This is a genomic window from Steroidobacter sp. (assembly GCF_036402275.1).
In the GTDB taxonomy this organism is placed as follows: Bacteria; Pseudomonadota; Gammaproteobacteria; order Steroidobacterales; family Steroidobacteraceae; genus Steroidobacter.
The window spans coordinates 114,822-159,628 of sequence record NZ_DASWTF010000027.1 but is presented as its reverse complement, the minus strand read 5'-3'; the positions used below and the strand labels follow the sequence as shown (position 1 = coordinate 159,628).

Sequence of the window (44,807 nt, the reverse complement as noted above, 5' to 3'; positions counted from 1 at the left end):
AGAAGTCGACGACGGCCTGTGGTCCGTATGGTTTATGGCGCACCTACTCGGACGCATCGACCTGCGCACCAAGAAGATTACCTATGTCCCGGTGTAAAGGATGGACCTGGACTGGTGTAAACGATGAACCCGGCTGGACACACCTCGGACGGCGCCCGCCACCGATGCCTCTCTTCCGAAAGCCCGCCGCAGACGAAAGTAGAATCTCGCATCTGTGCCGGCCCTCGCGCGCTGGACTGTGCATTTACCTCCACGTCCGCTCCGCTTAAAACAGCGCATCACTTACGAGATCCATCATGCGCGCACTTCAATTCCGCATCGTCAACGTGTTCACCTTCAACGGCGGCACGCTCACCGGCAATCCTTTGTGTGTGTTCGAGGACGCGAGCAGCCTCGACACGGATACGATGCAGGCGCTGGCGCGGCAGTTCAATTTATCTGAAACGACGTTTATTCAGCCTTCCAGCGCGGCGAACGCGCACGTTCGTATCTTCACGCCGAGTTATGAGATGCCGTTCGCCGGTCATCCGACGCTCGGTACGGCGTTCGTCTGTCGCGAGCTCGGTTTGGGAGGCGACAAGCTGAAGCTGCAAATGAAGGCCGGGATCATTCCCGTCGAGGCCGACGGCAATCGCTGGACGTTACAGGCGAACGAGCCGACCTGGCGTGAGCTCGATGCGTCGCGTGACACATTGGCCGCGATGCTCGGCGTCGAACCGAGCGACATCGGCGAGCGGCCGCTATGGGTCAAGGCAGGAAAAGAACAGCTCGTCATTCCGCTCACCAGCGAAGCGGCAGTCCGGCGCGCCCGACCGCAACCGGATGCGTTCGCGAACGTGCACAGCGAGGATGGTCAGAGCATGGCGTATATCTTTGCGCCACCCGCCAACGGCCGCACGCTCGCCCGCTTTTTCTTCCCGGACGGCGCGGCCATTCTCGAAGATCCGGCGACCGGCTCGGCCACCGCCAACTTTGGCGGCTGGTGGATCGCCACCGGCCAGCCCCTGCCCTGCCGGTTGCAGATCTCACAAGGCGAATACGTCGCGCGCCCCTCGACTTTGTTCCTGAATGTCGATGCTCAACGCCGCATTTTCGTCAGCGGCGACGTGGTCGAGATCGCGCGCGGCACACTCAATTTGTAAGGACGACGCGAGGTCGCGCGCTCGCCTCTACGATTTCCCACGGATTGGCAAGCGCTCGATCAGACCCTAAGGTCGCCCCGAAGGTTCTCGGGAGCGCCGATGCCAGAGCACGGGTCAGTAATAACGCGTATCCGACAAGACCGGTTTGTCACTTTCTGGCAAGTGATACAGACCGCAGCACGAGCCGCCACCTTGGGGTTGCTCACAATGGGGGCCGTAGAGGCGTCCGAGCCCTCGCCGGCCGCGCCGCTGCGCCTTTCCTTCGTCGATCTCGGCTCGGGACTTCTGGAGTTGCGCGGCACTCGTCCCAGTGGCGTGGTCAACATCGGCGTGCGTGGCGACGAAGTCGTCGCGGCGGCAAAACTGCGCTTGCGGATGACTTACTCGCCCGCCCTGCTGCCGCAGCTCTCTCATCTGCGCGTCAGTCTCAACGATCAGGTGCTGGCGGCGTTGCCGTTGCCAGTGGAACAAGCGGGGCGCGAGATCGAGCGTGAAGTCGAGCTCGATCCCCGTTACTTCAGCGACTACAACCAGCTGCGCTTCGAGCTGGTCGGTCACTATTCCATGGACTGCGAGGATCCCGCCCATAGCTCGCTGTGGGCGACGTTGAGCCAGTTGAGCGAGCTGGAGTTGGCCGTGACGCGACTGGAGCTGCGCAACGAGCTCGGCCTGCTGCCCGCACCTTTCTTCGACCGACGCGACAATCGTCGTCTCACATTACCAATCGTCCTACCCGAACAGCCGTCGCGGGACATCGTGCGTTCCGCCGGCGTCGCGGCATCCTATTTCGGCGCTCTCGCCGATTACCGCAGTGCTCGCTTCCCAGTGTCATTCAAAGGGCTGCCCACTCAACATGCCCTCGTGTTCGCAACGAACTCCGCACGGCCGGCGCAGCTGTCACTGGCCGATGTGACCGTCCCCACGGTCAGCATCATCGATCATCCGATGATTCCGGCGGTCAAGCTGCTGGTGTTTCAAGGCAAGGACGAGGCACAGCTGCGCCAAGCCGTCGAAGGCGTGGTCATTGGGAGTCCCGTGCTCAGCGGAGCGCAGGCCACGGTCACCGTGATGGAACGCCCAAAGCGAGAACTGTACGATGCGCCTCGCTGGCTTCGCACACAGCGCCCCGTGCGACTTGGAGAGCTCGTCGATTCTCCGCAGCAGTTGCAGACCAGCGGCATCGCCCCGCCGCCGATCCGACTCAACCTGAGATTGCCGCCGGACTTGTTCACCTGGAACCAGCCGAGCGTGCCCATGGACTTGCGCTATCGCTACACGCCGCCCAACGGGCAGGACTTTTCCACCCTGAACATCAGTATCAACGAGCTGCTGTTGCGCTCGTATCGCTTGCGACCGCAGAGCGGTGACGACGGCTCCCGCAAAGTGCTCGTGCCGCTGCTGGAAAGCGGCGCCATCCAGCAAAGCGAGGAAGTGCGAATACCGGCGTTTCAGCTGGTCAGTAACAACCAGCTGCAATTTCGCTTCGCGCTAGATCCGCAGCGCCAGGGTCCTTGCGCCCACGTGCCCGGCGAGCAGGCGCGTCAAGGCATCGATCCGGACTCGACCATCGATTTCAGCGATTTCGCGCACTACACGGCCATGCCCAACCTCGCGCTGTTTGCTAACTCCGGCTACCCGTTCACGCGCTACGCGGATTTGTCCGAAACCGTCATCGTGTTATCGGACACCACCCAAGCAGCAGCACTCGAGCAACTGTTCTTCCTGCTCGGCCGAATGGGACGACACACCGGCGCGGTCGCACTCTCATATCAGTTGTCGAATGTCGAGCAGGCCAAGCAGGCTCGCGATGCCGACGTGCTCATTCTCAGCGGCCCGAGCGCCGCGCCATTGCTGACAGAATGGCACCAGGACCTCGCACTTGCGATCAACGGGGACGAGCGTAAATTCCAGGAGTTGTCGGTCGCCCCGCGCTTCGATCATCCGATGCTCGGCGCTCAACGCAACCGTTCGAACGGCGGGCAGGTGCGAGTCAACAGCAGCGGCTCGCTCGCCGCCTTCATCAGCTTCGAGTCGCCGCTCTCCGACGACCGGACCGTCGTGGCGCTGGCCGGCAGCGACGATGCGGCGGCGCAGGCGCTGCTGGTCGCGCTCGAAGACGACGGCAAGGTGCCGCAGATTCTCGGCGACCTCGCCATCGTCCGTGGCGACTCCATACAGAGTTATCGAGGCAACTCGACCTACTATGTCGGCTCGCTCTCGCTCTGGCAGCGAGCGTGGTTTCACCTGTCGCAGCACGTGGTGCTGTTCACGATCGTGGCTTTGGGGCTGGTCGTATTGGTTGCAATGCTGCTGTATGGCGGTCTGCAACGGCGCGTCGCCCGCCGCCTTGCAGCCAACGGCTCGCAGTGAGTGCGCGCCTGCTATTGGGGGTGCTCATGTTAAGCACTTCGATGATGATGACCGACAGCGCGCTGAGCGCGGGAGTGAAGTGCGAAGCATGGCCCGCCTGGCAACGTTTCAAGCTGCTGTACCTGAGCGACGACGGCCGTGTCATCGATGCGAGCACCGAAGCCCAGATCACCACATCTGAAGGTCAGGCGTACGCGTTGTTCTTCGCGTTGGTCGCCAACGACCGCAATGCCTTCGACCTGATCTTGCGCTGGACCCACGACAATCTGGCCGCGAGCAAGCTGGACAAGTTGTTAGCCGCGTGGAAATGGGGCCGCGCCGCCGACGGCGAGTGGCGCGTCCTGGACAGTAATGCGGCCGCCGACGCCGATGTGTGGATGGCTTTCTCGCTCGGCGAAGCCGCCCGGCTGTGGAATGAAATGCGCTATGCGAACCTGGGCGCCGAGATCGCAAGAAACATTCTGCGAAACGAGGTCGCCACCGTGCCCCGGCTCGGCACGGTGCTTCTGCCCGGCCCGCAGGGCTTCGTCAGCGAGGATGGCTGGCGACTGAATCCCAGTTATTTGACTCTCTCGCTGTTACGCGGCCTGGCGCGGCAGACCAAAGAGCCGCTGTGGAACGATATCGCGAGCTCCTCCGAGCAAGTGATTCTGGGTGCCGCGCCTAAAGGTTTCGCCGCTGACTGGGTCGAATTCACGCGCGGCGGCTTCACTTCGGATCGCCACAGCCAGGGTGTCGGCAGTTACGACGCCATTCGCGTTTATCTGTGGGCGGGCATGTTGCCTGCGTCCGACCCGGCGCGCGACAAGCTGACGGCCGCGCTCAAACCCATGGTGGACAGCGCCGCCAAGCGCGCCGCTCCGATCGAAATCGTCGACACCCAAACGTTGGAAATGCGCGGCGACGGTCCGCCGGGATTTTCTGCGGCACTACTGCCGATGCTGGCCAATGCTCGTTTGACCACGGCCTTGCAAACACATCGTCAGCGCGCCGCGGAAGAGGCGTTGCAGAACAATCAGAGTTATTACAGCGACATGTTGAGTTTGTTCGGCCTCGGCTGGCTGGAGCAGCGCTACCGTTTCAATCGCGCAGGCCTGTTGACCGTACGCTGGACTCCAGCATGCGATCGGCCGCACTAGTCATCGCCTGCTTGCTATTACTCGGGCGCGGCGCCACCGCCGCGGAAACCACCATCGCCGGCGAAGAGCTCCTGCAGAGCGCACGCATGTGGGAATCGCGCCAGCGCGCCGATCTCGCGCGACTGGCTTTGGAAAAGCTGGTGACTACGCGTCCCGACTCGGCTTTTGCCCTGCTCGAGCTCGGCGAGCTGAACCTGCGCATGTCCGACTTCGCCGCGGCGGATCAAGTGCTGCGGCGTTTGGAACAACGCTTTCCGGCGTCCCCCGCAACGAGCTCCATGAGCATTCAATATCGCCTTGCCACGCGCGATCGCCTGCAATGGCTGTCGATCCAGCGGCTGGCGCAACTCGGCAAAAGCGAGGACGTCCGCCGCGAGCTGCAGCGTTTGTTTCCTCAAGGCGCACCGGAAGGCTCCATTGCCATCGAATATTATCGATTGCTCGCGGGCACGCCCGGTGGGCACGAGGAGGCGCTGCGCGGAATGCAGGCCCTTGCGGCGAGGCATCCAAACGATCCGCGCTATCAAGATGCTTTGCGCAGGCTTCAACCGGTGGCCGTCGAGCCCGCTACTACGACGCGACAAGCCGCAGCTCGTCCACGACCGGCAGCGCGCCCGCCGAGCAGCGAGCCCGTAACAACGGTCAGTTCGGACGCCACTGCGGCCGCCCTGGATTGGGAGAAACGCAGTCGCGCGGCGACATCTGCTCAGCAGTTGCAACTCGCATCGCTTCAGCTGCAAGCGTCCACGGCGCTTCGTATCGGTGACTTCGAAGGTTTGATCGAAGTCGCCGATCGGCTGGACTCGCTAGGCTTCCCCAGTCAGGCCGGCGAGCTACTTGCGACGGGCAACAGACTTGCGCCCGCTTCGACGTGGTTGTTGGAAACACGGGTCCGATGGCTGATTGCTCACGACGACGCCGATGGCGCGTTGAAACTCATCGAGGCGCGTCCAGTGGATGAGAAATGGCCTCAGAGCAAACGCGACGATCTTCGCGCGACCGCGTTGGCAGCGCGCGGCCGCGCGGCCGCGGCAGCGTCGAACGAAGACGCCGCCATTGCCGATCTCACGGCAGCCATTGAGCTGCAGCCCACTGACCCTTGGACACGCCACCGCCTGGCGTCGCTCCTCGCGCGTCGCGGCGAGAAGGAGCAAGGCCGCGAGATCATGAATGCCGGCGCGGCGCTGACCCCCGACAATCCGCAGATGCGCTTCGCCCAGGCTTTGTACTTCGAAACCATCGACGAGCCCCGCCAGTCGGTTGCTGCTATCGACGCCATTCCAGCCGAGAGCCGTGACGCTGACATGAACGCGGTTCGCGATCGCGCGCAGCTCACTATCGTTCGTGAGCTCGCCGAAGCTGGTGAAACTGTGCAGGCGCGTGCACTGCTCTCCGATGTGCGAGCAAGCTCCAATCCAGACGACATCGGCGTCCAACTGACCATCGCGTATCGCGAATGGCAACTCGGCAACGAAAACGCGACAGCGGAGATCGCCGAACGGCTGGCCCGCATCGCTCCGGAGCGAGCCGACATCGCGATGCTGGCGGCGCGATCCAAACATGCGCAGCGAAACTTCGGAGCCGCGCGCGCCTATTTCAAACATGCGGAGACTGTCGGCGACGAGGAGACCGTAATTTCGGCGCGCCAGTTTCGCGAACAAATAGAAACCCGCCTGCACAACTGGATGTCCGTCGGCAGCGAGGTGCGACACAAGCCCGGCGACGACGGCATTTCCCGCTTCGAATCGGTGGTCATTTCGTCGTTGTGGCACCACCCGGTCGATTATGAGCGACGGCTCTGGCTACAGGCAGACGCCGTTAGTATCGATGCCGGCAGGCTCAGCACCGACTTCGATCGAGCGCGAGACTTCGGCTCGATTCGAGCCGCGGGTGAAACGGCAGCTCGACCCTATGTCAATGACGCGCAGGATGGATTGGCCCTGGGCGTCGGCTTTGTGACCGACAGCTTTGCAGCGGACCTCGGCTCGACTCCTTTGGGATTCGAATTGCCGCAAGTCGTCGGCGGTCTCGAGTGGCGACCGGACTTGCCCGGTGTGGATGTATCCGCCGGCTTCTCGCGCCGAGCCCTGACCAGCAGCGTCCTTTCCTATGCCGGGATGCGTGATCCCATCAGCGGCAAACGTTGGGGCGCGGTCGTGCAAACCGGCCCCTATGCCGATGCAGGCGTTTACCGGGATCGATATTCCATCGCAGGGGCCATACGTTACAGCGAGATCACGGGTGAGCACGTGCTCGACAATGACTTCTTCGGTGCGCGCGCAGCCGCGGACTGGAAGTTCTACAACGAGCCTTACGCGCGCGCTTCAGTGGGCGTCTCGGTCAACTATTGGAGCTTCGATCGCAATCTGCAGAATTACACGCTGGGCAGCGGCGGCTATTACAGCCCGCAGTCCTATGTCAGCGTCGCCTTGCCTCTCGAGCTCTGGGGAGAATACGGCGATTGGAGCTATCGGGTGCGCGGAGCAATCGCGCACTCACAAAGCAAGACAGACGCCATCGCCGTTTATCCGGAGCATCCGGCGTTACAGGCGGCTGTGGGTTCAGCAGTGTTTGACGGTGGGCGCAATAACGGTAGCACCAGCTTCTCTGCTTACGCGGCAGTCGAGCGCCAGTTATCGGCCAGCTGGATCCTCGGGATGAAACTCGATATCGACCGCGCCGATTACTACGATCCGAGCGTCTTCACCATCTACGTGCGACACTCATTGGCGCCGTGGACGACACGGATCGCCGTGCCGCCCCGGCCGATCCTTCCGTACAACAACTAGAAGGCTCCTCACTCAAGCGAAGCTCGCCGCGTCGGCACGTCCCAGGACGTCCATTCGCCGTTGGGCATGCGGACCATCGTATGGTTACGAATCTGCATCATGACCGTATGCTCGTTCTGCGCGACCGGATCGGTCTGCGGAAGGTTCTGTGTGTACGAGCTCACGTGGAAGTCCGGCTTGGTGAAAGGGTTGTCCGCGACGAATCGCGACAACAGCTCCGCGACCGCGAGATAACTCGTCGGCGCTTCGACATGCTGCTGCACATCCGTGACGTCGCCATTCGCATTGATCAGCAGCACGCCTACCGGCACACGCGTGATTGCATAGGTCGGCACTTCGCGCAGCCCGGGGATCTGCCTGCGATCCCCGCGCACCGCTGCCCCGTGCTCCGGAATGAAGACGAGAATCGCACGGCGCCCGGACGCGTCCAGGTCGTCGATGAACCGACGGATGTCGCTGGAGAACTGCATGAGCCGCGCCTGATATGACGCACTTCCCTCAGACGTGCTTGCCACTCGATTGCCGTCGTGCAGGCTGATGCTGTTGTAGTAGAGAACCACGCGCGTGGTCGGGTCCTGCAGCCGCTCGCTCCACCACTGGGACAGCACTGCGTAATCGTCATAGATTGGCGAGCCGTCGAAAGCGTGTTGCGCTACCGGAGCGTCCTTCGTGGTCTCTGGCTCGGCCGGAAAGGCGCCATGCACGCGCACGTCCGCGAAAAAATCGCCGAAGCGCCCGTCATGATTCATCAGCCACCGCGGCGCGAATCCCACGCGCTGCAGGCCGTCGATCAACAGACACTCGCGCTTGGGCGGCTCGTACAGCTCCAGTTGCTCGACCTGGCCGCAACTCGAACGCAACAGGCGGATCGCCGCCGGCCCGCTGTAACTGGCGGCCGTGCTGAAGTCGTCGAACACGATGTCGAAGCGTCGTAACAACGGATCGCTGGTCTCGCGCACGAAATCCAGGTCGTCCCAGGACAGCGAGCAGACGTGCATCAGGATGATGTCGTACGGCGCATCGTCGGCCGCGAGCGGCGCGAAACGCACTTGTCGCAATTGTTCCTTCGCATAGAACTCGCTGAGCGTGGCGTCGAGCGCTTCGACTCGCATGTTGCGTGGATCGATCGTGGCCTGCGGGGCCGGCCGTGCGCCCGGCGCCGGCGTGACGTTCGCCATCGCCCGCTCCACTGGCAGATGAGTCTCCGGTCGCACCAGAACGATCAGAATGGCGGCGAACACAAAAGTGCTGAGCCGCAGCTTGCGACGTGCCAGTCCATACACCAGGCTGAACACGACCAGACCCAGCAGCAACTTCCAGTCGATGAAACGTTGCGCCAGCTCCCACAGGTACTCGGGAGTGAAGTCCTTCAGGAAATGCGTCTGCTCCAGCACGCGTGCAAACGGCGGCAGCCAGGAATCGTGATACAGCAGCATGATCGCCAGCGGGATGCCGATCAGATTCTTGGTGAAGCGCTGCCGCGCATTCTGCGGCGGCAGCGCGGTGAAAACAGCGAACGCCAGGTTCAGCCAGGGATCGAAGCCGATGTAACCCACGCCGAATAGCAGCAGCTTGGCGAAAAAGTAGGCGCTCCACAGTCCCATCTCAGTTCACCGCCTCCGCTTCGATCTTTTTGGGTCGTACGTCGTTGTGCCACCACGCGACCAGCCCGTTGTGCACGCTCTCGAACAAGCGCAGGTAGCCGGTCGCACCGAATGAAAATACTTCGGCCAGGCTGGCCAGCGGCCGATCCGGCTCCACGCCGCGGTCCCAATCCGCCCACGCGCCGGGCTCGGCGAACGTGCAGCGAACGTAGTCGCTTTCCTGCTCGATCGACATGGGCTTCAGCATCAGCCCGACATGGACGTCCCGCACGACGGCCACCTCCACTGGAAAGCGAAATTCGCGATGCTCGTTCATCAACTCGATGCTGAAGACGTCGCCACGCTTCACTCCACCGGGTGTCAGCAATCTCACGCCCAGTCCGCCCATCGAAAAATCCTCGGTCTCGCAGCCGACTCGGCGACCGTCGGCCGCGATGAGCATCGCCGGCATGGATCTGACGACGCGATGAGCGCTGCGCACTTGCCGCGTTTCCGCCGCGACTCCCAGCACGGCGCCGAGCAACGTCAGATTGAACAACGTCCAGATCAGATTGACCGCCACCGTGGCCGCCTCGAAGGAGTTCCAGAACAACAGCCGCGGGATGGCGATCAGCGCGCCGGCGATGTTCAACAACACCAGCACTAGGTACGGCGCGGAAATGCGCCAGTCGAAAAAATCGTGCTCGATGAGCCCGCCCTTGGCGGTGACGTTGAACTTGCCCAGCCGCGGATTGATCAGCGCCACCGTGGTGGGCAGGGCGATGTACCACGACAGCACCGCCTCATAAGCTTCGTTCCAGAACGAATGCCGGAAGCGGCCTTGCAAATGCGCGTTCGCGATGCTCGATTGCACCAGGTGCGGCAAGGCATACGCTCCGAGCGTCACCGCGGTGGCATCGATGATGTGCAGCTCGAAGAACAAGTAAGTCAGCGGCGAGGTCAGGAAGATCAAGCGTGGGATGCCGGAAAAGAAATGCAGCATCGAGTTGGAGTAACACAGGCGTTGAAAAAAGCTCAGCCCGCGACCGAGGAATGGATTGTCCAGGCGGAAGATCTGCGCCATGCCGCGCGCCCAGCGAATGCGTTGACCGATGTGACCAGACAGACTCTCGGTGGCCAGTCCGCCCGCAAGGACCATGCGCAGATAGGCCGTCGTATAGCCGCGCCGATGCAACTTGAGCGCAGTGTGCGCATCTTCCGTGACCGTCTCGACCGCGATGCCGCCCACTTCCTGCAACGGCCCTCGACGCAACACGGCACACGAGCCGCAAAAGAACGTCGCGTTCCACAAGTCGTTGCCGTCCTGGATCAGTCCGTAGAACAGGTTGCCCTCGTTGGGCACGCGCCGGAACGTGCCAAGATTGCGCTCGAACGGATCGGGCGAGAAAAAGTGATGCGGTGTCTGCAACATCGCGCACTTCCGGTCTCGCAGAAACCAGCCCAGGGTGGTGGTGAGAAACGTACGCACGGGAATGTGATCGCAATCGAAGATGGCGACGAACTCACCTTGGGTGAGCTGCAAGGCGTGATTCAGATTGCCGGCCTTGGCGTGATCGTTATTGGGGCGAACGATGTACTCCGCGCCGCATGCTTTCGCGAACTCTTTGAATTCGGCGCGACGACCGTCATCCAGCAGATACACGCGCAGCTTGTCTGGCGGCCAGTCCAGGTTCAGAGCGGCGAGCACCGTGAGCTTCACCACTCTCAACGGCTCGTTGTAAGTGGGAATGAAAACATCGACCGTCGGCCAGCTGCCGCGATCCGCGGGCAGCGGCGCCGGCCTTCGCCTCAACGGACGTGCGTTCTGAATATAACCGAGCACCAGCACGACCCAGGTGTAACACTCTGCCGCCAGCAGTCCGAGGCCGAGAAACGCCTCCAGGTTGGAATCCAGATCCGTGGTCTGGGTCAAACGCCACCAGATATAACGCGACGACGCCAGCATTGACACGCCCATCAAAATGATGGCGGGCCCATAGCCCGTCAGCTGCCGCGTCAACAATGTGAGCACCCACATCCCCACCAGCACCACCGATTGCTGACCGAGGTTCAACGGCGTGGTCGCTGCCATCACGAACACCACCACAGCTGCACCGGTCAGCGTGTAGCGCACCGAAACATGAAGGCGCGAGAACGCTCGACTGACGGCCAGCGACGCGCTTTCCAACTTTTGCGCGCTCGACCAGGCCACTGGCATCGCATACGGATAGATCGCTTGATGCAGCAGAGTACGGATGGAAGGCGGGCGGCCGCGCCGCGCATCGGTGGCGTAAGTTTCAGGGCTGGACCAGTAAGCGCGCGGCGGATCGACCAGCAGCAGACTCCATAGCCAGGAGCGCATGCTGCTCGGATTGGTGACGCGCAATTGCTTGGCCAGCGCGAATACGGCCGGCTTGATGTAACGAATAACCCACTGCGGCCACGGCTGAGCCTGTTCCGCCGGCAGCACGACGAGATGCCACAGCCAACGCCCGAACGCCTGTCCCCAGCCGACTTCCAGCGGTCGCCCCGGCGGCGTGCGCGGATGAAAACGGGAGACCTGAATGGTGTCGTTCGGGTTGAGCACTGACGTTCCGGTCCGCCAGGGAAATTCCGTTGGCGGCCGGCAGAATAGCCACGCGCGCCGTCCCGGGGCAGCGCGTGTTTCCACAGCGGGCGTGATTTTCACAGCCGCGCGGAACCGCCTGCCGCGGCGGCGGCAATCGCGCCTGCCCGTCTCCCGGCTGAACACGGAACCATCGCCGGCCGCGGGACATCTATTCTTGAGTCGAGCCACGCGGTGGCTCGTGACCACAACTATGACCGGGTAACTGCCGATGCCGCGCTCTTCTGGTGCAGCCGTCGCCTCGCACTACGACGACATGCCGCTGTCGCTGGTGTTGTTTCGCTATCTGTGGCCGTTCTGGCTGTTCAAGGACGCCAGCCGCGGCGATCGGGTGGCGCGGGCCGCCGCTTACCGGCACAACCGCAGTATGCGAATCTACCTGCCCGGCTATCTCATGAAATGGATGTTCAGTTGCGTCACCGCATTCGCCATCGCCTCGGGCTTCGGTTCGTTGTCGACCGCGCAGGCGGCCAGCTCGACGGGCTCGGTGGACGTGTTCGCCATCATTGCCGCCGGCTGGGGCATCATCTTCGCTTGCAGCGTCTGCGTGCTGTTCATCACCAGCTACATTTATTTCTATTTGAGCCGCAACGACGCGTGATGCGCGCGTGGCTCTTCGCGCTGCTGCTGTCCGCGAGCAGCGCGTTTGCAGGCCCACCGCCTTACGAAACACGCGCCGAGCACGATCCCGACGGCATCGGGAAATTCTATCTTGGCCGCGAGATCGCACACGTCATGGGACCTGGTGGCGCGCCGTGGCTCGAACGGCCAGAGCGCGAGACGGAGGAACGTCCGCAACTCGTCATCGACGCGTTGGAAATCAAACCTGGCCAGACGATCGCCGATCTCGGGGCCGGCTCCGGTTACTACACGTTTCGAATTGCTCCATTGGTTGGGGAGCAAGGCCGCGTGCTCGCGATCGACGTGGAGCCGCGCATGCTTCGGATCATTTCCGACCGCGCGAAGCGTGCGGGCGTTGCGAATGTTACGACCGTGCTGAGTACACCCAGCGATCCCAACCTCGAACCGAACAGCGTCGACCTGTTGTTCATGGTCGACGTGTATCACGAGCTGGAATTTCCCTTCGAGATGCTCACCAAGGTGCGCGAAGCGTTGAAACCGGGCGGCCGGCTCGCGCTGATCGAATATCGGGCGGAGGACCCGGCGGTGATGATCAAGGCGGTCCACAAAATGTCGGAGCGGCAGATCATCCGCGAGCTCACGGCGGCCGGCTTCCGTCACCAGAAGACGGTCCACACCCTGCCCTTGCAGCATCTGGTGCTGTTCCAGAAATAGGCTTGCATCCCTGGCGGGATGCCGCCATCGGGAATGGGTTATGGGCCGCGCCTTCGGCGCGGCCCATGGACAATCCTGCAATGGCCTTGCTCCTCCAAATCACTGTATCCTTGCCCGAAATCGGGCAGGATTGTTGGGAAATGACCGACGAATCGGCAGACTTCCCCTCCGCATCGGATCGAATGGAGGGGCAGGACGAGATGGGAGAGCTGGTCGAGTTTCTGGCCCGCTCCAGCCGCCTCACTCCTCAGGAGGCCGCGCGGCTGGTGAACGAGGTGCTGGCATTCATGAGCGAAATGCCCGAGGACTTCGTCCGCCGCCGCCACCTCGCCCTGCAGGCGCAGGGCCTTTCGAACCGCGCGATCTATCTGCAGATCAGCGAAGAGCTGGCGAGCCGCCGCTTTCGCGCGCCCGAGTACAGCGAGCGCCAGATCCGCAGAATCATCTACGGCTGATCTCGGGAATGTTTCATCATGTGCGGCATCGTCGGTTACATCGGCAAGCGAGAAGCGGCGCCCATCCTCGTGGACGGCCTGCGGCGACTCGAGTATCGCGGCTATGACTCGGCGGGCATCGCCTGCGCGCGCAACGAGAAACTCAGCATCTTCAAGAGCAAGGGCAAGGTGCGCGATCTGGAACGTTCCCTGCCGGAACGCTTGAAGGGCACCACCGGCATCGCGCACACCCGCTGGGCGACGCACGGCGAGCCCAGCGACCGGAACGCTCATCCGCACACCGACAGTGGTGAACGCTTCGCCATCGTTCATAACGGCATCGTGGAGAACGCCGCTCAGCTGCGTTCCAAACTGCAAGCCAGTGGCGTGACGTTTCGCTCCGAAACCGATTCCGAAGTGCTGGCCCATCTGATCGCAGCCGTAGATGCGGACAGTCTTGAAGACAAAGTTCGCGAGGCTCTGCGACACATCAAGGGAACTTACGGGCTCGCAGTACTGGATGCCGAGCGGCCCGACAGCATCGTGGTCGCGCGCAACGGCAGCCCTGTCGTGCTCGGCATCGGCGAGCGGGAAATGTTTGTTGCCTCCGATGCCGTGGCGCTCGTTCGGCATACGCAAAGCGTCGTGCATCTGGACGACGGCGAGATCGCCGTAGTTCGCGCGGACGGATTCGAGACGTCGACTCTCGATGGCGGGGCCACTGCCAAGACGCCGTCGACCATTCCGTGGACCGATGAGTCTTTCGACAAGGAAGGCTACTCGCATTTCATGCGCAAGGAGATCGCCGAACAGGCCGAATCCATTCGCCGCACGCTCAGCGGCCGTCTGGAGCCCCGTTTCCAAACGACGCACATCGGCGGACTGGAAATGGCGGCGCGCGAGCTGCTGGAAATCCGCCGCGTGAAGATTCTTGGTTGCGGATCGGCCTATATCGCCGGCTGTTTCGGCGCGCACTTGATAGAGCAGCTGGCTCGCGTGCCCGCGCATGCGGAGCCCGCGTCGGAGTTTCGTTATCGCAATCCCGTGATCGAGCAGGACACGCTCTATATCGCCGTCAGCCAATCCGGCGAAACCTTCGACACGCTCGCGGCGGTGCAGGAAGTAAAGCGCAAGGGCGGTCGCGTGCTGGGCATCGTCAACGCCGTCGGCAGCACCATCGCGCGCGAATGCGGACGCGGCATCTATTTGCACGCCGGCCCCGAGATCGCCGTCGTCTCCACCAAAACCTTCACGTCGACCGCGGTGGCGTTTGCTCTGCTTGCGATTCATCTCGGCCGCATCAGAGACATGTCGACGGCCCACGGCGCACGTCTTTTGAAAGCGCTCGAAGCCTTGCCCGCCCAGGTGGACGAGATCCTCGCGACGGAGCCGCATATCGCCAAGCTGGCCAAAGAGCTCGCCCCGCACGAGAGCGCTTATTTCGTCGGCCGCGCCGCCGGCTATCCGGTCGCGATGGAAGGCGCGCTGAAGCTGAAAGAGATCAGCTACATCCACGCCGAAGCCTACCCCGCCTCCGAGCTGAAACACGGCCCGCTGGCGCTCATCAGCCCGGAAACGCCCACCGTCGTCGTCATTCCCCGCGACGATCTGTTCGCCAAGAACGTCTCGACCCTGGAAGAAATTCGCGCGCGCAGCGGCCCGCTCTACGCCATCACCCACCGGGGCGATCCCTTGCCCGTCCCCGTCAACGGCATCATCGAAGTGCCAAAATCCGAGCCCGAGCTGGATCCGCTGCTCATGAACATTCCATTGCAGCTGCTCGCCTATCACGTGGCCCTGGCGAAAGACCGGAACATCGATCAGCCGCGAAACCTGGCGAAGTCGGTGACGGTGGAATGAGGTCGCAATTTGCGACCTCAAAAAGGACTCAGCAGCAGACTTTGTTTCTTCCGGCGCGCTTGGCTTTGTAGAGCATCTCATCCGCCGTTCGATACAGATCGGCCAGAGTCATGCCTTCCTGTAACGTTCCGGCGCCGACGGAGATGGTGACGCGAATGTTTTTATCCTCGGCGACGAAGGCGTGCGCCTCGACCAGGGAACGCAGGTCCTCGCCGATCTTGGCGGCGTTGCGCAGTGAGGTTTCGGGCAGGATGACGCAGAACTCTTCGCCGCCGTAGCGGCCCAGGCGATCGCCGGGGCGCAGGCGGCGCTGCAGGATGCCGGCGAGGCCGCGAAGCACCGAGTCGCCAGTGAGATGACCGTGGGTGTCGTTGATGCTCTTGAAGTGATCGATGTCCAGCATCAGCAGCGACAGGTCGCGACCGTGACGCCGCGCTCGCGGGATCTCCTCTTCCAGCACCGAGTCGAGCAGCTTGCGGTTGGCCAGATCGGTCAGGCCGTCGGTCACCGTCATGCGATGGATGATCTCGTGGTACTGCAGCTCGATGTCCGAGCCGGACAGATATTTGAAAATCGTATCGCCAATTTTCAGGCGGTCGCCCCGCTGCAGCTGACGCTCGCGCACCGAATGCTCGTCGTCGTTGATGAACGTGCCGTTGGTGGACGCCAGGTCGACGACGAACAGATGGCCGCCGCGCTGCTCGAGCCGCGCGTGCCGGCGGGAGACGCAGTCGCTGGGCAGGACGATGTCGTTATCGCGGCCGCGACCGACCGAGGTGGCCGTCTTGTCCAGGACATAACGTCGGCCCAGATCGGCTTGCACGGGCGCATGGATGACGACCAGGCAGGCCTGACCCGGGCGCCTGACTCGCAGCTCGTCGAGCCCGGTCACCCGGGTTTGTACTTCGTAGTCGGAGTCCACAGCTAACAAGCGTACTGTGGCCCTAGCAGCACCGTCCAGCGACGGCGCCAGGCGTCCCGACCGACGGTCCGCTAAAAGTTGAATCCAGGCTTATGGGGCAGCAAACCGCGCACTTCGCGGTCCTCGAGCTCGCGCCATTGCCCTACTTTGAGGCCGCCCAATGTCAAATTGATGATCCGCACGCGTTGTAGGCGCAACACTTTATAACCGAAGAACGAGCACATGCGCCGGATCTGGCGGTTCAATCCCTGGGTCAGAATGATTTTAAAAGTGGCGGGACCGACGCGGGTCACCTTGCACGGCCGGGTGACCGTGCCGAGGATGCGCACCCCGCTCGCCATGCCGTTAAGGAAAATCTCGGTGACCGGCCGGTCCACCGTTACGACATATTCCTTCTCGTGGGCATTCTCCACCCGCAGAATCTCGTTGACGATGTCACCGTTATTGGTCAGCAGGATCAGACCCTCGGACTCCTTGTCCAGGCGCCCGATGGGAAAGATGCGCTCGCGGTAGCCGACGAAATCGGTGATGTTGCCGGGGATTTCGCGGTCGGTGGTGCAGATCACGCCGACCGGCTTGTTGAGAGCGATGTAAACATGTTTCTGCTCGCCGCCGACGGGCTGACCGTCGACGCAGACTACGTCGCCTTCCTTGACCTGCGTGCCGAGCGTCGCGACCACGCCGTTGATGGTCACGCGCCCCGCTTCGATCCGCGCATCGGCCTCACGTCGCGAGCACAACCCGGTCTCGCTGATGTACTTGTTCAGCCGCACGTCAAGCCGAAGGTATGAACTCGTCGTCGCCCTGGTGCTCGCGCTCGAACTTCAGGAACTCGTGGTACCCACAGCGATTGCCGTACGGGTACTTGCGACAGACGTTGGGGCGAGCTTCATAGACCGTGCAGCGGCGCTCGTCCGTATCGAAGAAACGGCAGATGGTCTTGTAGATGTGATCCTTCTGATGCCGCAGGATCTGCTCGTCCACTTCCTTGGTCTTGTAGTTGTAGGTGAACTTCTTCTTGGCCTCGCCCGGCGACAGCCCGAAATGCTTGGCCAGCCGCGCAATGTCGTATTCGCTGACGGCAATGCGAGAGTGGCTGCAACAATAGCCGGGACAGGTCGCACAGTTGTAACGCATCTTCACGGGCTGCGTGCTCATGGGCCGACTCTCTCCAGCGTGCTGAAGGTGAATGCGTGGGCGTGACGTTCGTCGGCGGGATGATACTCCTTCGCCACCTCGCGCCACTCGTGTTCCTGCAACTCCGGGAACAACACGTCACCCTCGACATTCGCGTGCACCCGCGTGAGATGAATGACCTGCACCCGCGGCAGCACCTGCCGATAGATCTCGGCGCCGCCGACGATGACGACTTCAGGCGCGGGCTGCGCCGCCGCCAGGGCATCGTCGATCGAAGTCACGACCCGACAGCCTGGAATATCCAACCCCGGTTGTCGTGAAATGACGATATTCAATCGTCCCGGCAGCGGCCGCCCGATCGAATCGAAGGTTTTGCGGCCCATCACGAGGGGCTTGCCGAGGCTGAGCGCCTTGAAATGTTTCAAGTCATCGGGCAGCCGCCAGGGCAGCTGATTGTTGCTGCCCATGACTCCATTGTCCGCGACGGCGACGATGATCGAGAGCATGAGAAACGCGGGGACCTACTTGCGAGCCTTCTTCTTGGCTTTGGCCTTTTTCTTATCCGCCTCGCGCTTGTCGGTCGGCTCCTTGTCGAGCATGGTGCCGCGACATTTCTTGGCGCCGCAGCGGCAGGCGTACAACGCCAGCTCCGCCGGATCGTCGGTGCTTTCCCAGGTGAGCTGATAGTCGTAGCCCAGCTCCTCGCCCGGTTTGATGTTACGGATGGCGTCGATGAACACGCGGCTGTTCTCGATCACCGTCTCGCAATTCGGATTGCAGCTGTGATTGATGAAGCGCGCGTCGTTGCCGTTCACGCCGGCGTCGATCACGGTGCGATTGCTGGCGATGAACAGGAACGTGTGGCCGTCGTCGTCGCCCTTTTCCTCATAGCGCGCGTCCGCTTCGCCGTGCGAGATGCGTTCGCCGAGATATTCGAGAATCCGCGTGCCCTTCTTGATCGGCGCAACGGCGTACACGCCGCGACCGTGGATCGTCGAATTACGCGCCTCGACCAGCGGCGAGGTTGCCAAGGACACGGCAGGTTTTTTGCGCAACGGCCGGCGGGCTTTGCGCACCGACTTCTTCTGCGAACTGCGAGTGGACTTGGACGCGCGCGTTTTGTCACGCGACTGAGTGCGACGGTTCTGCTTGGCCATTGAGACAGCTATGGGTTAGACAGCGATGGGCGCTTTGATGGAAGGATGAGCCTGGTAATCGACGATCTGGAAATCCTCGTACTCGTACTCGAATATCGAGGGCGGCTTGCGCTTGATGACCAATCGCGGCATCGGAAACGGCTGGCGCTTCAGCTGCTCGTCGGCCTGGTCCAGATGATTCAGATACAGATGACAATCGCCGCCCGTCCAGATGAACTCGCCGGGCTCCAGGTCGCACTGCTGAGCGAACATGTGCGTCAGCAGCGCATACGAGGCGATATTGAAAGGCACGCCCAGGAACACGTCGGCGCTGCGCTGATACAACTGGCACGACAGCTTGCCGTCGCCCACCCAGAACTGAAACAGCGCATGACACGGCGTGAGCGACATCTGCTCCAGCTCGCCCACGTTCCAGGCATTGACGATGATGCGGCGGGAATCGGGATTGCGGCGGATCAGGTCGAGCGTGCGGCTGATCTGATCGATGGTCTTGCCGTCCGGCCCCGGCCAGGAGCGCCACTGCTTGCCGTAGATCGGGCCGAGCTCGCCGTGCTCGTCGGCCCACTCGTCCCAGATCGACACGCCGTGATCCTTGAGATATCGGATGTTGGTGTCGCCCTTCAGGAACCACAGCAGCTCGTAGACGATGGACTTCAGGTGCAGCTTCTTGGTGGTCACCAGCGGAAAGCCTTGTGACAGATCGAAGCGCGCCTGATAGCCGAACACGGACAGCGTGCCCGTGCCGGTGCGGTCGGTCTTGCGCAAACCGTGCTCGCGGATGTGCCGCAGCAGCTGCAGGTACTGAATCATGACGCGGTCGCGAGTTGCTTGGCGCCGTAGTTGCCGCTGGCCTCCTGCCGACGATAGGCCCAGGCCAGGAGAGTGACGCCGAGGACGATCATCGGCAGCGACAGCAGTTGGCCCATGGTCACCCAGTCGAACAGCAGATAGCCGCGATTCTCGTCCGGCACCCGCACGAACTCCACGAGGAAACGGCACACGCCGTACAAGATCAGGAACAGGCCCGACGGCGCCAGTCTCGGCCGCGGCTTGCGCGTGAACAGCCAAAGCACGATGAACAACAGCAAGCCTTCCAGCAAACCTTCATAGAGCTGCGAGGCATGCACATGTAACACGCAGGGGTCGACGGCGAAGCGCTCGCACAGGCGCCTCACCTCGTTGGCCTGCACCTCGTAGAGCGGCGCCGGATCGACGATGAAGCCCCAGGGCGCGTCGGTGGGCTTGCCCCACAACTCACCGTTGATGAAGTTGCCGATGCGCCCGGCGAAAATGCCCAGACCTGGCAGGGGCGCCATGAAATCGAGCACGTCCGCGAAGCGGCGCCGCCGCTGACGGGCGAAAATCAGCACCGCCAGGATCGCGCCGATCAGGCCGCCGTGGAACGACATGCCGCCTTCCCAGATGCGGATGACGGTGACTGGATCCTCCATCACCTGCTCGCCGCCGTAGAAGGCAATCCAGCCCAGGCGGCCGCCGAGGATCACGCCGATGGCGGCAAAGAAAATCACGTCGTCGACTTCGATGGGCTGCCAGGTCGAATCCGGCCGCGCCGCCCGGCGTCGCGCCAGCCACCATGCGGCGGCGAAACCGATGACATACATGAGCCCGTACCAGCGCACAGCCAGCGGGCCCACCGAAAAGATGATCGGGTCGATCGCGGGGTAGGGAATCATTGTCGGCGCGAGTATACCAATGCCATCGTTTCACCCGCCCGTCGATCGGGCCGTTATTCCGTGACGACCCGGCAGAAATAGGCCTTCAGGTAGCGCGTTTCCGGGATCGCCGGATGAATCGGATGATCGGGCGCCTGGCCCCCGACTTCCACGACTTGCGCAAACCGGCCGAGGTGGCGCGCGCCGCGCTGAATGGCGGTGAGCAGGTGATCCGGTTCCAGATGATACGAGCAGGAACACGACACCAGGATGCCGTCTCTGTCCAGCAACTGCATGGCGAGCTGGTTGAGCCGTTTGTAGGCCGCCTCACCCTTGGGCACATCTTTTTTACGTTTGATGAACGCCGGCGGATCGATGACCACCACGTCGAAGCGCCGCCCTTCCCCGTGCAGCGACTCCATGACGTCGAACGCGTCGCCCTTGAGCACGGCGGGCTTCAGCCCGTTGGCCGCGGCGCTCGCCTGTAACAGCTCCAGCGCCGACGCCGAGGAATCCACGCACGTGACTTCGGTGGCGCCCGCCTTGAGCGCGCCCAGTCCCCAGGCGCCGAGATAGCTGAAAACGTCGAGCACGCGCGCGCCGCCGACATATTTGCGTAACGCCAGACGATTGGACGCCTGATCGAAGAACCAGCCGGTTTTCTGCCCGCTGCCCAGCGGCACCTGGAATCCCACGCCGCCCTCTTCCACCAGCACCGACTCGGGCGCGTCCCCAAACACCGTCTCGACGTAATGCGGCAGCCCTTCCAGGTCGCGCACGCCAGCGTCGTTCTTCCAGACCAGCGCGGCTGGATTGATGACTTTTTTCACCGCAGTCTCGATCTGCGGACGCAGGGCTTCCATGCCGGCGGTGGCGATCTGTCCGACCACCACGTCGCCGAATCGATCCAGCACCAGGCCCGGCAGGCCATCGGACTCGCCGTACACCAGCCGATAAAAGGGCTTCTCGTAAAGCGAGCGACGCAGCGACTGCGCCACTTGCAGGCGATGCACGAGCAGCGATTTATCCGGTGGATAAGCGGGACTGCGCCCGAGAATGCGCGCGCTGATCAGCGAATGCGGATTCACATAGGCATAGCCCAGGAACTTGTCGCGATCGGACACGACACGGCACAACGCGCCCGGCTTGAAGGCCGTGAGCGGAGTGCGGGCGGTGTCCACTTCGTTGGAAAACACCCACAGATGGCCAGCGGCCAGACGACGATCCTCGCCGCGCTTCAAGCGCAACTCCGGCAGGTCGGTGGGCGTAGTGTGGGGAGTCGGTGTGTCGGAGGCGGTGTTCATTTAGAGTGGGCGCATTCTATGCACGAATCATCACACCGCAACCGTCTCGCGGACGAAACCAGCCCTTATCTGCTCCAACACGCGGCCAACCCCGTGGATTGGTATCCCTGGGGCGAAGAGGCTCTGGAGCGCGCGCGACGCGAAAACAAGCCCATTCTGCTGTCCATCGGCTACTCGGCCTGTCACTGGTGCCACGTCATGGCGCATGAGTCCTTCGAGGATCCGGCCAGCGCGGCGGTGATGAACGAGCTGTTCGTGAACATCAAGGTGGACCGCGAGGAGCGGCCCGACCTGGACCGCATTTACCAGATTGCGCAGCAGATGCTCACTCAGCGCGGCGGCGGCTGGCCGCTCACGATGTTTCTATCGCCCCGGGATCAGCGACCCTTTTTCGGCGGCACTTATTTTCCGAAGGAGCCGCGCCACGGGCTCCCCGCGTTTACCGACCTGCTGCAGCGGGTGGCTCAGTTCTATCGCGAACGCGCCGATGACATCGCTCAGCAGAGCGAAGCTTTGCAGCAGGCCTTCGATCAACTGCACACGCCGCCCGCTTCGGGCGACACGGCGCTAACGACAGCCGCGATTCGCGCCGCGCGCGAGCAGTTGGCCGCGGCCTTCGACCCGCAATTCGGCGGTTTCGGAGGCGCACCGAAGTTTCCTCACCCCGCCAACATCGAGTTCCTGTTGCGCCAATGGCGCGCGACGGCCGGCGCCGATGAGCCGGATCTGCATTCGCTCTATATGGCGACGCTGACGCTCAAGCGCATGGCCGACGGCGGCATTTACGATCAGTTGGGCGGTGGTTTCGCGCGCTATAGCGTCGATGCGTACTGGATGATCCCGCACTTCGAAAAGATGCTGTATGACAACGGCCAACTACTGCGGATGTACGCGCACGCGGCGCTGGCGACGGGCGAGCCCCTCTTCGGCCGCATCGCTGGCGAAACGGCCGACTGGATGATTCGCGAGATGCAGTCGAGCGAAGGTGGCTTCTGGTCCGCGCTCGACGCCGACTCCGAGGGACACGAAGGCAAGTTTTACGTCTGGCAGCCTGACGAAGTGTCCGGGCTGCTCGATGCCGACGATTACGTGGTGGTCTCGCGTCGCTTCGGGCTCGACCGATCCGCCAACTTCGAAGGCGAAGCCTGGCATCTGCATGTGTTCCGTTCCGAAGAAGATATCGCCGGCGAACTGCAGATCGACGTGGCCGAAGTCGACAAGCGCCTCGCCCGCGCGCGCAAGGTTCTCCTGGAAGCGCGCCATCGTCGTGTGTGGCCGGGGCGTGACGAGAAAGTGCTCACGTCATGGAACGGCCTTGCGATCAGCGGACTGGCGGTCGCGGCTCGCGCTCTGCGACGACCAGATCTGGCGGATGCCGCGACTCGCGCCGTCGATTTCATTCGCAGGGAATGCTGGCGCGACGGTCGGTTGTTAGCGGCCTATAAAGATGGCCGTGCGCGCTTTCCGGCTTATCTCGACGATCATGCGTTCCTGCTCGACGGGCTGCTCGAGCTGCTGCAGACCCGCTGGCGCAGCGCCGACCTGCAATTCGCGACCGAGCTGGCCGAAGCGCTGCTGGCCCATTTCGAGGATCGCGAGTCCGGCGGTTTCTTTTTTACCGCGGACGATCACGAACAGCTCATGCACCGATCCCGCTCATTCAGCGACGAGGCCGTCCCCGCCGGCAACGCCATTGCCGCGCAGGCGCTCGCGCGACTCGGATTGTTGCTCGGCGAGACGCGCTATCTGGATTCCGCGGCGAAAACGTTGCGCGGGGCGTGGCCTGCCTTGCAGCACTATCCTCATGCGCACACGGCCCTGCTCGTGGCGCTGGAAGAACATCTGGAGCCGCCCGAAGTTGTCATCGTGCGCGGCGAAGCCAAGGACACCGAAAGCTGGCGCGATGAGTTGGCGAAGGTCTATGCGCCGCGGCGGCTGGTGTTTGCGATTCCGGCCGACGCACCAGAGCTGCCCGCCGCCATCGCCGACAAGAAGCCCCTGGAGGAAACCGCAGCCTATGTTTGCCGCGGGATGACGTGCTCGGCGCCGGTGCGCTCGCTGTCTGGACTAGTGGCGCTCACGCGCGGCTGAAGCCGCTATTTCTTCTCTTTCTCGCGCCGCTTGGCCTGCTTCATGTGGCGCGAGCGCTCGATGCCCGCCATTTGTTTGGCGCGCGCCGACTCGATAGCCGCGTTGAGCGCGCGTTCGCCCCAGATCTTCAACTGCTCGGCGTCCTGAACGACTTCCGGCGGCACTTCGTGATGATCGGTGGTGAGGTCGAACGCGTTCGGATACGGCTTGAACTGCGGCATGCCCCGCGCGACATAATCATCGAGGTTGCTCTTGTCGGTGTGCAGGTACAGCTTGTCGCCCATGACGATGGCGAGCAGGCGCTCGTCGATGAATACACCGACGCCGCCGAAAATCGCACGACTGGAAATGCGCCCGAGCGGCGCGAGTTGTTCTGCGACGTAACTGGCCAGGCTCGACTTGACCCGCATATCGAGCTACTCACTCTTCCTGAATGCTTCCGAGCAGCGCACCCTTTCGTGGATGAAGTGGGCGTCGCTGAAACTGGCGCGAGGACGCAGGCGGCATGCTTGCTGCGTCGCTGCGGCTCCTCCCCAGGGGCGGGAGTTTACCTCGCAACCTCCCACTGTAAACCTGCGGACGTCATCAAGTGGCGACACTGTGCGCCAGTCGACACGCGCTCGCGCGAGAAATCCCGAGAAAACGCTTAGGAAAATTTATAGGGTCGCGACCAGCCGCTGCCGGATTAAGTCACGCAGCGCCCCATGCGCCTGCGCGTCGAAGACAGGCGCCTGCTGCCAGTCGTACCCCCAGGGATTGTTCTTGCGCATGGCTTCGGGCTCGTCGGTATAGCGCGGGTGCACGTGAGCATGCAGCGCCGGCTCCACGTTGCCGAAAATGGCGTAATTGATCCGCAACGCGCCGGTAGCAGTCAGTACCGCATCGCCCAGCAGGCCCAGCTCGGACAGGAACAGATCCCTCTGGCTACGCTCGAGAGCGTTCAAATGCGGCACCACCGGATCCGGCAGTAACAGGCAATAACCGGCCAGCACCTGCCGCTGGCCCATCACCGCCCATCCCGAACGCATGCGCGCCACCACGGTGGGATCGTCTCCGCGACGGCAGCTTTCGACCAGGCGATGAATGGCGGTGCTCATTTGCGAAACACGAAATACACGGCGCCCATCATGCACAGCGCCGCCCACAGGTAATCGAGCTTGAGCGGCTGGCGCATGTAGAGCGTGACAAACGGGACGAACACGGTCAGCGTGATCACTTCCTGCAGGATCTTCAACTGCGGCAGGCTCAACGCCGTGTAACCGATGCGATTGGCAGGCACCTGCAATAAGTACTCGAACAGTGCGATGCCCCAGCTGATCAGCGCCGCGACGATCCACGGCTTCTGATTGAGCTCCTTCAGATGCGCGTACCAGGCGAACGTCATGAATACGTTCGACAAGGTGAGTAACACGATAGTGCGGGCAATAGGGTTCATGGGGGGTTCATGCGATGACCGGTACGTCGATCCGGCGCAGGCGCGGCGGCGATTCGCCTGTTTCCAGCCGCAACACGAAATCGAACTCGTCGACCCGCGTGCACAGCTCGAAGTCGCGCTCGGGCGCCCAGTCGCAGGCCGGATCGAAAAATTTCTGCGCACTGCTGGCGCCGCGCAGTCGCTCGCGAATTCCGGCGACGGGCATGGGTTCGCCCATCAGCCGGGAGCGCAACAGCTCCGCGCAGAGATCATCTTCGTCGGAGTTCTCGCGCGCTTCGTGGCCCATGCGCACGATCGTCACAACCGAAGGTTGACGCGACTGGATGTAACGCACGATAGCCCCGGCATTCACGAGCGCGCCGGTGATCACTTCGTCCGCGTGCAAGGCATTGGTGAGCCCCTGCGTGCCGGCGTGCGTGGTGTGAATGATCGTGCGCCCGGCGACCTCGATCTTTTCGAGATCGGCCGGCGAGTTGCCGCAGTCGAAACCTGGCAGCGGCCGCGCATGGCGCTCGCCAATCAACAACCAATCGGGATTGCGACGCTTCAGCTCGCGAGCGTCATCGACAGCAGCGACAGGAATGACGGTCGCCACGCCGCGCGAGAACGCGTACGCGGCGACCGAAAACGCTCGGAACACATCGATGACGACGGCGATGCCGCGCGCCGATTGCGCGCCGGCAACGTGATCGACGACGTTAACCTGCAAGCGTCGTGCAGGCCGCCACGTTCAGGCGGCCCGGCCTCGACCGCCGGCAGCCTTGCGCTGCAGGCGAACCACACGGCGCGCATCGGCCGTCTCGTTCATCACGACGACCTTGGCGCGCTTGAAGAAGTTGAAGTCGGTGGCGCTGGCCCAGGTATAGGCGCCCATCATGCGGCCCACGACCAGATCGCCCACTTCCAACTCCGGCAGCATGATGCACTCGTCGATCACGTCGATGGAGTCGCAGGTCGGGCCCGACAGCACGCTCTCGTGCAACTCGCCGCCCTCGCGCAGCACCGACACCGGATACTTGGCGTGGTCGAACATCTGACCGCTGTACGAGCCGTACAGACCGTCGTCCAGGTAATACCACCAGCGACCGTCACGCTTGGCCTTGCCCATCACCGACGACACGGCGATGGCGGCAGGCGCCGCGATGAAACGGCCCGGCTCGGCGATGACACGGACGTGCGGCGGCAGCTTGGCGAGCGCGGCGCGAATCGGACGGCAGAACTCGTCGATCGGCGTGACGCTCTCGTTGTAAGCCACCGGGAAACCGCCACCGATGTCGAGCACGTCGAGCGACGGCAGACCGGCCAGCACCGCTTCCGCGATGAGGTTGGTGCACGCCTGTACGGCTTCGACGTACTTGGACGGATCGGTCGCCTGCGAGCCGACGTGGAAAGACAAACCGCGCACGCGCACGCCGAGACGGCGCGCCTGCTCGATCAGGCCGAGCACGTCGCCAGGGGCGCAGCCGAACTTCTTCGACAGATCGACGACGGCGTTCGGGCTACGGAACGACACACGCAGCAGCACTTCCGCACGCTTGCGATAGCGCACGAACTTCTTCAGCTCGTCCGGGTTGTCGGCCACGAAGGTCGTAACGCCGTAACGGAGCGCGTCGCGAATGTCGCTGTCGCGCTTGATCGGATGCGTGTGGATGCAGCGGCTCGGGGCGATGCCCTGCTGCTTCACCAGCTCCACTTCGCCCGTGGTCGCGAGGTCGAAATAAGCACCTTCGTCGCGCAAGCACGACACCACCGCGGCGTGCGGCAGCGGCTTGAGCGCGTAGTGGAGGTCGACGCCGGGCAGCGCTGCCTTCAGCGCGCGGTACTGGCGACGCACCTGTTCGCAGTCCACCACCAGCAGCGGCGAACCAAAACGGGCGACCAGCGCACGGATTTCAGCTTCCGTGAGCGTGGTGGAATCGAAGGAGTGGGCCGGAGAAACGGCGAGTGACTGCTTGGCTGCGCGGGGCAACACCTGGTGGGCACCTCTCAAAAAGCTGCGAACACTTAACCAACCAACAAGAGCGACAGATTTCTTGAACGTCTGAAGCTCTCACAAGTTCTGGTCGAGCGGCACTGCAGCTTACGCGTGGTGCTCTCTTACACAGGCCGGCGCGAAATTTAGCAAAAATGTCCGGCGATGCAAGAAGCACGTCACAGAATTTATCCTCCTCGGCGAAAAAAATTTCGGACGCGCGAACCACGCCACGCGCGAGAGCGCGCAACGCTGTTCTCTTACGCCCGAAAGGACTCGCTGGATTCAAATTTATGACAACAGCCACGACAGACACTCGCCGCGAGGTGGAAGCGCTCCTGAAGAGCCGCGTGCCGCTGATCGTCATCGAGACTCGCGACGAGCCGCGCGCGCTCGCCCTGCTCGCCGGGCTGGCGATCAAGCTGGCGGACTCCGCCTCGTACATGCCCGTGTTTCAGTGGACTGTCACGGAAGGTTTGCGCCGGCTCGACGTTAATTTGGGCGGCGCTCAGCAACACAATGCCGAGCCGGATGCAGTGCTGAAATCGATGCGCGCCACGCCGACCGCGGGCGTGTACGTCTTGCTCGACTTCCACCCGTTCCTCGCCGATCCGGTGAACGTGCGGCTGCTGAAAGACATTTGTCAGGACTATGACCGCGTCGCGCGCACGGTGGTGCTGATCAGCCACGAGATTCAGCTGCCGCGCGAGCTCGAACATCTCTGCGTGCGACTCAAGCTCGCGTTCCCCGACCGCGCCGAGCGTCACGCGATCGTCGAGCGCGTCGCCGCCGACTGGACTCGCGCTTACGGTAAGCGTGTAAGAACAGATCGCAAATCATTGGAGTTGCTCGTAGAAAATCTCGGCGGTCTCTCCACCAGCGACACCGAGCGACTGGCGCGCAAAGTGATTTTCGACGACGGCGCGCTGCTGCCCGCCGATCTGCCGGCGGTGATGCAGGCGAAATATGAATTGTTGAATCGCGGCGGCGTGCTCGCGTTCGAGTACGACACCGCGCAGTTCGCCGATCTCGGCGGCATGACGCGACTGAAGGAATGGCTGCGCGTACGCAAGCCGGCGTTCGACGGCAGCGCGCCTCACCTGGAAGCGCCCAAGGGCGTGCTGCTACTGGGCGTTCAGGGTTGCGGGAAGAGCGTGGCGGCGAAAGCTGCGGCGGGCATCTACGGCGTGCCGCTGCTCCGCCTGGACTTCGCAACCATCCACAACAAGTTCATCGGCGAGTCGGAGCGCAACTTGCGCGAGTCGCTTTCGACAGCTGAGACGATGGCGCCTTGCGTGCTGTGGATCGACGAAATCGAAAAAGGCGTGTCCGTCGGCGACGGCGACAACGGCACGTCACGGCGATTGCTCGGCACCTTCCTGACGTGGCTCGCCGAAAAGAAAACGCGCGTGTTCGTGGTGGCCACGGCCAACGACATCTCCTCGCTACCGCCCGAACTGGTGCGCAAGGGCCGCCTGGACGAGATCTTCTTCGTCGACCTGCCCGGCTCGGCGGTCCGCGAAGACGTGCTCCGAATCCATGCCAAGAAGCGCAACCTCACGCTTGCGGATAACCACGTGCGACAACTGGCCACCGCCTGCGAAGGTTTCTCGGGCGCGGAGATCGAACAAGCCGTCGTGTCCGCCGTCTACGCCGCCCACTCCTCCGGCGCACCCGCGGGCGCCCAGCACATCCTTCAGGAGATTCGCGCCACGCGCCCGCTCTCCGTGACGATGGAGGAACGTATTTCCGAGCTCCGCTCGTGGGCGGCTGAACGGACAGTACCGGCCGACTAAGGTTGCTTATTCAGCCCGGAGGGCCACCCTCTTCGCCGAAGTCGGCGACCCAGGCGGCGATGTCCTGGTCGTAGGTGACGATGTTTTCGGCGCTGGCGGAGCGACGGAGGCGGTCGCGGACGGCGTCCCATTTTTCGCCTTCGGGGACTTCCTCGACCAGGATGATCTTGGCGCTCGCCTTATCCAGGGTGCGCAGATTCGCGTAGAGATTGCGCGCGTAGATATCGGGGCGGATGCCGGCGTTGATCCACGTCATGAAAGGATTCGCCGTTCCCGGCGGCCGCTGCGCGAGCACGGCCACTTTCTCGTGATTGGCGGTGAACTCGTTCATGACGGTTTCGAGCCGACGGCTCGGCACCACGTTCACGGGCGTCGCCGGCGAGTAGTGACGTGACGTCGAGCCCGGCACGCGAGGCGCGCTGGGATTCGGTCCCATCTGAATCGTCGGCACTACAGCCTTGAGCTGCGAGAAGCTGATGCTTCCCGGCCGCAACACACGAGGCCCATCAGCGAGACAGCTGATGATGGTGGACTCCAACCCGACCTTGCAGTCGCCGCCATCGAGCACCCACTTCACATCGTCACCGAACTCGTCGCGCACGTGCTCCGCTCGCGTCGGGCTCACGTGGCCATATTTGTTCGCCGACGGCGCAGCGATGCCGCCGCCAAATGCATTCAGCAGCTGTTGAGCGACAGGATGATTCGGCACGCGAATCGCGACCGTATCTTGCCCGCCGGTAATGACGTCGTTGACTGCCGGCGCACGCTTCGCCACCAGCGTCAGCGGCCCCGGCCAAAAAGCATCGGCGAGCTTCTTCGCCTCCGGCGTCATCTCGCGCACCCAGCGCTGCAGATAACGCGGATGATCGATGTGGACGATCACCGGGTGCGTCGACGGCCGACCTTTGACGCGGAAAATTTTACGCACCGCATCGGGATTGTTGGCGTTCGCACCCAGGCCGTACACCGTCTCGGTAGGAAACGCCACGAGCTCGCCGGCGCGCAGCGCTTCGACGGCCTCCTGGATTTCCTGTTGTAGAACTCGTCCTATAGCCATGGGAGCAATGATACCAAGTACCCGTCTGGCCCGAGCTCGGTCGGGCCATTATTGAAAAATCATTCCAACGCCGTCCTGGCCCAACCTTGCGCCGTCCGGCGCAGCTCGTAAGTGGGCCAGTAGCGTTTGTCGAGCTTCAGTGTCATGACTTCGACCGAGCCGTTCCAGGTCACAGTCCGCAATCTCAGCGAGCTGCGATCCTCCCGGCCGCTGACCGCCTGGATGAAGGCGTCCAAGTCCGCCACCGGCTTGCCGTCGACTTCGACGATGCGCCGGCCAGCCCACAACTGATAACGCGTGGCCGGTGAACCATAAGAGAAATACGCGACGAACACGCCGTCCGGCTCGATACCACGTTGAGCAGCCAGCGCGCGGTGCGGCTTTTGCAACACCGCGCCAGCCCACACGACGATGCGATCGAGATCGCGGCCACCGAGCGCCACCGTGGGCACCTCGATGACCTGTTCTGCCTTATCGCGCCAGACGGTGACTCGCACCGACGGCTTCTGCACGCTTCGCTCCACTTCACGGAAGCGATTCACGATGGCGCCGTCGATATCCAGAATGAGATCGCCCGAGCGCAGCAAACCGTCCGCCGGCGAGCCGCCTACCGTGCGCACTACGCTCAGCACCTGACGGCGGTCGGGGCTGTGTTGTTCCAAACGGCGGATCCAGGTGTCTGGCAAGTCCTGCTTGCGCGCGACCGCGAGAGGCACCGGCTGCAGCTCGGCTTCGAGCGAATGCAGGTCCCGCCCCTCACGTAACAACGGCAACATTTCCTGCACGAGCTCGGCCGAAATGCCGCGATTTTCCTGCGCGACATCGCGACCAGCCTCATAAGCGAAGCTCGCCCACGTCGCGATCACCGCGCCGCTCTTGTCGACCAGCACGCCGTCGTAATCGGACGGGCCATTCACGAGAGAAATGGTTTCGAGGTTCGAATCGCGGAACTGCAGCGTGCGCGACAGCGGGTATCCCACAGGGTCCACCGAAGCAACCGTCGCCGAACGCGATTGCACCTTGCCGTCGACGCGCATGCCGACCGCCCATACTTCCTGACCGGACTGCACATCGACCGCTTTGAGCGTCGCCGCCTTGGCCGGCGTCGCGCCGATCAATTTCGGGTCATAAGAAATCGCGGCCAGGTTGTGCAGCGGATGAATATATTCCACGCGACCCGGCACTTCGATCGAGCCCGCGAACGTCAGCCGCACATCGCCCAACGGCCCCGGCACGGTATTGCGATCGACGATCACCAGGCCGCGCTCGGCGTCGACGATCAGACCGGTGCCGTAATAACTACGCTCGGTGATCCCCGAGACGGAATACGGCATGTCGAAATTCACCAGCACCAGCGACGGCGCCAGCTTGTTGATCAGCGGATCGGAGGTCTTGGCAAACGTGGTGGTCGCCGGCTCCGGCGCCTTGGTTTCGCCATTCTGGCCCCAGGGCGTGCACGGCCACGTGCCGAGCTTGTCGTCACGTTTGCAGATGCGAGCCGGGAACCAGCGACGATCCATCCGGACGCTGCGCCACTGCGCGGTCTTCGGATCGTCGATGGTGAAATAACGTAGCGTGATGCGCTGACCGTCTTTCAGTTCCGACAGCGCCTGCTCCAGATCGCCCAGGCCGCCTATTTCCTTGCCGCCCGCTTCGCTGATCACCGCACCGCGCGGCATGCCGGCCGCGCCCAGGATGTAACCTGGATTGGCGACATACACGCCTTTGATAGGAACATTGATGTGCCGCGCCTGCTGCCACGACAGGTTGTGAACCACTGCGTCGCCGACTTCCAGGAACTCGTCCGGCATCACTTCATACATGTTCTGGATGGGCAGTTCGTGCTCCAGCACCTGCCCGCCCCGCTCCACGGAGACCTTCACCGTCTTGCCGACGCCGTCGTCCAGCGTGCTCGCGAGCAGGGAGAAATCAGCAGTGAGCTGACCGTTGATGCGCACCAGAACGTCGCCCGGCTCGAGCACGTTCTCCGCCGCCGAGCCACGCTGCACTTCGGACACCACCAGCATGCCCGTGGTGTTTGGAAACTTCTTGCGCACTTCGATCTCGGACTCGTTGCGCAGGCCGAGACGGCGCACTTCGTCGAACGGCGTGTACATGAACACGGTCTGCAGCGTGCCGCGACTGACCTGCTTGTTCTTCTGAATCGCATCGAGCGCGCGCGTCACGCGATCCAGCGGCAAATAGAAGCTCGATGCAGCGGCCGAGCTGCCGCCGGCATTGAGCGCCAGCACGCGACCGTCGATATCGATCACCGGCGAACCGGACGAACCGCCCGACGTGCTCGACGCCGCCTGGTAATAGAACGTGTTGAAGTCGTTGTACTTGCCGAGGCCGTAGTTCGGCGCTTCACGATCCAGCCGCGCCAGCGTGCCGGCGAGGATGGAGAGTTGCTCGCCAGCGTCGTTGCCGATCACCCGGATTTCTCTTCCGACCTGGGCGCCTTGCGGATGCAGCTTCAGCTCGGTGGGCTTGATGAAACGCAGCTTGGAGGGGTCGTAACGATAGAAACCGAAATCGTGCACCGGGTCGCGATACACCGGATACAACGTGACTTCCTCGCGATTCAGAAACACCGCGGTAGCCGTGACCGGGCCCGGCGTCACGACGTGACGATTGGTGAGAATCAGGCCGCGCTGGGCGTCGACGACGAAGCCCGTCGCCTGACTGGACATGTTCCATTCGGTATCGAAGGCGCGCGCCAGATCGACCTGAATGGTGACGACGCCGCTGGCGACGCGCTCCAGCGTGCGAGTCCAGCGCGAGTCCTCCACATCGGCCACCGGCAGCGCCGTCTGGGGCACGGCGCCCGCGGGGGGTGAACCGGGAGGCTCCTGGGAATACGAAGGCAGGCAGGCGAGCAGCAGCAGTCCGGCAACGGCGAAAGTTCTATGCATGAGTGAACCGCGTTCGAGCAAGCTGTAAGGAGCCGCGAACCGGGTTAACCCATGCCAGACGCCCGCCGTTGTCGGCAGGCTGGGCCGTTCAGCCCAGCAGCAGGAACCCCCAGATCACGACCAGGACGCCGAAGGATAGCAGTACGGCGGTCGAGCCGACGTCCTTGGCCAGCCCGGACAGCTCGTGGCGCTCCAGCCCGATGCGGTCCACCACGGTTTCGATGCCCGTGTTCAGCAGCTCCACGATCAGCACCAGCAGCACCGAGCTGATCAATAAGGCCTTTTCCACCGGCGTTTTACCGAGGTAGGCGCCGAGCGGCAGCATCACCACCGCCAGCGCCACCTCCTGCCTGAACGCCGCTTCGCTGCGGAACGCGCCCTGGAACCCTTTCCATGAATTGACAAAAGCCAGCATCAACCGGCGCAGGCCGGCCAGCTTCGGGCGGTCCGTGATTGCATTCATTCAGTGCTTCTCATGCCGTAGGTCAGGTCGAGTTGCTTGGCGGCGCGCACGTCGTCCAGACGGCGGACCGGCAATGTATAGGGAGCGCCCTTGACCTTGGCGGCGTCCTGCTCGGCCTCGGCCTGAATAGCAATCAGTGCATCGACGAAGGCATCCAGTTCCTCCTTGGCCTCGGTCTCCGTGGGCTCGATCAGCAGGCACTCCGGCACCAGCAACGGGAAGTAAGTGGTCGGTGCGTGGAAGCCGTAGTCGAGCAGGCGCTTGGCGAAGTCCATCGCGTTCACGCCCAGCTCCTTGGCCTGCCGCTTCATGGTGATGATGAACTCATGGCTGGCTCGGCGTTCCGGATAAGCGGCCTCGAACCCTGCCTTCTTCAAACGGGCCAGCAGATAGTTGGCGTTGAGCGCCGAGAACTCCGCGACCCGATGCATGCCTTCGCGACCCAGCATGCGCATATAAACATACGCACGCAGCAGCACGCCTGCATTGCCCATGAAGGCCGACAGGCGGCCGATGGTCTGCGGCAGGTCGTTCTCGTCGAGCCAACGATATTTGTCGCCGTCCTTGCCCACCGTGGGAATGGGCAGGAAAGGCAGCAGTCGCTGGCCCACGCCGACCGCACCCGAGCCCGGCCCGCCGCCGCCGTGCGGGGTCGAGAAGGTCTTGTGCAGGTTCATGTGGATGACGTCGAAGCCCATGTCGCCCGGACGCACCTTGCCGAGAATGGCGTTGAGGTTGGCTCCGTCGTAATACAGCAGGCCGCCCGCCTCGTGCACCAGCTTCGCGACTTCTTGAATGCGTCGCTCGAACACGCCCAGCGTCGAGGGATTGGTGAGCATGATGCCGGCCGTCTTCGGGCCGAGCGCGCCCTTCAGCGCCTCGATGTCGATGTCGCCATTCGCCAGCGACGGAATCTCCACCACCGTGCAGCCACACATGGTGGCAGTCGCGGGGTTGGTGCCGTGGGCGGCATCGGGGACGATGATCTCGGTACGCTGCAAATCGTTACGCGCGCGGTGATACGCACGAATCATCGCGACACCCGCAAATTCACCCTGCGCACCGGCCATCGGAGTGAGCGACACGCCTTTCATGCCGGTGACTTCCTTCAACATCTCCTGCAATTCATACAGACAGGAAAGGAAGCCCTGGCTCACCGCGCTCGGCGCCAGAGGATGACGACCGAGGAACTCGGGCAGCATCGCGAACGCATTACACGCGCGCGGGTTGTACTTCATCGTGCACGACCCGAGCGGATAGAAATGCGTGTCGATCGAGAAGTTCAACTGCGACAGACGAGTGAAGTGCCGCACGGCCTGCAGCTCGGAAACTTCCGGCAGCGCCGCCCGTTTGCGACGACGGAATTTCTCCGGCACTTCGGCGGTCGCGCCTTGCGGATACTGGCCAGCGGCGCTACGCCCGGTGCGCGAATGTTTGAAGATCAACGGTTCAGTGATGTTGCTCACGGCTTGCGCTCCAAGACGTCGGCCAAAGCTGAGGCATAGGTGTCCAGATCCGCGTCGGTGCGCATCTCCGTGGCGCACACGAGCAGCGCATTGCCCAGCTCGGGATAGAGTTTCGACAAATCCAATCCACCGACGATGTTGCGTTTGGCCAGGGCGTCGAGCACGTCGCTCACCCGGGCCGGCAGCTGTAGCACAGCTTCATGAAAACGGTAACCGTCGAACACGACTTTCACGCCGGGAATGCGCGCCAGCTTGTCGACCAGCTTGGCGGCCTGCTGTTGCGAAGTCGCCGCGACCGCCTCCAGACCCGCCGCTCCCAGCAACGACATATGAATCGTCGCCGCCGTCACCAGCAGACCCTGGTTGGTGCAGATGTTGGACGTCGCTTTGCTACGACGAATGTGCTGCTCGCGGGCCTGCAATGTCAGCGTGAAGCCCTGCTTGCCGTCGAGATCGACCGTGCGGCCGATGATCCGGCCCGGCATCTGGCGCACGTGTTCCATGCGCGTGGTCATGAAACCGAAGTACGGACCGCCCGAGGACAGCGGCACGCCCAACGGCTGACCGTCACCGACGACGATGTCGACACCTTTAGTGCCCCACTCGCCCGGCGGCTTGAACAACGCCAGCGACAGCGGATTCACCACGGCGATCACCAGCGCGTTATTGGCATGCGCCCACTCGGTGATCGCATCGACGTCTTCCATCTGGCCGAAGAAATTCGGCTGCTGGATCACGACGGCGGTGATGTCCTCGCCCTTGAGGGCTTCGAGCTTCGAGAACTGCAGCGTGCCCTTGCCCGACTCATACGGCAACACCGTGAAGCTGAGGTTCTGACCCTCGACGACCGCGCGGGACACGGACAGATAAGTCGGATTCAACGACGACGGCACGACGATGCGAGCCGACTTCGACTTGCGATGCGCGCGCACCGCCATCAAACAGGCTTCCGCCAGCGCGGACGCGCCGTCGTAGAGCGACGCATTCGAGACTTCCATGCCCGTCAGGCTGCTCATCATGGTCTGATATTCGTACAGCAGCTGCAGCGTGCCCTGGCTCGCCTCCGCCTGATACGGCGTGTACGCGCTGTAGAACTCGCCGCGCGTCACGATGGCCCAGACAGCTGCGGGAATGTGATGTTCGTAGGCGCCAGCGCCCAGAAAGTTCAGCGGGCGACCGTCCTGTTGCGCGCGCGCCTGCATGAGGCGGCCTACTTCCATCTCGCTCAGTGCGTCGGGTATGCCCGCGAGCGATTTGATACGCAGCGCCGCCGGGATTTCGTCGAAGAGAGCATCGATGCTCGGCGCGCCGATGGCGGCCAGCATTTCGCTGATCTCTGTTTCGGTGTGAGGAATGAACGGCATGGCGGCACTCAGTGGGCGTCGGCGACGACTTTCTCGTAAGCCTTGGCGTCGAGCAGCTGCTGCAGCTCGCCGGTGTTGCTGGGCTTGATCTTGAACAACCAGCCCTGGCCGTACGGATCGCTGTTGACCAGCTCGGGCGAGCCGCTCAGCGCGTCGTTGGCGGCGACCACTTCGCCCGAGACCGGGCTGTACACGTCAGAGGCGGCCTTGACCGACTCGACCACCGCGGCGGCGCCGCCCTTGGTCAGCGACTTGCCCACTTCCGGGACTTCGACGAACACCAGATCGCCGAGCGCGCCCTGCGCGTGGTCGGAGATGCCGATGGTGACCGTTCCGTCACTTTCCACACGTGCCCACTCGTGGGAATCCAGATATTTCAGATCGGCAGGAATGTTCGACATGGGTGTGTCCTCGATAACAATGCGGAAAATGAAATCAGAAAACTTTGAATACTCGAAATCAGGGGCGCACGTCGCGATCAGGAAACCAGCGGCTTGCCGTTGCGCACGAACGGATATTTCACGACGCGGGCCGCGAGCAATTTGCCGCGAATATCGACCTCGACGCGATCGCCGGTCGCCGCGGGCACGCGCGCGAAAGCGATGGACTTTTCCATCGTGGGCGAGAATGTGCCGCTGGTGATCTCGCCGTCGCCAGCAGAAGTGACGACTCGCTGATGACCGCGCAGCACTCCGCGATCGTCGAGAATCAGACCGACCAGCTTGCGCGGCACGCCCGGGGCGCGTTGCGCTTCGAGCGCAGCGCGCCCCACGAAATCGCGTTCTGGCGGATCGAATGCGACTGTCCAGGTGAGACCGGATTCGAGCGGCGACAGGTTCTCGTCCATGTCGTTGCCATACAGATTCATGCCGGCTTCGAGTCGCAACGTGTCGCGCGCACCGAGTCCGCACTGCGCGACACCAGCGGCCTTCAGGTCGCTCCAGAACTTCGGCGCATCAGCCACCGGCAACATGATTTCCCAGCCGTCTTCGCCCGTGTAACCCGTGCGAGCGATGAAGTACGGCCCGAACTCCCGGCCGACAAAAGTTTTCAGCTGTAAAGCTTCGTCCGCATATTTGCCGATCAGCGTCGCGGCCTTGGTGCGCGCGTTCGGCCCTTGCACGGCGATCATGGCCAGATCGGTGCGCGGCTTCACGTCGACCTGGAACTGATCGGAAAAGCGCTTCAGCCACGCGATGTCTTTGTCGCGTGTGCCTGCGTTCACGACCACGCGGAACCAGGATTCGTTGATGAAATAAACAATGAGATCGTCCACCACGCCGCCACGCTCGTTGAGCATGCAGCTGTACAGAGCCTTGCCCGGCTCTTTCAGCTTGGCGACATCGTTGGCGAGCAGATATCGCAGGTAGTCACGAACGCGCGCTCCCGTGACATCGGCGATGAGCATGTGGGAAACGTCGAACATTCCGGCGTCGCGGCGCACGGCGTGATGCTCTTCGATCTGCGAGCCGTAATTGACCGGCATGTCCCAGCCGCCGAAATCGACCAGGCGTGCGCCCGCGGCGACATGGGTGTCGTATAGAGGAGTCTTGAGGCCCATCGAATGCTCCGGAGTCAGCCGTTGTGGATCGGGTCAAAAGCAAAGCGCGGAACGCCCGTGCGTTCGACGCCCCCTCTGTCCTGCGACCTGAGAGATCCGGCGCCAGCTTGCAGCTGGAGCCTCTCCCCTTCGGTGAACCGCCGACCTGCTCGAGGTTTGGCAGCTACTCTCCAGAGCCCGCCGAGTGGTGGGGCGGAGGCGGCTCCGCCCGATCCACAGTGCACGCCGTTCATTTGCCTGAGCGTTTCCGGGCGGTTGCGCCTTCGGCGGCGGGGTGGTTCCCGCTCTCTCCGGCCGTGCCTTGCGATGGGTGCGCGTATGGTAGCCGAACCCGATGGCCATTGCTCATGGACAGGGGCGCAACGGGTTACAATGCACGCCTCTATGCGCCCCATCCGACGTCACTCCATTCCCGTCCGCATCGGCTCCGTCACTGTCGGCGGGCCCGCCCCGGTCGTCGTGCAATCGATGACCAATACCGACACTGCCGACATCGAGTCCACCGTTGCCCAAGTCAAAGCTCTGGCGCGCGCAGGCTCCGAGTTGGTGCGCGTTACTGTTAACACCGACGAAGCCGCCGCGGCCGTTCCCCATATCCGCGATCGGCTCGCGCAGATGGGCGTTCACGTGCCCATCGTCGGCGACTTCCACTTCAACGGACATAAGCTGCTCAAGGCGCACCCTGCCTGCGCCGAGGCCTTGGCGAAATACCGTATTAACCCCGGTAACGTCGGTCGCGGCAGCAAGCGCGATCCGCAGTTCGCGGAAATGATCGAAGTCGCCATTCGCAACGACAAGCCGGTCCGCATCGGCGTGAACTGGGGCAGCCTGGACCAGGATCTGCTGACCCGTCTCATGGATGAGAACTCGAAGTCGGCCGAACCGATGGATGCGCGGGAGGTGACTCGCGAAGCGCTGGTTGTTTCGGCCCTCGAGTCGGCCAAGCGCGCCGAGGAGTTGGGCCTGGGCTCCAATCGGATCGTGATTTCGTGCAAGGTCAGCGGCGTGCAGGACCTGATCTCTGTTTATCGAAATTTGGCTAAACGCTGCGACTACGCGCTGCACCTCGGCTTGACCGAGGCCGGCATGGGCTCCAAAGGCATCGTCGCTTCCACCGCCGGCATGGCCGTGCTGCTCCAGGAAGGCATCGGCGACACCATCCGGGTATCGCTCACGCCCGAGCCCAACGGCGATCGCACCCAGGAAGTCATCGTCGCGCAGGAAATCCTGCAGACCATGGGCCTGCGCTCGTTCATGCCCATGGTGGTCGCCTGCCCCGGCTGCGGCCGCACCACGTCCACGTATTTCCAGGAACTGGCGCAGAAGATCCAATCTCACATCCGCCATCAGATGCCGGAGTGGCGCAAGCAGTACGTCGGCGTCGAGGACATGACGGTCGCGGTCATGGGCTGCGTCGTCAACGGCCCCGGCGAGAGCAAGCACGCCAACATCGGCATCAGCCTGCCGGGCACCGGCGAGCGGCCGGTCGCGCCGGTGTATGTCGATGGCGAAAAAGGCCCCACGTTGAAGGGCGAACACATCGCCGAAGAGTTCCAGTCGCTGGTCGAGGACTACATCGCCAAGACCTATGCGCGGAGGGCTTCCGCATGAGTACTCCACTTACCGAACAACGCTGCAAACCCTGCGAGGGCGGCGTCGCACCCTTGTCGCTGAACGAAGCGCAGTCGCTGATGAAGCAGCTGAGCGATAGTTGGAAGCTTGCAGACGACGGCCGCAGCATTCGCGGCGAATGGAAGTTTCGTAACTTCTATCACGCGATGAGCTTCGTGAACGCGGTTGCACACATCGCCAACACCGAAGATCACCACCCGGATCTCGAGGTCGGCTATGGCTATTGCCGCATGACCTACAATACTCATGCGATCGGCGGCCTGTCGCAGAACGATTTCATCTGCGCCGCCAAAGTGGACGCCCTTCCTCGCAGCTAGAAGGAGATCTGTCATGCGCCGAGCTACGTCACTTCGTATCTGGGCCGCGTGTTTCCTGCTCGGCCTGCTCCACTCCCTACCCGCCTCGGCCGTCACCGTCACCGCGCTCGCCTACGACGCGACGGAAGACCAACTCGTGATGACCATCGCCTACCGCGGCACGCACGAGAACCACGATTTCACGGTGCAATGGACCGAATGCAAGCGCCTCGACGACGCCCGCTCCCAAATCCTCGGCCTGCTCGTCGACAGCGCCCCCAACGACCTCGCCCGACAGAATTTCACAAAACAGGTGAAGGTGGACCTGACGAGCTTCACCTGCCGGCCGTCCAAGGTGACGATCAGAACCTCCGCGGGCTTCTTCGCCTCCGTCGATGTTCCTCCGCCCCCGAAGAAACAATCCCCCCTCTCGGAAGCTCGCAACGCTCCGTGATTCGGAAAAGAGGTTTGGCACGGGAAGAAAAACCGAGCCGCGTCAGCTGAAATGCTGCGGGCTCAATTTAACACTCGACGTTGCCGCGGAAACGTGCGGCACAAATCGCACCCGCCGGCTCGGGGCTAACACGGGCGGCCGAAGGCCGGCGCGTGAGTTCGGCAGAGAGTGAGGCATCGGGGCGCGCATCTGCGAGCTGGGGTGAGGTGGGGGTCTCGTGAAGTTCGCCAAGCCGCGATCACGGTGAACCGCTCGTCATTCGAGCAAGCCGTTGCACGGTGATCTCACCGCCGAGGCGGCGCGTGGCAGCTTGCAGCGCGTGAGCGCGAGCAAGCGATACTGAGCGTCAAAGGAGCCACTGAGCAAATCGTGCGGCAGCCATCGACGACGTTGAGATGCCGCCGAAGACGCCAGGCGAGTTTCACGAGACCCCCACCTCGCCCCAGCTCTGCCGCCAGGCTGCGCGCGAACGCGAAGCGCAACCGCATCAGCGGCAATGAGCGCCAGCGCCACGCGAAGCACCCTGCGTCAGCGACAACAAACAATGAGCGCAGGCGAAACGAACTTAGGCGACGACGGGAATCGCGTCGGTGGCGAGAACAGGTCCGACGGGATGACGGAACTCTTGTTGGGCGAAGGCGATGCGCTCGGGGGCGGGAGCGGTGAAGTTGGCTTTTTCGTCGCAGATTTTCAGACGGCGCAGCAGGCCCTGACGGTTGGCGATCTGAATCGCGAGGCCGGGGCGGGCGTTCAACTCCAGGACCAGCGGGCCGAGGTCGCGGTCGAGGACGATGTCGACGCCGATGTATCCCATGCCGGTCAGCTCGTAACAGCGCGCCGAAATATCCAGGATCACATCCCAGTCCGGAATCTTCAGTCCTGAAATGGCGTGCGTCGTATCGGGATGATGGGTGACCACCTGCGTGCCGACGACACCATCCAACGTCACACCCGTCGCGAGATCGATCCCCGCCCCCACCGCGCCCTGATGCAAATTCGCCTTGCCGTGCGATGCGCGCGTCGGCAGGCGAACCATGGACATGATGGGATAGCCTCGATACACGATGACCCGAATATCAGGCACGCCCAGATAACTGATCCGCTCGAACAGCGGCGAGAATCGCACCATGTATTCGACGATGACGACGTCCTGCACGCCGCCCAGGCTGAACTGACCGTTGATAGCGTTGGAAAGATGGTGATTCAAAAAGTCATCGTCGAGCAGCGTCCCGCTGATGGTCCGATAGCGCGACGAGCTGCGACCTGAAATGACGACGATGCCGTCGCCCGCACTCCCATGCGCCGGCTTCAACGCGAACTCCGGATGATCGCGCACGATCTCAGGCAGCCGCCGGATGTCATGCTGAGTCTCGATCACTCCATAGAGCTGCGGAACCGCGATCCCCGCCGCCAGCGCCAGACGCTTGGTTTTCAGCTTGTCGTCGACCAGCGGATACAGCCGCCGGGGATTGAATCGCAGGATGTAATCGCCGTTGCGCTTATTGAGCCCAAGCACGCCTTCCTCGGCCAGCCCGCGATACCGGCCGAACATCACGACGCACTCCGCGACGGCAGCAGCGCCTTGAAGCGCCGCAGTTCGAGCAATCGATAGCCAGTGTAACGACCGGCCAACAGCGACAACGCGATGACCAGCAGCAGCAACTCGGGGAACACGAAGATCAGGTGCTCGAGCCACACGATGCCCATGACCATGTAGGCCACCGCCGCGACGACCAAGCTACCGATGCCTTCCTGCAAAGCCTCGGAGGCGCCGCGCTCTTCCCACACGATAGACATGCGCTCGATGGTCATCGACAGAATCACCATCGGGAACAGCGCGATGGACAGGCCCGGCTGGATCTCCAGCTTCTGGCTGAGCACGCTGATACCCGCCATCAGAATCACCACCACCGTGAGCACGGTGGTCAAACGCGGCACCAGCAGCAGTCGCAGCTTCTCCAGATAAAACCGGATCAACAGACCCAACGACACGATGACCGCGAACAACACGATGCCCCACAGCAGCTGCGTCTCGCGAAACGCCAGCGCCACCAGCACCGGCATGAACGTACCGAACGTTTTCACGCCGATGAAGTTACGCAGCAGCATGATCACGAGCGCGCCGATCGGAATCATCATCAGCACGGCATACACAGCCTGCGTCGCGATCGGCAGCGCGAACAGCGAAAAATCCATGGCGTGCGAGCCGGTCAGCTCGGCGCGGCGCTCCGCCACCACCATCGAGTCCAGCAGGTTCTGCTGAACCGCCAGCGTCACATCCAGATTGCCGCCGCCCTCGAGACTCGCGATAGGCTCGTCGCCGCGCCACCAGATCAAGAAATCCGGCGGTAATCCCTGCTCCAAAGTCTTGGGATCGAAGTACAGCCACTGCACGCCGTCGTGCACTTCCAGCAGTTGCTGGGATTGCACCGGACCCGTCAGATTACGCAGCTGGATGCCATGCGCGATGCGTGCCGGAATCTGCGCGCCGGCGAGAAAGATGGTGGCGAGCTTGGCCTGGTCCGAAGATGCACTGCCCCGGCTCATGAACAAGCTGACGTAGGGGTCGCGCTCGGCGTGATTGATGTGACGAAGCAGCTCGGTCGTGAAGCTCGCCACGTCGGCCGACTGACGCCGCACTTCGGCGATCAGTCCTTCCATGGCGATGCGCGACGGCTCGTCCAGCACCGGCTGCTCGGGAAACGGCGGCGTCGTGTCCTCGGCCAGCCGGGTAACGTCGCGATATACCTGCGCACGGTAATACAACGTCTGTGGCCCGCTCGCCTCCCGCAGCGTCCATTGCGACTCGCGCCCGGCCTCCACGTTGCGGATCGCATGCCCGAAGCCGCGCGAGATGAAATTCTCGTCCAGGATGGAAAAACCCGGCGTGAGACTGGGAATGCGCAAAGTCGCCTTGACCGCCGCCGGGCCGGGATCGAACCGCACCGCGGCCTCGATGGTCCAGACGCGCGTCTGTTCCTGCGGCTGCAACGGAAAGCCCAGCACTTGCGACTTGTACGCGAACAGCGCCAAGCCCATCAGCGCCAGCACCGCTGACAGCACATAGATGTGACGATTGTTCATTCGATCAGGCGGGCCGAATCTTCGCTGTTGATATCGACAAGCAAATCCAGGGGCGCGGCGGCAAAACGGCAGGCCGCGGCCACATCGGCCACCGACTTGCTGACGCCGGCGTGCTCGACGAGCAAAGCCAGCTCCAACGCGCGTCCCAGGGTCATGGCGATTCTGCGGGCATTCGCCTGCAGGCGTCGCGGGTCGTCATTGTGACTCAGCCACTGGCCGACGTGCTCGACCGCAGTCAGGGCCAGCTGACCGGCAGCGCCCAGGCGCGCATCTCCATGATGAGCGGAAATACCTTGCTCCATTCGTGTCCGCAATGCCGGCAATCCGACGGCGAGCTCGCCGCGGAGCAGGGCATCCAATGCCAGCACGTTCGTGGTTCCTTCCCAGATCGGCAACACTTGAGTGTCACGTAACAAGACCGGCAGGCCGGTATCTTCTACATAACCGGCGCCGCCGAACGCTTCTATGCATTCGCTCACAACTGCGACAGCCTGCTTGGCGGTCAGCAGCTTGGCGATGGGCGTAATGACTCGCAGCAGGGCTCGCTGCGAATCGGTGATGTCTCCCGCCTCCTGGCGCCCCATGAGCTCGACCAGCTCGAACGCGAGCAGGAAAGCGCCGCGCGTTTCCGCTTCCAGACCTGCGAGGGTGTCCACGTGCAGCGGCAGCGCTTCGAGCTTGGCGCCGAACGCGCTGCGTTGACCAGCGTACGAACGTGCCAGCATCAGTGCCCGGCGCATAAAGCTCACCGAAGTCACGCTGTTCCAGGCGCGCGTCACGACCAGCATCGGCTCGATGTTTCGAGTGCCGTGCCGGGTGTCACCGACCAGCTCGGCGCGTGCACCGTCCAATGTCAGCTCGGCGGTCGGGACCTTGCGAGTGCCCAACTTGTCTTTCAGACGCTCGACGCGAATGCCGTTCAAGCTGCCGTCGGCATTGTGGGTCTCGACGTAGAACATCGCCAGTCCGCTGCCGCCGGGTCCGTTGCCGTCCGGACGCGCCAGAGTCAGCGCCATTTGTGACGTGATGGCGGACGTGAACCACTTCTTGCCATACAACCGCCATTGCCCCGATTCGTCACGCACAGCGCGCGTGAGCGACGCACCCACGTCCGAGCCGCCGGTGGACTCGGTCATCCATTGGCCGCTGGTCCATGCCTGCGCGGGATCGCGACTGGTCAATCGAGTGACCGCACGATCGATCAGCGGCTGATTCCCTGAAACAGACAGCGTGCGCGCGGCGCCATCCGTCATAGCCAACGGGCAGGTGTAAACATCCGACGACGGGTGGAACAAATACACCGCCGCGAACTGATGGATTCGGGAGTAGCGGCCGTGTCGTCGCTCGTACGGAATGGCGATCAGACCCTGGCTCGCCGCGATCTCCGCCGCGCGACGCCATAGCGGTGACACTTCAATGCGATCGACGCGATTGCCCCACGCATCCCATTGCGTCAGCGTGGGCTCGTTGAGCCGGTCCTCGAGTTGCAGTCGATATAACTCGCCGCCTGCCAGCGCTCCGAGCTCGGCGAGCGAGGGTTCGATCTCGGCCAGGACCTCGGCCGGCAGGCGCCGCTGCAAATAGCTGCGCAAAAAGGGATCGTCGCCATACTGGTTGCCCAGCACCGGCGGGGCTTGGATGAAGAGTGTGCTGTGCATCCCCGAGCCACCCTGCCTTTACGATGATGTGTCCGACAGCTCAGCGATGTGTTCGCACTAACGATGGGGCGTCGCCGCCGATCCCCAGTGCGCGTCCCATCAGGAAACGCTTGGCGAGCATACTGCCGTCC

General features: G+C 63.1%; 39 protein-coding genes and 2 riboswitches (1 of these 41 only partly in view). Of the genes, 13 read left to right on the top strand and 26 right to left on the bottom strand.

Annotated features, from left to right (window positions below):
• Positions 1–296: 296 nt before the first annotated feature.
• The 4 genes from VGD45_RS12850 to VGD45_RS12835 all read left to right on the top strand — a co-directional run bounded on the left by VGD45_RS12850 (position 297) and on the right by VGD45_RS12835 (position 7,440).
• Positions 297–1,142, top strand: coding sequence for a PhzF family phenazine biosynthesis protein (locus tag VGD45_RS12850; protein WP_331155706.1), 846 nt, complete (start codon positions 297–299; stop codon positions 1,140–1,142).
• Between the two features lie 207 nt (positions 1,143–1,349).
• Positions 1,350–3,512 (top strand): cellulose biosynthesis cyclic di-GMP-binding regulatory protein BcsB, encoded by a 2,163-nt coding sequence (gene bcsB / locus VGD45_RS12845; protein ID WP_331155705.1) that lies wholly within the window; start codon positions 1,350–1,352, stop codon positions 3,510–3,512.
• A 26-nt stretch (positions 3,513–3,538) separates the two neighbouring features.
• Positions 3,539–4,651, top strand: coding sequence for a cellulose synthase complex periplasmic endoglucanase BcsZ (bcsZ, locus tag VGD45_RS12840; protein ID WP_331155704.1), 1,113 nt, complete (start codon positions 3,539–3,541; stop codon positions 4,649–4,651).
• A complete protein-coding gene (locus VGD45_RS12835; protein WP_331155703.1) occupies positions 4,633–7,440 on the top strand; it encodes a cellulose biosynthesis protein BcsC in 2,808 nt (935 codons plus the stop codon). Before bcsZ ends, VGD45_RS12835 begins: the two co-directional genes overlap by 19 nt.
• A gap of 8 nt (positions 7,441–7,448) precedes the next feature.
• On the opposite strand, the gene bcsG is transcribed toward VGD45_RS12835, so the two are convergent.
• Both bcsG and bcsA read right to left on the bottom strand, forming a co-directional pair.
• Complete coding sequence (gene bcsG / locus VGD45_RS12830; protein WP_331155702.1) at positions 7,449–9,044, bottom strand: cellulose biosynthesis protein BcsG; 1,596 nt, start codon at positions 9,042–9,044, stop codon at positions 7,449–7,451.
• Position 9,045: 1 nt separating this feature from the next.
• A complete protein-coding gene (gene bcsA, locus VGD45_RS12825) occupies positions 9,046–11,610 on the bottom strand; it encodes a UDP-forming cellulose synthase catalytic subunit (RefSeq protein ID WP_331155701.1) in 2,565 nt (854 codons plus the stop codon).
• A 250-nt stretch (positions 11,611–11,860) separates the two neighbouring features.
• On the opposite strand from bcsA, the gene VGD45_RS12820 reads away from it, so the two are divergent.
• The 4 genes from VGD45_RS12820 to glmS all read left to right on the top strand — a co-directional run bounded on the left by VGD45_RS12820 (position 11,861) and on the right by glmS (position 15,239).
• A complete protein-coding gene (locus tag VGD45_RS12820) occupies positions 11,861–12,250 on the top strand; it encodes a hypothetical protein (RefSeq protein WP_331155700.1) in 390 nt (129 codons plus the stop codon).
• Complete coding sequence (locus tag VGD45_RS12815; RefSeq protein ID WP_331155699.1) at positions 12,250–12,945, top strand: class I SAM-dependent methyltransferase; 696 nt, start codon at positions 12,250–12,252, stop codon at positions 12,943–12,945. Before VGD45_RS12820 ends, VGD45_RS12815 begins: the two co-directional genes overlap by 1 nt.
• Before the next feature lie 140 nt (positions 12,946–13,085).
• Positions 13,086–13,400, top strand: a complete 315-nt coding sequence (locus tag VGD45_RS12810) for a hypothetical protein (RefSeq protein WP_331155698.1) — start codon at positions 13,086–13,088, stop codon at positions 13,398–13,400.
• 18 nt (positions 13,401–13,418) lie between these two features.
• Positions 13,419–15,239 (top strand): glutamine--fructose-6-phosphate transaminase (isomerizing), encoded by a 1,821-nt coding sequence (gene glmS, locus VGD45_RS12805; RefSeq protein WP_331155697.1) that lies wholly within the window; start codon positions 13,419–13,421, stop codon positions 15,237–15,239.
• 28 nt (positions 15,240–15,267) lie between these two features.
• Here glmS and VGD45_RS12800 read toward each other — a convergent pair whose 3' ends face one another.
• The 8 genes from VGD45_RS12800 to VGD45_RS12765 form a co-directional block, all read right to left on the bottom strand.
• Positions 15,268–16,161 (bottom strand): GGDEF domain-containing protein, encoded by an 894-nt coding sequence (locus VGD45_RS12800; RefSeq protein WP_331155709.1) that lies wholly within the window; start codon positions 16,159–16,161, stop codon positions 15,268–15,270.
• 71 nt (positions 16,162–16,232) lie between these two features.
• Positions 16,233–16,934, bottom strand: coding sequence for a 23S rRNA pseudouridine(2604) synthase RluF (gene rluF / locus VGD45_RS12795; protein ID WP_331155696.1), 702 nt, complete (start codon positions 16,932–16,934; stop codon positions 16,233–16,235).
• Position 16,935: 1 nt separating this feature from the next.
• On the bottom strand, positions 16,936–17,319 hold the full coding sequence (locus tag VGD45_RS12790) for a YkgJ family cysteine cluster protein (RefSeq protein WP_331155695.1): 384 nt from the start codon (positions 17,317–17,319) through the stop codon (positions 16,936–16,938).
• Positions 17,316–17,804, bottom strand: coding sequence for a type 3 dihydrofolate reductase (folA, locus tag VGD45_RS12785; RefSeq protein WP_331155694.1), 489 nt, complete (start codon positions 17,802–17,804; stop codon positions 17,316–17,318). Before folA ends, VGD45_RS12790 begins: the two co-directional genes overlap by 4 nt.
• A gap of 15 nt (positions 17,805–17,819) precedes the next feature.
• A complete protein-coding gene (locus VGD45_RS12780) occupies positions 17,820–18,455 on the bottom strand; it encodes an SET domain-containing protein (protein ID WP_331155693.1) in 636 nt (211 codons plus the stop codon).
• Positions 18,456–18,470: 15 nt separating this feature from the next.
• Positions 18,471–19,265 carry a thymidylate synthase gene (locus tag VGD45_RS12775; RefSeq protein ID WP_331155692.1) on the bottom strand — a complete coding sequence of 265 codons (795 nt, stop codon included), beginning with the start codon at positions 19,263–19,265 and terminating at the stop codon, positions 18,471–18,473.
• A complete protein-coding gene (gene lgt / locus VGD45_RS12770) occupies positions 19,262–20,149 on the bottom strand; it encodes a prolipoprotein diacylglyceryl transferase (protein ID WP_331155691.1) in 888 nt (295 codons plus the stop codon). The genes VGD45_RS12775 and lgt overlap by 4 nt, the downstream gene beginning before the upstream one ends.
• Positions 20,150–20,202: 53 nt before the next feature.
• Positions 20,203–21,432 carry a class I SAM-dependent rRNA methyltransferase gene (locus VGD45_RS12765; protein ID WP_331155690.1) on the bottom strand — a complete coding sequence of 410 codons (1,230 nt, stop codon included), beginning with the start codon at positions 21,430–21,432 and terminating at the stop codon, positions 20,203–20,205.
• Positions 21,433–21,450: 18 nt separating this feature from the next.
• On the opposite strand from VGD45_RS12765, the gene VGD45_RS12760 reads away from it, so the two are divergent.
• Positions 21,451–23,523 (top strand): thioredoxin domain-containing protein, encoded by a 2,073-nt coding sequence (locus VGD45_RS12760; protein WP_331155689.1) that lies wholly within the window; start codon positions 21,451–21,453, stop codon positions 23,521–23,523.
• Positions 23,524–23,528: 5 nt separating this feature from the next.
• On the opposite strand, the gene VGD45_RS12755 is transcribed toward VGD45_RS12760, so the two are convergent.
• The 5 genes from VGD45_RS12755 to VGD45_RS12735 all read right to left on the bottom strand — a co-directional run bounded on the left by VGD45_RS12755 (position 23,529) and on the right by VGD45_RS12735 (position 26,927).
• The gene (locus tag VGD45_RS12755; protein WP_331155688.1) at positions 23,529–23,933 is read right to left on the bottom strand and encodes a TfoX/Sxy family protein; all 405 of its coding nucleotides are present in this window, start codon (positions 23,931–23,933) and stop codon (positions 23,529–23,531) included.
• A 246-nt stretch (positions 23,934–24,179) separates the two neighbouring features.
• Positions 24,180–24,620 (bottom strand): hypothetical protein, encoded by a 441-nt coding sequence (locus VGD45_RS12750; RefSeq protein WP_331155687.1) that lies wholly within the window; start codon positions 24,618–24,620, stop codon positions 24,180–24,182.
• Positions 24,617–24,958 (bottom strand): DMT family protein, encoded by a 342-nt coding sequence (locus VGD45_RS12745; protein ID WP_331155686.1) that lies wholly within the window; start codon positions 24,956–24,958, stop codon positions 24,617–24,619. Before VGD45_RS12745 ends, VGD45_RS12750 begins: the two co-directional genes overlap by 4 nt.
• Positions 24,959–24,965: 7 nt before the next feature.
• A complete protein-coding gene (locus VGD45_RS12740; protein ID WP_331155685.1) occupies positions 24,966–25,667 on the bottom strand; it encodes a 2-phosphosulfolactate phosphatase in 702 nt (233 codons plus the stop codon).
• Between the two features lie 21 nt (positions 25,668–25,688).
• Entirely contained in the window at positions 25,689–26,927 is a 1,239-nt protein-coding gene (locus tag VGD45_RS12735) for a type III PLP-dependent enzyme (protein ID WP_414717580.1), read from the bottom strand.
• Positions 26,928–27,223: 296 nt separating this feature from the next.
• Between VGD45_RS12735 and VGD45_RS12730 the strand changes: the two genes are divergently transcribed.
• On the top strand, positions 27,224–28,726 hold the full coding sequence (locus VGD45_RS12730) for an AAA family ATPase (RefSeq protein WP_331155683.1): 1,503 nt from the start codon (positions 27,224–27,226) through the stop codon (positions 28,724–28,726).
• A gap of 10 nt (positions 28,727–28,736) precedes the next feature.
• On the opposite strand, the gene VGD45_RS12725 is transcribed toward VGD45_RS12730, so the two are convergent.
• The 7 genes from VGD45_RS12725 to gcvT form a co-directional block, all read right to left on the bottom strand.
• A complete protein-coding gene (locus VGD45_RS12725; protein ID WP_331155682.1) occupies positions 28,737–29,783 on the bottom strand; it encodes an L-threonylcarbamoyladenylate synthase in 1,047 nt (348 codons plus the stop codon).
• A gap of 59 nt (positions 29,784–29,842) precedes the next feature.
• The gene (locus tag VGD45_RS12720) at positions 29,843–32,698 is read right to left on the bottom strand and encodes a trypsin-like peptidase domain-containing protein (protein ID WP_331155681.1); all 2,856 of its coding nucleotides are present in this window, start codon (positions 32,696–32,698) and stop codon (positions 29,843–29,845) included.
• An 88-nt stretch (positions 32,699–32,786) separates the two neighbouring features.
• Positions 32,787–33,161, bottom strand: coding sequence for a diacylglycerol kinase (locus tag VGD45_RS12715; protein ID WP_331155680.1), 375 nt, complete (start codon positions 33,159–33,161; stop codon positions 32,787–32,789).
• Entirely contained in the window at positions 33,158–34,618 is a 1,461-nt protein-coding gene (gcvPB, locus tag VGD45_RS12710; RefSeq protein ID WP_349263263.1) for an aminomethyl-transferring glycine dehydrogenase subunit GcvPB, read from the bottom strand. The genes VGD45_RS12715 and gcvPB overlap by 4 nt, the downstream gene beginning before the upstream one ends.
• Positions 34,619–34,623: 5 nt before the next feature.
• Complete coding sequence (gcvPA, locus tag VGD45_RS12705; protein WP_331155678.1) at positions 34,624–35,991, bottom strand: aminomethyl-transferring glycine dehydrogenase subunit GcvPA; 1,368 nt, start codon at positions 35,989–35,991, stop codon at positions 34,624–34,626.
• Between the two features lie 8 nt (positions 35,992–35,999).
• Positions 36,000–36,392 (bottom strand): glycine cleavage system protein GcvH, encoded by a 393-nt coding sequence (gcvH, locus tag VGD45_RS12700; RefSeq protein WP_331155677.1) that lies wholly within the window; start codon positions 36,390–36,392, stop codon positions 36,000–36,002.
• A 77-nt stretch (positions 36,393–36,469) separates the two neighbouring features.
• Positions 36,470–37,552, bottom strand: a complete 1,083-nt coding sequence (gcvT, locus tag VGD45_RS12695; RefSeq protein WP_331155676.1) for a glycine cleavage system aminomethyltransferase GcvT — start codon at positions 37,550–37,552, stop codon at positions 36,470–36,472.
• 65 nt (positions 37,553–37,617) lie between these two features.
• Positions 37,618–37,736: riboswitch (glycine riboswitch) on the bottom strand.
• Between the two features lie 32 nt (positions 37,737–37,768).
• Positions 37,769–37,856, bottom strand: a riboswitch (glycine riboswitch).
• Between the two features lie 68 nt (positions 37,857–37,924).
• Here gcvT and ispG point away from each other — a divergent pair.
• The 3 genes from ispG to VGD45_RS12680 are packed head-to-tail and all read left to right on the top strand — an operon-like array spanning position 37,925 to position 39,934.
• A complete protein-coding gene (gene ispG, locus VGD45_RS12690) occupies positions 37,925–39,163 on the top strand; it encodes a flavodoxin-dependent (E)-4-hydroxy-3-methylbut-2-enyl-diphosphate synthase (protein ID WP_331155675.1) in 1,239 nt (412 codons plus the stop codon).
• Positions 39,160–39,501, top strand: coding sequence for a 4a-hydroxytetrahydrobiopterin dehydratase (locus VGD45_RS12685; RefSeq protein ID WP_331155674.1), 342 nt, complete (start codon positions 39,160–39,162; stop codon positions 39,499–39,501). The genes ispG and VGD45_RS12685 overlap by 4 nt, the downstream gene beginning before the upstream one ends.
• Positions 39,502–39,514: 13 nt before the next feature.
• Positions 39,515–39,934 carry a hypothetical protein gene (locus VGD45_RS12680; protein ID WP_331155673.1) on the top strand — a complete coding sequence of 140 codons (420 nt, stop codon included), beginning with the start codon at positions 39,515–39,517 and terminating at the stop codon, positions 39,932–39,934.
• 565 nt (positions 39,935–40,499) lie between these two features.
• Here VGD45_RS12680 and VGD45_RS12675 read toward each other — a convergent pair.
• The 4 genes in view from VGD45_RS12675 to VGD45_RS12660 are tightly spaced (at most 40 nt apart) and all read right to left on the bottom strand, a layout consistent with a single transcriptional unit that may run on beyond the window.
• Entirely contained in the window at positions 40,500–41,486 is a 987-nt protein-coding gene (locus VGD45_RS12675) for an alpha-L-glutamate ligase-like protein (protein ID WP_331155708.1), read from the bottom strand.
• Entirely contained in the window at positions 41,486–43,018 is a 1,533-nt protein-coding gene (locus tag VGD45_RS12670) for an inactive transglutaminase family protein (RefSeq protein WP_331155672.1), read from the bottom strand. Before VGD45_RS12670 ends, VGD45_RS12675 begins: the two co-directional genes overlap by 1 nt.
• Complete coding sequence (locus VGD45_RS12665; protein ID WP_331155671.1) at positions 43,015–44,676, bottom strand: acyl-CoA dehydrogenase family protein; 1,662 nt, start codon at positions 44,674–44,676, stop codon at positions 43,015–43,017. Before VGD45_RS12665 ends, VGD45_RS12670 begins: the two co-directional genes overlap by 4 nt.
• A 40-nt stretch (positions 44,677–44,716) precedes the next feature.
• A protein-coding gene (locus VGD45_RS12660) for a UbiH/UbiF/VisC/COQ6 family ubiquinone biosynthesis hydroxylase (RefSeq protein WP_331155670.1) crosses the window boundary here: on the bottom strand, positions 44,717–44,807 show its 3' portion. The gene runs 1,160 nt beyond the window's last position; only the last 91 of its 1,251 coding nucleotides appear in the window; its start codon lies beyond the right edge, outside the window; its stop codon occupies positions 44,717–44,719.

Bases quoted from the DNA above. Each gene is read 5' to 3' on its own strand.
- VGD45_RS12850 (WP_331155706.1), top strand. From the start codon at position 297: ATGCGCGCACTTCAATTCCGCATCGTCAACGTGTTCACCTTCAACGGC.
- bcsB (WP_331155705.1), top strand. From the start codon at position 1,350: ATGGGGGCCGTAGAGGCGTCCGAGCCCTCGCCGGCCGCGCCGCTGCGC.
- bcsZ (WP_331155704.1), top strand. From the start codon at position 3,539: ATGTTAAGCACTTCGATGATGATGACCGACAGCGCGCTGAGCGCGGGA.
- VGD45_RS12835 (WP_331155703.1), top strand. From the start codon at position 4,633: ATGCGATCGGCCGCACTAGTCATCGCCTGCTTGCTATTACTCGGGCGC.
- bcsG (WP_331155702.1), bottom strand. From the start codon at position 9,044: ATGGGACTGTGGAGCGCCTACTTTTTCGCCAAGCTGCTGCTATTCGGC.
- VGD45_RS12820 (WP_331155700.1), top strand. From the start codon at position 11,861: ATGCCGCGCTCTTCTGGTGCAGCCGTCGCCTCGCACTACGACGACATG.
- VGD45_RS12815 (WP_331155699.1), top strand. From the start codon at position 12,250: ATGCGCGCGTGGCTCTTCGCGCTGCTGCTGTCCGCGAGCAGCGCGTTT.
- VGD45_RS12810 (WP_331155698.1), top strand. From the start codon at position 13,086: ATGACCGACGAATCGGCAGACTTCCCCTCCGCATCGGATCGAATGGAG.
- glmS (WP_331155697.1), top strand. From the start codon at position 13,419: ATGTGCGGCATCGTCGGTTACATCGGCAAGCGAGAAGCGGCGCCCATC.
- VGD45_RS12790 (WP_331155695.1), bottom strand. From the start codon at position 17,319: ATGAGCACGCAGCCCGTGAAGATGCGTTACAACTGTGCGACCTGTCCC.
- folA (WP_331155694.1), bottom strand. From the start codon at position 17,804: ATGCTCTCGATCATCGTCGCCGTCGCGGACAATGGAGTCATGGGCAGC.
- VGD45_RS12780 (WP_331155693.1), bottom strand. From the start codon at position 18,455: ATGGCCAAGCAGAACCGTCGCACTCAGTCGCGTGACAAAACGCGCGCG.
- VGD45_RS12775 (WP_331155692.1), bottom strand. From the start codon at position 19,265: ATGATTCAGTACCTGCAGCTGCTGCGGCACATCCGCGAGCACGGTTTG.
- lgt (WP_331155691.1), bottom strand. From the start codon at position 20,149: ATGATTCCCTACCCCGCGATCGACCCGATCATCTTTTCGGTGGGCCCG.
- VGD45_RS12765 (WP_331155690.1), bottom strand. From the start codon at position 21,432: ATGAACACCGCCTCCGACACACCGACTCCCCACACTACGCCCACCGAC.
- VGD45_RS12760 (WP_331155689.1), top strand. From the start codon at position 21,451: ATGCACGAATCATCACACCGCAACCGTCTCGCGGACGAAACCAGCCCT.
- VGD45_RS12755 (WP_331155688.1), bottom strand. From the start codon at position 23,933: ATGCGGGTCAAGTCGAGCCTGGCCAGTTACGTCGCAGAACAACTCGCG.
- VGD45_RS12750 (WP_331155687.1), bottom strand. From the start codon at position 24,620: ATGAGCACCGCCATTCATCGCCTGGTCGAAAGCTGCCGTCGCGGAGAC.
- VGD45_RS12745 (WP_331155686.1), bottom strand. From the start codon at position 24,958: ATGAACCCTATTGCCCGCACTATCGTGTTACTCACCTTGTCGAACGTA.
- VGD45_RS12730 (WP_331155683.1), top strand. From the start codon at position 27,224: ATGACAACAGCCACGACAGACACTCGCCGCGAGGTGGAAGCGCTCCTG.
- VGD45_RS12725 (WP_331155682.1), bottom strand. From the start codon at position 29,783: ATGGCTATAGGACGAGTTCTACAACAGGAAATCCAGGAGGCCGTCGAA.
- VGD45_RS12720 (WP_331155681.1), bottom strand. From the start codon at position 32,698: ATGCATAGAACTTTCGCCGTTGCCGGACTGCTGCTGCTCGCCTGCCTG.
- VGD45_RS12715 (WP_331155680.1), bottom strand. From the start codon at position 33,161: ATGAATGCAATCACGGACCGCCCGAAGCTGGCCGGCCTGCGCCGGTTG.
- gcvPA (WP_331155678.1), bottom strand. From the start codon at position 35,991: ATGCCGTTCATTCCTCACACCGAAACAGAGATCAGCGAAATGCTGGCC.
- gcvH (WP_331155677.1), bottom strand. From the start codon at position 36,392: ATGTCGAACATTCCTGCCGATCTGAAATATCTGGATTCCCACGAGTGG.
- gcvT (WP_331155676.1), bottom strand. From the start codon at position 37,552: ATGGGCCTCAAGACTCCTCTATACGACACCCATGTCGCCGCGGGCGCA.
- ispG (WP_331155675.1), top strand. From the start codon at position 37,925: ATGCACGCCTCTATGCGCCCCATCCGACGTCACTCCATTCCCGTCCGC.
- VGD45_RS12685 (WP_331155674.1), top strand. From the start codon at position 39,160: ATGAGTACTCCACTTACCGAACAACGCTGCAAACCCTGCGAGGGCGGC.
- VGD45_RS12680 (WP_331155673.1), top strand. From the start codon at position 39,515: ATGCGCCGAGCTACGTCACTTCGTATCTGGGCCGCGTGTTTCCTGCTC.
- VGD45_RS12675 (WP_331155708.1), bottom strand. From the start codon at position 41,486: ATGTTCGGCCGGTATCGCGGGCTGGCCGAGGAAGGCGTGCTTGGGCTC.
- VGD45_RS12670 (WP_331155672.1), bottom strand. From the start codon at position 43,018: ATGAACAATCGTCACATCTATGTGCTGTCAGCGGTGCTGGCGCTGATG.
- VGD45_RS12665 (WP_331155671.1), bottom strand. From the start codon at position 44,676: ATGCACAGCACACTCTTCATCCAAGCCCCGCCGGTGCTGGGCAACCAG.